Here is a 57671-nt window from a genome sequence, read left to right on the forward strand (position 1 = left end):
TGCTCGGTGACTGTGGCGACGTGTACCTCTTCGTCTGTCCCACCTGCCCGGACCGGCCCGTCGCGGTCGAGTTCCAATGCGGCTGAGTGCTTGCGGGCCGCTTGTACTCGTCCCCGCTGGTCTGACCAGTCGCGGGACACGCGCCGCGTCCGGGGCGGTCAGGCGTTCACCTGCAGGGCGGCGAAGTCGTCGCGGGCCTGGTCGACGGCCTCGGGGTGGCGCTGGCGTCGCTCGTGGTCGGCGAGTGCCCGGTAGATGCTGGCGAGACTCGGGCTTTTGCCTTGGCGTTTGCCGGTGGGGATGTAGAGGTCGGCACGGATGCCCTCGACGGACTCGCCGTTCGCGCGGCGGCGGAGCACGGTGTGGAGCATGTCGTCGGTGATCACCGGCGGTCGTCCGCCGTGGTTTCCATTGCGCGCGGCGGCGTTGAGCCCCTCCAGTGTGGACTCCCGGATGGTTTCGCGGTCGGTTTCCGCCATCGCAGCGAAGAACCCGAACAGCATCCTCCCGGTGCCGGAAGGGTCGTAGATGCCGGGGATCGGCCCGGCGAGCATTTCCAGCAGGATCCCGTGCGCGGTGAGGTGATCGGACAGCGCGGTGAGTTCGGCGGAGTCGCGGCCATGGCGTTTCATCTCGTAGACGGTGAAGATGACCCGGCGATGCGGGGCGTGCGCCTTGATTTGCCGGGCGGCCTCGAACTGCGGCCGGACCGCGGATGCGGGTGGAGATCTTCTCGGCGAAGATCTTCTCGCGGGGGACGCCGTGGCCGACGAGGGCGTTGAGCTGGGACTGCAGTTCCTGGGTCAGGTGCGAGCAGCGGGCGTAGCCGATCCGGATGTCTGCGCTCGGAGCGATCGGCGCGGGCGGAGGCTTCCCCGGCCGCCACGGCTGTCCCGGCCCGCGGTCGGCCGGGGTGGGCACGCGCAGGTTCTTCGCCAGCCGGGGAACCTTGGCGAAGCGGCCGGTGTGGTAGCTCCCAGCGACCGCGCCCGACCGTGACCGGCACGGCGAGGCGGGCTCGGTCAGGCAGCGCGCGTACGGATGCCGCTCGACCTCGTCGGCATACCGTCCCGCGCCGTCGGCCGCGGTCGCGAAGCTGCGGCCCCGGGCCGCGCGGGTCCTGCCCGGCGAGTGAGGCCCGCCTACCGCACGCCGGAGCAGCTGGAGCGCTGGCACAAGCGGACCTGCGCGCGCTGCGGCCGGTTCGGCTTTTTCGCCGCGGTCTGGCCGGACGGGCCGGTCTGCCGCACCTGTGAATGCCGCGCCCTGCGCGTCTGCGGGCGCTGTCCCGAGTGCGGAGAGCACCGGCTCCTCTCTGGCCTCCGGCCTGCCGACGCCCTCGCGATCTGCACCGGCTGCGCCGATTTCCGCCCGTCCTACACCTGCTCGCGCTGCGGCCAGGAAAGCCAGCTGCGCGCGGGCCGCCTCTGCCTCCGCTGTCGACCGCAGAGGGTGCGAGCGGGCCGTGCCGGATCCTGTTTTGCGTTGCGTGGTTCTGGGCGCTGCTGAAGTCGACGTCATGTCGACGTCGCCGTTGCCGAGCCAGCATCAAGCCGACCGGGTGTCGCGTGGGGTGGCTTCCGTTGTGGCCGAGATCTGTTCTTTACGCGAGCGTGCGGTGTGCCGCTGGGCAGACGCTGCGCCGGATCAACTTGATCGCAGGCGAGGGAGGGAACGGCTGGAGGAACAGGATGAGATCATTGACCTTACTGATCGGAATCTGGACGGCGATTTCGCGGAGACGTCTGCCGAGTACGACCATCACCGAGCCTCAGAGCTGACCGTAACGGCCAACGGACTCGGATCAGCTGGCTTTCCAGATGGCGTGGTCGAGCTCCCAGGGGGTCTGGTCCAGCGCGGCTGCGGCCTCAGAGAGCAGCTGTCGCGCGACTAGGACATCGACGTGGCACCCGACTGTTAGACCCAGCCAGCGGAGCACCTTCCGGTCCGGCTTCACCTGTTCGTCGTCGCCGGCCAGCATCCAGAGGTATCTGAGCCGGATGTCGTGTTCGCCGTTTCCGGGGACGGTACGGAGTCGGCTTTCGACGGCGTCGAGCCGGGGGAGGTCGGCTAGGAGTGTGGTGACGTCGTCGAGTGTGTGCACGTCGGAGTCGGCGAGGATGTCGGCGTAGCGTACGGCGGCGTCCGCCTTGAGCACGCCGCCTCGTGTGCTGGTGCGGCCGCGGTTGTGCAGGATTTCGGCGGCGAGCCGGTCTGGCCCGAGGCGGCGGCCCAGTTGCGCCAGTGCGTCGACGGGCTGCTCGGCGACGGTACCGGCGACTGTTGCGAGGTCGGCTACGTTGACGAGGTGGGGGACGAGACCCTGGTGTTTGGCGTAGCGGTCGCAGACGGCGATCGTGCTGGTGTAGCGGGCGTTGATCGAGAAGACCGCGTCGAGCACGCATATCGGCAGGTGCGCCCACCGTCGGCTGCGGGGCTGGATGTCGAGTTCCGTGGCGGCTTCGATCAGGCGCTGCACGTGCGGGGCGGTGGTCATGGCTGTGGGGTGATGGGGCGGATGCGGAACAGCGTCAGCGGGAATCCACTGTCGACGAGGCTGCTGGCGTGATGACCGCCGCGGGCATCGACGAATTCCATGGTGGCCACGTGGTCGCTGGATAGAAAGGCGCCTTCGACCGCGCTCGTGTCACCGTCGCGAGCGATGCGCGACGACAGCTGTTGGCCCAGGTACTGCGCGAGGCTGTTGTGCCGCCCGGTCTCGGCGCCGCCGATCTCGAAGCCGAGTTCGCGGGCGACCTCGGGATACTTCGAATCCAGCGCGATGGCCACCTGGTAGGCCGTCGCGTACGGGCGGCCGAGGTGGTGGCCTGGCGGCTCAGGGGACACCTGCTGGAGAACGTCGACGACCTTCGCCAGCACCGACAGGCGATCCCACACACTTGTCACAGGCGTACCTTTCCGCGTGTTGATCGGACATCGGCAAGTCGCCGACCGCGGCTGCAGCGTTACTCGCGCGGGGTCCTCCACGCTGGTGCTCCCCGCTAGGCAGCGCGGGCTTCGTTACGCGAGCCCACTGTCGCCCCACCGCTCATCGATCAGCACGAGGTAGTCGGCCCGGCGAGGCCGATGACCGGCTCGTTGAGGCCCTGCCGCGGGGCCGGCCCTGCAGGACTATCCAGCCGTCGTTCAGCGACCGCCCGGCGCAGTGGTCGGCAGGCGAGTCTTGCCCTCGCCGCCCGGGGCCCAGACGAGATGCGGCGCTCGAAGCGAGTGAGAGCGCCTTCGGCCTGGGTGATTGGCTGCTGTTGCCAGGGTTGCGCGTGGCGTCATTACTGAGCCGGCGTTGCGCGCGGAACTGTGAGTACGTAGGGGTAGGTCCGGCGGGCTGCCGTGTTTTGGATGGTGGCGGCTTGTTGCTGTAGAAGAGTTTTCAGCTCAGATGACGAGCCGAGTTGATTTGCCCTGGACTTGCGGTAGTCATCGGTAGTCGTGGTATTCCATTCTTCGAGGGAGTACCAGCCGACCACGTAGACGCCTGCTGTGGTTTTCATGTTGGTGAGGTAGCGCTGGGCGAGTTGGGTATCTTGAGCAGCAAGGGTCTCCTTGTGCCAGGAGCCTTTGATTTCCAGGGGAATGCTGATGATCGGTGCTTCTGCGGTGTGGTCGTCGGGTGCGTGTGCGTTGATGACGATGTCGGGGCGTTCGCCAGAGTCGCCGGTGTCGGTGGGGCGGACCATGACTTCGCGGTTGACGACGATCCGGCTGTGTTCGAGCCGGAGTTTGAGTTCGTGCGCGAGGTAGGCGCCGAGCGCTCCTTCTGGCTTGGGGCGCCATCGTTCGCTGGGTTTTCCTTTGGGGGCGTTCTTGATGCGTTCGCAGTCCCAGAGCAGGTTCCCGTGCGTTGGGAGATCGGCTGCGATGCTGTCCAGTGCCTCGATGACGACTTCGGCCAGTTGTGTCGCGGTGCGGACCACGCGTCGGGAGCGGTTGTTGAGTAGTGCGGTGACCTCGTCGCTGGTGAGGTGGCCGACGGCTGCGGCTTGCGCGGCCTGGCGGGCGTCGAGCAAGGCGGCATGCACGTTGAGTTCTGCGGGGTAAGCGTGGACGAGTGACCGGAGTTGGTGAACAGCTTCGGGTGAGCCGTGGGCTGCTAGGCCGGACAGGATGTCGCGGCGCCAGTCATGTACCCGGCGTTCGGGGCTGACCCAGTTGAAGCCGGTCTGGTAGGTGTCGGTCTCGGGCGGGAACGCGGTGGTGAGCCAGCGATAGAGGTCGGCGAGGTCGGCTTCGTCCACGACTTCGAGGATCGTCGTGGTGTCCTCGCTGGAGGCGCAGGCAATCGCCAGATTCTGCGCGAACTGCTCTGAGGTGGCGACTGCCTGGCGGATCGTGGGCCAGTGTTGCGCGGCGTCGACGGCGAGGAGCGTGGCCCCCGCGGCGGTGGCCAGTTTGAGGTCGATGTCGCTTGCCGGTTCGGCGAGGTGGCTGGCTATGGTCCGTTCGGCGAGGTCGATGGCTTTGGGGTCACCAAAGCGCAAAGGCTGCCGCAGCAGGTTGGACCAGGTGAGCAGTGCAGCTTCATAAACACGTTCGTGAGCCGAGACGACGAGTGGGCCGTCGGTGGTTACCGACGGTTTGGGAAGGGGCGCATCGGGCGTCGTGTCTGGTGAGGTGTCTCGGAGTGCTGAGTGCAGTTCCTCCGCCAATGAGGTGAGGGTTGGTGTGAGCTGTGAAGGAAAGCCTGGCAGGACTACGGAGTGGGTGGCGTAGGTCAGATGGGTTCGGACGTACTGCTCGACGGCTGTCACCAGCTGTGTCGGTACGTGCTGGGCCGCGCGGCTGACGAGATCGTGGGCGAGATCGGGAACGGCGCCGAAGTGGTCGGAAAACGCCAGGATCGCCCCTACCCATCCTGCCCAGCGGTCGTCCGGGACGGTGGTGAGGCCAAAGCCGGTGTCGTTGTCGGCGGCATGAAGGGTGGCTAGGGCGGCGTATCCAGCGTAGGCGCGCCAGTCACTGGCGTTGGTTCCGAGCCATTCTTGATGGTGGTCGTGCTCGGTGGCAAGGTACCGCTGGGACGCCAGTCGCAGCTGATCGCGGAGCTCATCCGCGGGCCAGAGTGCTGCCCCAGGGTAGGTGCTGACGTCCCAGGAGGTGACGAACTCGTACTGCCCGGTGACCGGGTTGACCGTGAGGTCTTTGACTAGTTGCCAGTAGGAATCAGAGTCGCCCGCGACGGCACGGTTGAGCCGCTTGCGTTGAGCGGCGGCGAAGGTGTCGGCTTGCTGCCAGGCCGGCTCTTGTTCCTCCGCCGACGTGTCGGTGAGTGCGGTGTCGTTCCCGCTGGGCGTGAGTGCGAGCGCGAGGCGTTCGAAGGTTTCGGCCAGCTCTGGGGCGTCGACTTCGTAGTGCTGGGCTCGGCCTGCCGCCCATTGCGCGTCATCGGCGTCGAGTAGCCGTGTTCGGTCCGCTCGCTCGGTGCCTGAGGGCAGGACTTCTCCTACCTTCGGCAGATGCTGTCCCCAGCGGGATAGGACGGCCGTGCTGATCCAGTCGTCGTGGCTCGGGTCGCTGCTGGCGGGGGCGGCGCGGATGAGTTCTTCGGCCAGTTGCCGGCGGAGTGCTGTGGTGTGCGGGGGTTCGCCGCCATCGGGATCGCGCAGGTCGACAGCGGAGGGTAGCGGTATGCGGTCGCGGGACCGCAGAAACCGCAGCAGAATCCGGGCGATTCTGGGCAGGTACTGGTGTGGCTGTTCGGACGCCAGCACCCGGTCGACAATCGGGGCGACGAAGTCCCGCAGGCTGCGTACGTGGTCGCTGCTCAAGGAGAAGAGGTCAAGGGACGCTGCCGTGGGATCGGCCTCGTCGCTCTGATCATCGGCTGGGTGATCGGGCTGGTGTAGTCCGATTCCGTGCGCGTGGAGCGTGTGCTCGGTGTGGGTGAGCAGTGCCGGCAGGTCCTGCTCTGTGACGTCGAGCGGGAAGGTTCGGACTTGGATCAGGTGCATGCCGATGAAGTGGCGGGTGGTGACGGGCCGGATGTGGGGCAGTGCGGCAGCGAACGGCAAACGCTGAGGCCACAGGATCTGCAGAAGTGTCCCCACGAGTTCGCTCACGTGGTCCCATGCAGGCTGCTCGGAACCGGTCGCATCGTCCTGATCCGGAGTGAGCGTGGCCAGCAGGGTGACAAGACGGGGCGCGGCGGTGGCTGAAGAGGCGCTCATAGCGGCCTTCGCGGCGCTTTGCCGTAGCGCCACAGGCCAGGTATCCGTTTCCGCGATGTCGAGTAGCGGCTCAGCGAGTTCGGCCAGTCCGGAATCCTGGGCCAGGCGCACCGCCAGCCGAACGCGCGCAAGCCCGGTCCAGCCGTCACCGGGGGTGCCCGGTTCTGTTGTCAGTGCGGCGTTGAGCTGGCTGGCCAGACCAGGGTGGGAGAGGTGCCATCGCGCGCGCTGCCAGGACCTGTCTGTCAGTTCGATCCGGTCTGCGCGGTGGAGGAGCCCTTCGACCAGCAGGGCGCGGATTTCTGGGTCGGTGATGGTGGCACTGTGGCTGACCAGGCTTTCGGGGTCCGCGATGGCCAGCCATCGTGTCTGGGCGGGGGCGTGGGCCAGCAGCCACGCTGCGGTTTCGCGCAGATGCTCAGGGATGGCGGCGGTGTCTTCATCGGGAGCGCTCACCAGGAACAGCCCAGAGAGCTGCGGGGTCGGAATGGGCGCGGGAGCGGTGAGCCTCGCGGCGAGGTACCGAGCAGTGAGGAACGCGGCGAAGGAGGAGTGCGCGAACATCGCGGTGTTCCGAGTGGTGCGGGAAAACAGGGCGGTGGCGAGTGTTTCGTTGACTCGCGGTTTGGTGACCTCGAACGTGCCCGCACCGGCAGATTCCTCGTCGCCGATGACCGCACCGACCGGTACCGCCTGATCGGACTGGTCACCGACGAACCCGGTATAGATGGTGCGCCGGCCACTGAGCAGCAGATGCGCGGCAATGCGCGTGGCGATCGCCAGCCGCTGTTCCCGGGTCGTGGTGACTTGTGCGGGGTTCCGGTCGCCGTCGTGTTCGTCAGCCAGCGCGGCGAGCCCTTGCTCGAACAGCCGTTTCGGGCCGGTCTGGAGTACAGCAGGGTCCTTAGCGGAGGCCGACAACAAGACCTTCAGCGTGAGCGGGACGCTGGCCAGGACACCGGCAGCGTTGGCCACCACGGTGTCGAGAAACGACGGGGCGTCTGTTCCGACGCTGGCCACCAACTCCTCGGCGTCCTCCCGGGTCAGCGGTGCGAGATCGCCCACCACACAGGACTTCAGCGCGTCATCGAGGATCCGGGTGAGTTCGTGGCGATACTCCGCGGTGCGGCACGCGATCCAGATCCGTAGCCGCTGAGTGTTCCGCGTAGCGAGCTTGTGTTTCAGCCACTTCGGAAATTGATGCAGGAATGGGCTCTCGTCAAGTTGATCAATGATGAGCAGCACGTCGCCGTCGGCGATCGAGGGAAGCGCGTCAAGGTAAACCCCGACAACCTCCTGGGCGGACCTCGCATCTGCGAGTTCCGAGCCAGTCACCCAGATTGTTCCTGGCTCTCCAGGTAGCGGAAGTTCGGTCTGGTCGTGGTCCAAGCTGTGCTGTTTGAAGGTGGTGGTCTTGCCCGATCCCGGCTCGCCCAGCAACACCCACGCGCGTGACAGCTCGCTTCGCTCGGCCGAAGCCACTCGGCCTCTTGCCCGCCAGGCCGCGGAAGGAATCCATCCACATCCAGCGTGAAAGGCGGATCGTCACCGTCATCTGAGGAGCGACGACGGACCCACCGCTCAACAACCACGCCGAAGTCCACCGGCTGCACCACCCCATATCCCTGCCCTGTTCCCCGTGAACAGGCACGCCGCATGCTACAAGCGGACGGGGCCCGTCGGTCGTCGGCGATGCCCGACGCAGGCCGGATTCCGATGGCTCTTCACTCTGCAGTGAAGGCGACGGCTCCACGACGCGATAGCCGGGGGAACCTCGAAGCCCTCCTCGGGCACAGCACCAGTGTCGCCGACCGGCCGCATCGCCGATCCTCCGTCCGATCCAGGCGTCGGCCGCGCGACACTGCAGACGCTCTACCTCAATGGACACGGCGGTTCGTACCCGACGACACGGACATCTCGCACCACACGGGAAGATGGGGCATGACGGCTTTCGATCTGGAACGCGCACGGCGGGCTCTGCGGCGACGCGACGCCGAGGCATTGCTAGGGGAGCGGGAATGTGCGTGGCTCGATGTGAAGGACGGCATCTACCGTCTGGACCAGCCCAAAGGGGCCGACGAGCTGGCCAAGGACGTGGCGGCGTTCGCGAATACGCCGCACGGCGGCCTGTTGCTGGTGGGCTTCTCCGCCCGGAAGGAACACGGCGAAGAGATCGTCGAGGCTCTCAACCCGGTTCCCCACAAGCTGGTCAACCTCGATCAGCACCGTCAGGTCATCGCCGCCCGGGTGCTGCCCGCCCTACGAGAGGTGACGGTCGAATGGATCGATCGCGGCAACGAGACCGGAGTGCTTGTCATCGACATTCCGGCCCAGCCGCGATCAAGCCAGCTATTCGCCATTCCGGCCCCGACCGGAACCGCCGAGGTGAGCAAGACCGCCGTCTCCGTCCCGGTGCGGGACGGAGACGGCACCCGGTGGCTGCGGCCGCACGAAATCCGGCACCTCATCGGCCTGGGCTACGCCAACTCCGGAGACGGTGACGACAAGCTCGCCGCCGTCCTCGCGGCCATCCAGGCTCCGCGCGACGAGCAGCCGAAGTACCCAGTCGGTGGCACCGATCCCCGCTGGAGCGGAGTGCTCCGGAAGGCTGTCAGCGACCTCGCCGAGATGCACTTTGTGCTGGGCAATCCTGTCTCCGATGCCGACTCGATCGGCCCGGGCGTGGCGCAGCACTTCCGGGAGCCGGGACAAGAGGCCGGCTGGGTTCTGTGCGCTCAGCCCCAGTACCGGCCCGTGGCGGTCGCCGAGGAGATCTGGCTGGCGCTGCGTGAGCAGGGAAGCGGCGCTCCGGACGGCGATGCACTGGGTGCGCTCGGGTTCCCGTCAGGAGTTTCGGCGTTCGTGCGCATCGTGGGTCGTGATGCTCAGACGGTGCGGTTGTCCGGCGGGCGCTGGGGCCGCGGCCGACTGTTGCGCTGGCCCGACCCACGTGGGCGTCACTGGCGGTGGGAACCTGACCCGACGCCCAGCACGACGACGTCGATGGCGACGCGTTCCTGGACCGGTTCGCTGAATCCGCCGCAGTTGCGGGCGCGGGTACTGGCGATCCTGCCCTTCGCCGACGCTGACTACGCCAAGCTCACCCCGGGCGCGCTAGACGAGGCGCTTCCCCTGATGCCGTCCAGCGCGCTGGGGAGATTCACCACGAGCCTGTCGTCCTGGCGTGGCGGGAAATTGACCCCGAGCACGTGGGTCCCGGGTACCCATGGCAACGCCAGCGACCGGCTGAGCCAGATCAGCTCGATCACCGCCCCAGACGGGGAGCCCGCGTTGTCCGCCGAAGTGATGATGACCCTGCCATCGGCGTCGCACGGTTCCGCGGTCGTCACGTGCGCCGAGGTCCGTGTCGAGAACTTCCATGCGTGGGCACGAGCCTTGAACGATCCGGTGGCAGATCTGCGATGGTCGGTGGGCGAGCTGGTCGAGTTCTTCGAGGCTGCCTGGGTCACCGCGGCAGAGATGCTGCCCCCGCTGATCGACCCTGGCGGACACGGTCTCATTGCGCAAAGCTTCTGGGGTGGGGTCCCGCGGATGGAACTGTCGATCAGCGCCGAGGCGCCGCATAATCACGGGTCCGGTCGACAACTGCTTCTGGCCGATGTCCTCGACTTGGACCCTTTGGGACACAGTGATCGCCGTGACCAGCTGACCGAGTTGTTCGTCTCGGTGCCCTCGGCGCCTGGGCTGAATCCGGCCTCACGACGTCACCTGATCCAGTCGGTAATGGTGGAGATGGCGCATCGCTACGGTTTCATGCAAGCCCAAGAGAACGTCTTCTAACCGGTGACTATGAGCGAGTCATGGACTCGCCGTCACACGAACTCCTCGACCCCTAATCTCTCTATGGTAGCCGGATGCGGTGGCCGCTGACCACGTCGGACACCCGCGCTGGGACAACGTGACCATCGACGACGTCTCCAACTAACGACTTCCAGAGCTCACCGCTACTGCATGAGCTGAAAATTCCTTGACGACGTGCGTTTGTGACTGTGGGAGCTACAGGCCGGTGTGCGCGCTGCCGTCCTGGCGCACCAACGTCATTCCCGCCATGCCGTGATAGCTGCACCAGCGCATTTCCAGGTCCGCCTGGATGATCTCCCCGGCGAGACGGGCTCGGCGAAAGCGAGCCCGTGCTGTGGACCGCGATACACGGTCACTCTGACCTCGGTCACACACTCGGGACACGGCATCGCCGCCTCGACGATCATGCCGACGAAGTTCGCGGTTCCGCCGTGCTCGCTGCTCAGTGCAAACATCTCCAGCGCTGCGAGCGGCAGAGCTGTAGACGGTGTGGGCCGGGGCGGGCGGCTACTGCCGCTGCTTCCAGTCGAGGTCCTCGGGCTCGGCCAGCCCAGCCTCGATTGCCCGCATGACTAGCTCGTGGGTAAGCGGCGTGGGCGATATCCCCAGTTCCGCGTGAATTTCGCGACCACATGATCGACATCCCGGGACGGTAGTCGCGGCCGGCCGCCGCCCCCGACGCGCCTCACCGGGCTACACACTGCCTGGTCGGGACCTGGCTCACGGCTGCAGTCGCCAGCGGCCAGAGCTAGCCTGCGGAGTGCGAGCCGGCGGCCGCGGCTGATCGTTACCTGCGGTGTGGAACGAACTCGCCTTGCCCGGCGACTATCCACACAGCCCGCGTCGCTTACCGACAGGAACGGCAGGGTTGCTACGACCGTCCCGACGCGGCAGAGGAGCATCGGTGGATCTCTCCACGTTGAACAACGATCAGGTCCACGCGGTCGCCGCCCATCTCGCGGTGGCCGAAGCGATCGTCCGAACCAGGCGTCCGGCCGAGGTGATCTCCGAAGGTCGTCGTTACCGGCTGCGTCTGGACGGGAAACTCGCGCAGGTGACCGCGCGCCGGACAGGGGAGTGGCAGGTCTCCGACGCCACCCGGCCGCTGCTGGACGACACCGAGGTCCTGGTGCTGGTGGACTTCATCCCGGAGCTGCCGGAGTTCTATGTGATGCCCGCGGAGTGGTTCCGCGCGGACGTCGAGCAACGCTATGCGGCGTTCATGAACCGGGTCGGCACGCGGCCCCGTAACCCGGACAGCAAGCACCACAGCGTGCACACCGCCGACGTCGAGCAGTGGCGCGGCAGGTGGGCAGTCGTAGCCAGGGAGGCGAGGTGAGCGAGCTGGAACCTCAGGCTGTGGATGCCGACGAGTCCGAGGAGGACTACCGGGACAAGTCCCCGTCGGCAGGACGGATGGGAAAGGCTGTGGAGTACCTGGTGGCGTCGGCGTGCATTCTCGCGTCCCGCGGTGAGCTGAATGCGGCCACGTCGCTGGTGGACGATGAAGGCGTTGATCTGGTGTTCAACCGTCGCGGCAGCTCTGCCACGCTGGCGGTGCAGGTCAAGTCTCGGATGTCGAATAGTAAACGGGTCCAGGCAGGGGCATTCGTGGCGTTCGTCCGCTCGCAGACGTTCCGGCCACGTCCCGATCTGGACCTGCTGTTCGTGGCGGTGGATATCACCGAGGCGCGCTTGATGACGGCGTGGCTGGTGCCGAGTGAGGACTTCGCCGCGCAGGCCGGCGCGCCGAACAGCCGGGGACGCCTGCGGTTCAACGCCTCTCTCAAGCCGGGCTCGCGCGATCGCTGGCACCGGTATCGGCTCAGCCCCGCTGAACTCGCTCCGCGGGTGCTGGAGCGGCTTGCCGAGCGCGGCGACTGAAGGACGATCCTTCATCGGGCGAGCGGGTGATCATGTCAGCCGGGTGAACCAGCACGTGTCGGTCACCCCGCAAGGCAGAGCTCACGGTTCGGAGTTGGCCTCCATTTTGCGAGTCCGCGGTAACCGCTGCTCGGCGTGAACTGGAAACCGGGTAAGTCACAGCGGTACGCCCGAAGGATTCCGGCCCTGCGGTTCCGTGCTCGAATGCCCGCGCAGGTCGTTCCCCGCGACGACTTTTCATGAGAAGTGACGCGAGCGCGTTGTCAGTCGATCGGGGCCTCCTGCTCAGCGCGTTGCGCATCACACATCGGCGAGATAGGGCACGATGGCGAGGTGGCGACCTCAGTTGAGACAAGCACGACAACCGGTGCCGAGCTGCTGTACCTGTCAGTAGACCTTGGTGAGCGGCCATCTCTGGAGGATTACGAGCGGAACGTCACCGCACTGCTGACCTTAGCTCGCTACGCTACAGCTATTACACCTTTGCGTGTTGGGGACTCACCGGCAGGGGGAGCGCTGCCGCCAGCTCGAATCAGCGTTGTACGGACGTCCCTGGCCAGCCCGTGGATAACCGTGCTCGGCGATCTTGCGCGCACTTCCGCGCCGGTTGGCTACGGGGTGACCGCGCTCTACGCATTGCACCGCTTGCTTGAACTGATTATGACGTGGCAACGGCATCGCCAGGACATCGCAGAGCGGGAGCTACAACTGAAAGATCTGCATAGCCAACTACTTCACGAGAGGCTGGAGCGGGTAAGCCGCCTATACACCGAGAGCTCCGGTATCGAGTCACCTCGTCCGGAGACCACTCCCAAGGGCGTCACCCGGCTACGCAAGTGGCAAGCACCCGACGAGAACAGCCCAACGTCAGAAGAAAAGACAGGGGCTGAAGGCGATCCCCTTGGCGATCGCAACCCACATCTGGAGACGGTCAACCAGGCCGCCAACGACCTCGGCGAGATCAAAACTGTCGAGCTGATTCCGCCGGACGACTCACGCGCGACCGGGACCACTGCCAACGACTAGCGCGCGCCCGTAATACGCAGGCTTTAGAACCGGAACGTCGCCACTACGCCGGCCGCTGCTAGTCAACCCCGGAAACGGCGCTTCATGGCATAGGTGCGTCGGCCGGTGAAGTCGGTGACCACGAAGCGGTCTTGTGCGAACCTGTCTGCCAGCTCAGTGATGAACGGCCGGAGATCGGCCTGGCCACGGACGGCCACACCGACCTCGTCGTGGTCGCGCACCTTGCCACCGACCAGACGCGCCGACACGAGACGCGCCGTGTGACACCTACGCTCCGTTCCCCTCGTGGCGAGTCGACTGGTCACCTCGCTCGGCTCGTACCGAGTGCTCCGGGGTCGTAGCCCTCCCGCAAGCCCAAGCCCACCATGATCCCCATGGGCGGGGCGTTGTGCGGCGACGTGATCCAGCCAGTCTCGGTAGCTAGCCTTCGAACGGCCGCCCAACATCGCGGTACGTCCGGGACCCCGTGCGTCATGCTGGGATCCCGATGAAGCTCGATCTCGGTCACCGGCTCGTCGGCACCACCGAAGATCAAGGCGTTCACCGGCCAGTCATGGTTGCGGGCGAAGTTCTTCAAGATGGTCTGAATCGAGTCGAACGACCTCGCCGGTGATCGCATGGAACAGGTCCACGCGTCGTCCGCGGTCGCGACCTCGACATACCTGGACGCGGTCAACACCCTCGAACTCGCTGGGCCAGCGCGAGATCCTGTTCGCGCGTGGTCATGGCCGCCCGCTGCCGACGTCGAGCGGACGCGGGATCGCCGCGCGGCGTGGCCGTGGTGATCGTCGTCCGGCGACGCGCCAGGCCGGCGGGTGGGTTCGGTTGAAGGTGTCGGTGAAGCCGCGGAGGGCTTGTTTGGCGGCGCGGTCGTCGGGTGCCTGGCCTGTGCTGCGTTCGGCCCAGTAGACCAGCGCGTTGATGGTCTGCCGGATGGTGTCGGGCCGGTACCTGGGGTAGGCGTCAGTGCCTCGGTCGTCGGTGTCGTCCCAGCGTGCGATCTGGTCGTCGACGTACTCCAGGACCTTGGCGGCCGTGATCGCGTTCGTGCCGGTCTGGTAGCCGCGAAGGTGGCACCAGTGCTGGTAGTGCGCGAGGCGTGCGCGGTAGCAGCTGAGCGTCTTGTCGGAGTACTGACGCAGCATGGACGGGCGAAGTTCCGTTTCGGAACGCGAGGACCTGGACACACCCCCAGAATGCCAGGAATGTCAGCCCAGGTCATGCCGCTAATCCTGTTTCGAGGTTTGCTTCAGAAGGCTCGATAATCGCTACATCAATATGTGGGGGATACCCACAGGTATCACCCACATATGGGTTGCGAGAGGTCGGTGACGGAGCCGGGCAAAGGTCTGGCCAGCAGGGCCAATCTAAGCACAGCTTCGTAAGTAGCCCAGGAAGGATGGCCGCAGACATCGGACCTTTCTGGCGGCTGTCCGCGTGATGTCCTCAGTTTCGAGGTGGAGGTGTGAACATCGCTGTGCCCGGCCATCCCATTTTCCGTTTCAGTCGAGAACTATTTCCGAAAACTACGGTACCGCATTCTTCGGTGACTCAATCGAAGCAAGCGACGACGGGTTGAGAATCGTTGATTCGGTGGGACCTTGCGCAGGCCAGTTGAAGAGGAGCAGCAGCTCGCGCTGCTATTGGCATCGCATCGTCGATGCGATTACCCACGAGATTCCGTTCAGGCTGTCCGGACCCAATCCAGCGCGGAGAGCTGGGCCCTCTGTGGGCCGGAGGACGTTCAGCTCGCTTCGGCTCTAACCGGTCCTGATCAGGCCAAACGCGCTACGGCCCGTCGGAGTCTGCCGTGGGCCCCGGCAGACTCCGGGGCGCTGTGATCGGCCGGCTGCGCGGCCGCAGCTGAGGCGAGGCTAATGCTTGCGGTCTCGGCCTCCGCAGGAGTGTCGCGTTCGAACAAGCGGATGCCGCGCCCGGCTCGTTCCATGGGCAGGCATGGTTCATGCGCGGACCGGTCCGCGAGGCCTCAGCTGGAGCTGTCGGAGCACGTACTGCATCGAGCTCTGGCGGGGGTTTCCGAGCAGTGTGCCGTCGCCACTCCGCGGAGGGGGAGTGGGCGGTCACACGCTGTCCACCCAGCGGTGGCAACGGGTCGGCGGGCTCCACCAGTGGTAGGAATGCCTGGTGACCGAACCGAATTTGATCGAAGCAGCCGCCGAAGAGGCAGTCACCCTCACCAGTGAACTGATCCGCATCGACACCACCAACACGGGTGACCCCGACACGCTGGTCGGTGAACGCGCCGCGGCGGAGTACGTCGCCGAGAAGCTCACCGACGCGGGCTACGAGATCACCTATGTCGAGTCCGGCGGCAAGAACCGCCACAACGTGATCGTCCGGCTGCCGGGCGCCGACCCGTCGCGCGGCGCGCTCCTGATCCACGGTCACCTCGACGCCGTTCCCGCCGACGCTTCGGAGTGGTCGGTGCACCCGTTCTCCGGCGCGATCCAGGACGACTACGTGTGGGGCCGCGGCGCGGTCGACATGAAGGACATGTGCGGTATGGCGCTCGCGCTGGCCCGCCACTACAAGATCAACGGCATCGTCCCGCCGCGTGACCTCGTCTTCGCGTTCCTCGCCGACGAGGAGGCGGGCGGCAAGTACGGGGCACAGTGGCTGGTCGAGAACCGGCCCGAACTGTTCGAAGGCGTCACCGAGGCGATCAGCGAGGTCGGCGGCTTCTCGATCACGCTGAAGGACAACGTCCGCGCGTACCTCATCGAGACGGCCGAAAAGGGCATCCGCTGGATGAAGCTGCGGGTGCGCGGCACCGCCGGCCACGGCTCGATGATCCACCGCGACAACGCCGTCACCAAGCTGTCCGAGGCCGTCGCCAGGCTGGGCAACCACCGCTTCCCGCTGGTCATGACCGACTCCGTCCGCGAGTTCCTGGACGGCGTCACCGAGATCACCGGCTGGGACTTCCCCGAGGACGACATCGAGGGATCCGTTGCCAAACTCGGCAACATCTCCCGGATGATCGGCGCGACCCTGCGCGACACGGCGAACCCGACGATGCTCACCGCGGGCTACAAGTCGAACGTCATCCCGTCCGTCGCGGAGGCTTCGGTCGACTGCCGGATCCTCCCCGGCAGGCTCGAGGCGTTCAACGCCGAACTCGAGGAGATCCTCGGTCCGGACATCGAGAAGGAATGGATGGAGCTGCCGCCGGTCGAGACGACCTTCGACGGTGCCCTCGTCGACGCGATGACCAACGCGGTCCTCGCCGAGGACCCGGGCGCCCGCACGCTCCCGTACATGCTCTCCGGCGGAACCGACGCGAAGTCGTTCCAGTCGCTGGGGATCCGCAACTTCGGGTTCGCCCCGCTGCAGCTGCCCGCGGACCTCGACTTCTCCGCGCTGTTCCACGGGGTCGACGAGCGGGTCCCGGTCGACGCGCTGAAGTTCGGCGTGCGGGTACTCGACCGCTTCCTCCGCTCTGCCTGATGCCCGGTCTGCTGGCCGCAGACGGGACACCCCTGCACTTCGAGCGCTGGGGTGATCCGTCGGCGCCGGTGACCGTGGTGCTCCTCCACGGGTACGCCCTCGACAGGCGAAGCTGGCGTGCCATCGCGCCGGTGCTGGCCGAGGCGTCCCCGGAGGAACCACTGGCGGTGGTGGCCTACGACCAGCGAGGCCACGGCGAATCCGGTGCGGTCCGGGCTTCGTCGGCGACCATGGGGAAACTCGCCGACGATCTGGCCGAGGTCCTGGACAAGGTGGTTCCCGGCGGCAAGGTGGTACTGGTCGGCCACGACATGGGCGGACTCGCGATCCTGTCGCTCGCCCAGCGCCATCCGGACGTCTTCGCGGCGAGGGTGGCGGGAATCGGGTTGCTCGCCACGTCGGCGGGCGGCGTCACGCCGGACGCGATCTGGCCGAACGCGCTCGGGAAGCTCGGCCGGGACCTGGAGATCGTCTTCGGGACGAAGCTGATCGGCCTGGTGCGGGAGCATACGAGCAAGGCGGTGACCGCCGGTCTGCGGTGGTGGCTCTTCGGCGACGACCCGGTGCCCGCCGACGTCGAACTGACCGTGCGGATGATCCGCGGCAACTGGCCCCAGACGGTCTCCGCGTTCCGCCCCGCGCTGGACGCCTACACGCGGGAATCGGCGTTGTCGCAGGTCGGAGCGGTTCCGGTGACGGCGATCGTGGGAGAGCGGGACAAGCTCGTGCCGACGGCGGACGTCGAGGAGCTGGCGGGCGCGGTGGAGAACGGGACGGCCGTGGTGCTTCCAGGCGTCGGGCATGTCGTACCCCTCGAAGCGGCTCCGCAGGTGATTCCCCGCCTTCTCGCGCTGACGAACCAGGCTCGCCGACAAGCCTGACTGTCTTGACAAAATCTATTTTCGGTGACACCGTTCCGGCATGTTCTCCGTTGCGGTGATCGAGGACGCGGAAGCGGCCGAAGTGTCGCTGGATCCGGTCCGGGCCAGGCTGCTCGCCGAACTCGCCGAGCCGGCGTCGGCCACGATGCTGGCCGCGCGGGTCGATCTGCCGAGACAGAAGGTGAACTACCACCTTCGCGCGCTCGAAAAGCACGGACTGGTCGAGCTCGTCGAGGAGCGGCGGAAGGGCAACGTCACCGAGCGCATGATGCGTGCGACGGCGTCGTCGTACGTCATCTCGCCGACGGCGCTCTCGGCCGTGCAACCCGATCCGGCCCAGTCGCCGGACCGCCTGTCCGCACGCTGGCTGCTCGCCGTGGCGGGCAGGCTGGTGCGCGACGTCGGCCTGCTGATCACCGGAGCGACCAAGGCTCGCAAACGGGTCGCGACCTTCGCGATCGACGGCGAGGTGCGGTTCTCCTCCGCCGCGGACCGGGCCGCCTTCGCCGAAGAGCTGACCGTCGCGATCACGAACCTGGTGAGCAAGTACCACGACGAAGGCGCCGAACAGGGCCGCGACCACCGGATCGTCGTCGCCGTCCACCCGAGCGTCCGCACCGAGCCCGAGGAGCGCTGAATGGGCCACGAATTCGAGATCACCGACCGGGTCGAGGTCGACGCGACACCGGAACAGGTTTGGGACGCCATCGCGACCGGGCCGGGGATCACCTCCTGGTTCATGGGCCGCAACGAGGTCGACGGAGGCGTCGGAGGAACGGTGAAAACCGCTTTCGGCGGCTTCGAACCCACCTCGGCGATCACGTCGTGGGACCCGCTGGAACGGCTCGTCTATGGCACGGAACCCGCGCCGGACGGACGTTTCGTCGCCTACGAGTTCCTCATCGAGGGCCGCTCCGGCGGCAGCACCGTGCTGCGGACCGTGACGAGCGGTTTCCTGCCCGGCGACGACTGGGAAGACGAGTTCGAGGCGATGACCGCGGGCGGTCAGCTGTTCCTCCGCACCCTGGTCGAGTACCTCAACCGTTTCGCCGGCCGGAAGGCCCTTCCGGTGACGGTGTTCGGGCCGATGATCGGAGACTGGGACAGCGCGTGGCTGACGCTGGGGCGGGAGCTCGGTCTCGCCGGGCGACCGGAGACGGGGGACCGGGTCCGGCTGTCCATCGGGCCGGTGTCCACTGTGGACGGCGAGGTCTATTTCGCGAACGCGCAGACGGTCGGGATCCGCACCGCGGACGCGTTACTGAGGTTCGTCCGCGGCTTCGGCGGGCCGATGTGCGCGATGCATCACCTGTTCGGCCACGTCGACTCCGCGGAACAGGACGCGCTCTGGGCCGAGTGGCTCGGCCGGGTGTTCAAGGGCTGAAGGGGCCTTTCACCGCTTCGCACGATGCCCAGAGCGCTTTGCCCGGGGCTCATGAGTGGTAATGATCGTTCTAACCGTCTTTGCCACTCACGACCACATATATCGGGCGCCCAATCGATACGAAGTGTCCCTTGTGGACATTTCGCGTGAGGGTCTGGCCAACAGCGTCCTTCAGCTCAGGTGATGAGGCCGGGCAGCGGTGTGGCGGTGCGCTTGCGGCGCAACCACACCCTTCGCGTCCCATCGGAGTAGAGCCGGACGGTCGACAGCTCCCAACCGGCGAACTCGGCGTGGATCGACAGCTGCGTCGCCGCCGCCCGCCGGGAAACACCGGGCGGAAGCTGCAACCGCCGGTACTCCCAATCCCCTTCGACCACCGCCTCGTCCACCACTGTCATGGCGTGATCACCTGGATCCCTTCTCCGATGGCCGAGCCGACGACCACGCGGCCGCTCTGCTCGTCGACGGTGACCGAATCTGGCTGCCGCACGGTGGGGAACCGGTGCTTCTCGATCGGTTCTCCGCCGCGGACGTCGAAACCGACGACCTCGTTGCGTTCGGTGAGCGTGACCCAGGCGAGGCCACGGGTGCGGTCGTAGGCGATGCCGTACGCCCCGCCGGGAACGGGATAGCGCTGGCGCAGCAGCAACGGCGTCGTGGAGAACGCCAGCAGGGCGCCCGCCCGCGCGTCGGTGACGAAGACGCGGCCGAGATCGTCGGTGACGGCGTTGGCCGCGCCGTCGCCCGCCCGCAGGCCCTCGCCGATCTTGCCCTCGTCGAGGTCGACGGCGAACAGGGCGGTGCGGAGCTTGTCGAGCACGACCACGCCGTCACCGGTGTTCAGCACGTCGTCGGCGCTGTAGATCTGGCCGGTGATGGTCTTCGGTGCCGCGTTCTTCGACAGCACCTCGACGGCCTTGCGGTCCCGCACCGAGACCAGCGTCGCGTCGCCGTCGGCGAGACCGGCCGACGGCTGTCCCGCGACGGGGACGGTCTCCAGCGCGCCGCCGGGCAGGGAGACCTTCGCCAGCAGGCTCTTGCCGGGGACGCTGGCGAGCACCTGGGACCCGGAGACGGTGAGCCGCTCGGCGGGGCCCGGCAAGGCCACAGTCGTCTTCGGTGCGTCCAGTGCCGCGAGATCGTAGATCCGCAGCGAAGGCGGCTCCGAAACCGCGACGACCAGCGTCTTGCTCGCCTCGTCGGTCACCAGCGCCTTCACGCCAGGCACCGCGAACACCGACCCCACGGGCTTGACGCTCACAGCGGGGGAGACCGCCGCGGTCGCCGCGACGGGGTTCTGCACGATCTGCAAGGTGTCGTTCGGCGTGTCGTCCGTACTGCAGGACGAGAGCACCAGGACACCGGCGAGCGGGATCGCGATCCGGGAAACGGCGGACAGCCGACCCACCTTGGTGCCTCCACCTGCTACTCGTCGTACGGACCTGTCCAGCATCCTCCAGGAACTCCGCCACGTCACGTCCGCGTCACCCAACAGTCACCTAATCCAGTATTCGAGACGGCTCAGAGGCCGCGTTCCGGGTATCCGACCTCGATCGCGCTGACGTCGTCGAGCGCCGAACGGATGGCGGGCGGGAGGGTGATCTCCTCGGCCGTGAGCGAACCGGTCAGCTGACCGGTGTCACGGGCTCCGACCACGGGCGCGACCACTCCGGGCCGGTCACGGACCCAGGCCAGCGCGACGGCCAGCGGCGAGGTCCCGAGGCCGTCCGCGGCCGTCGCGACCGCCTGCACGATCCGGGCCGCGCGATCGGTCCGGTGATGTTCGACATAGCCGGCGAAGACACTCGAAGCGCCGCGCGAATCGGCGGGGGTCCCGGTGCGGTACTTGCCGGTGAGCACGCCCCGGCCGAGCGGTGCCCACGGCAGGAGCCCGATGCCGTGGTGCTCGGCGGCCGGGACGACTTCGCGATCGACGCCGCGCTCCAGCAACGAGTACTCGACCTGCGTCGAAACCAGCGGAGCCGCGGCGGAACTGCGGGCCGCGGCGGTCGCCAGCTGCCAGCCCGAGTAGTTGGAGACACCGACGTAGCGGACCTTCCCGCTGGTCACGGCGTATTCGAGGGCGGCGAGCGTCTCGTCGACCGGCACGGTGGTGTCCCAGGCGTGCAGCTGCCACAGGTCGATGTGATCGGTGCCGAGCCGCCGGAGCGAGCCGTCGAGCGCGCTCAGGAGGGCGCCGCGCGAGGCGCCGCCGCCGAACGGACCGTCAGTGCGGCGGGCCACGGCCTTGGTCGCGAGCACGATGTCGTCCCGGGGAACGAGGTCGCCGAGCAGCGCCCCGAGGACGCGTTCGCTCTCGCCCTCGCCGTAGATGTCGGCGGTGTCCACCAGGGTGCCCCCGGCGTCGACGAACGCGACCAGCTGGCTGGCCGCCTCCTCCGAGTCGGTGTCGCCACCCCACGTCATGGTCCCGAGGGCCATCCGCGAGACCCGAAGTCCCGACCGGCCGAGCTGTCGCTTTTCCACGACGGGCGAGCCTAGCCGGAAGGCAAGTGCGAGAGGCGGAGCAGGTGAGCGTGTCGTGATCGAGTACCACCGTGCGGGTCATCGGCGTGTCAACACCCTGAACGGAGGAGTGACTCTCCGGTGGATACATTCACGCCGTGCGACTCGGACTGAACTTGGGCTATTGGGGCGCGGGGAACGACGCGGCCAACCTGGCATTGGCGAAGAAGGCGGACGAACTGGACTACGCGGTCGTCTGGGCCGCGGAGGCCTACGGGTCGGACGCGCCGACAGTGCTCTCGTGGGTGGCGGCGCAGACCTCACGGATCGACGTGGGCAGCGCGGTGCTCCAGATCCCCGCGCGGACACCGGCGATGACCGCGATGACCGCCGCGACCCTGGACACGCTTTCGGGCGGCCGGTTCCGGCTCGGCCTGGGGGTTTCCGGCCCGCAGGTCTCCGAAGGCTGGCACGGCGTGAAGTTCGCGTCCCCGCTGGGCCGCACCCGCGAATACGTCGAGATCGTCCGCAAGGCGCTGAGCCGCGAGCGGGTCCGGTTCGACGGTGACCACTTCCAGCTGCCCCTGCCCGGCGGGCCCGGCAAGGCGCTGACCCTGACCGTGCACCCCGTACGCGACGAGATCCCCGTGTATCTGGCCGCCATCGGCCCGAAGAACCTCGAACTGACCGGCGAGATCGCGAACGGCTGGCTGCCGGTGTTCTACTCGCCCGAACACGCCGGTGAGCAGCTGAAACTGATCCAGGCCGGCGCGGACAAGGCCGGGCGCACCCTCGACGGCTTCGACGTCGTCCCCACCGTCCCCCTCGTGGTCGGTGACGACTGGAAGGCCTGCGCCGACGCGGTCCGCGGGTACGCGGCGCTGTACATCGGTGGGATGGGCAGCCGGGAGAAGAACTTCTACAACCAGCTCGCCTGCCGGATGGGCTTCGAGCGCGAAGCCGCCGACGTCCAGCAGAAGTACCTGGGCAGGGACTACGAGGGTGCCATGAAGGCCGTCCCGCTCGAGTTCATCGACGCGACGTCGCTGCTGGGCCCGAAGGAGCGCATCGCCGAACGGATGCAGGCCTTCGCGGAGTCCGGCGTCACGACGCTGACCGTCGCGCCCGCCATGCCCGATCCCGAGGGTTCCGCACACGCCCTCGAAGTCGCCGCCGAAGCGATCGAATCGGCCGGTGTCGCCTGATGGGATGGTTCGAAGCACTGGTCCTGGGGCTCGTCCAGGGCCTCACCGAGTTCCTGCCGATCTCGTCCAGCGCGCACCTGCGGATCACCGCGGCGCTCGCCGGCTGGGACGACCCGGGCGCAGCGTTCACCGCGGTGACCCAGATCGGCACCGAACTCGCGGTCATCCTGTACTTCTCGGCCAAGATCGGGAGGATCCTCCGCGCGTGGTTCTTCTCGATCTACAAGAAGGACTGGCGCCATGACCCCGACGCCCGGCTCGGCTGGCTGATCATCGTCGGCTCGCTGCCGATCGTGGTGCTGGGCCTGCTGTTGCAGGACGCCATCGACGAAAGCTTCCGTGACCTGCGGATCACCGCGACCACGCTGATCGTGTTCGGCCTGATCCTCCTGGTGGCCGACCGCATCGGGAAGCAGCAGCGCTCCCTCGACCACCTGACCGTGCCGCACGGCCTCGGGTTCGGGTTCGCGCAGGCGCTGGCGCTGATCCCGGGTGTCTCGCGCTCCGGTGGCACCACCAGCGCCGGGCTGTTGCTCGGCTACACCCGCGCGCAGGCGGCCGAGTACTCGTTCTTGCTGGCTGTGCCCGCGGTGTTCGGTTCCGGCCTGTACAAGCTGACCGACATCGGCAAGGACGGCGCCCCGGCGCAGTGGGGCCCGACGATCCTGGCGACGCTGGTCGCGTTCGGCGTCGGGTACGCCGTCATCGCCTGGCTGATGTCCTACATCAAGACCAAGAGCTTCGTGCCGTTCGTGATCTACCGGCTCGTGCTCGGCGTCCTGCTGTTCGTGCTGATCTTCGCCGGTGTCCTGGACCCCGGCGCGGGCCCGCATCTGTAAAACCCCATCCATTTAGTCCTCTGGGTGCGGTCCTTGCACGCGCAAGTACCGCACCCAGAGGACGAAACGCGGGAGTGGGCAAAGCACGACACGTAGGGTGGGCCACGTGAGTACTGTGATCCTTCTGCGCCACGGCAAGTCCACGGCGAACGGTTCGGGCGTCCTGGCCGGGCGCACGCCCAAGGTCGGCCTGGACGACACCGGCCGGGCGCAGGCGGCCGCGCTCGTCGACCGGCTGGCGCCGGTCCCGCTCGCCGAGCTGGTGGTCTCGCCGATGCTCCGCTGCCGCCAGACGGTCGCGAAGCTGGCCGAGGCACGCGGTCTGGACAAGCTCAAAGAGCCCGGTTTGTCCGAAGTGGACTACGGCGAATGGACCGGGCGCGCGCTCAAGGATCTGTTCAAGGAACCGCTGTGGCGCGTCGTGCAGGCGCATCCCTCGGCCGCGGTCTTCCCCGGCGGGGAAGGGCTCGCCGAGATGCAGGCGCGGGCGGTCGCCGCCGTTCGCGCGCACGACGCGAGGATCACCGCGAAGCACGGCGAGAACGCGGTGTGGCTCTTATGCAGCCATGGCGATGTGATCAAGGCGATCCTCGCCGACGCGCTCGGCCAGCATCTCGATTCCTTCCAGCGGATCGTGGTCGATCCGGCGTCGGTTTCGGTCGTCCGGTACACCGAGACTCGTCCGTTCGTGTTGCGCGTCAACGACAACGGCGGCGACCTGGCCGGTATCGCCCCACCCGAACCCCCGGCCAAAGCCAAGCGCGGCAAGGGAAAACGCAGCTCCGACGCGGTGGTGGGCGGTACCACCGGAGCGTGACCACTCCCCGTCGGTGGTGTCACGCCACGGACGGCATCCACCGGCCCCTCGCTGCCCGTAAGGTGGCCAGACCAGCAGATTCGACGACCCGGGAGCAACACCGATGATTTCGCAGGACAACCCGTTCGCCGCGCCGAGTGAGCTGCCCTACGCCCTTCCGCCGTTCGATCGGATCGCCGACGAGCACTTCCTTCCCGCCTTCGAAGCGGGCCTGGCCGAGCACGCCGCGGAAATCGAGGAGATCGCCGGTTCGGCCGAGCCGCCGACCTTCGAGAACACCATCGTCGCGCTCGAGAAGTCCGGCAGGCTGCTGTCGCGGGTCTCCAGCGTGTTCTTCAATCTCGCCGGGTCGAACGCGAACGACGAGATCCAGCGCGTGCAGGCCGAGATGGCGCCGCGGCTGGCCGCGCACGCCGACGCCATCAACCTGAACCCGGCGCTGTTCGCCAGGATCAACTCCCTGTTCGAGCGCCGGGATGAACTCGGCCTCGACGCCGAGTCGCTGCGCCTGCTGGAGCGTCACCACACCGACGTGCGCCGCGCCGGCGCCGGTCTTCCCGAAGCCGACCAGAAGCGCCTGCGTGAGCTGAACGAACAGATCTCGACGTTGTCGACCCGGTTCCAGCAGAACCTGCTCAAGGACACCAACGAACTGGCCGTGGTCGTCGACGACGTCGCGCAACTCGCTGGTCTCGGCGACGACGAGATCGCGACGGCCGCCGAAACGGCGGGCGTGGAGGGCAAGTACGTCCTCAAGCTGACCCTGCCGACCGCGCAGGCCGCGCTGGCTTCCTTGGAAGACCGCGCGCTGCGCGAGCGGATCTTCACCGCGTCGGTCTCGCGTGGCAACCGGGGCAACGAGTTCGACAACAACGAGGTCGTGGCCCAGCTGGTCCGGTTGCGTGCCGAGCGGGCCGCCGTGCTCGGTTTCCCCGACCACGCCTCGTACGTCATCGAGGACGAGACCGCGAAGACCGCTGAGGCCGCGGTCGGTCTCCTGGAGCGGCTCGCGCCGGTGGCGGTCGCCAACGCCAAGGCGGAGGCCGAAGAACTGCGGCGGTACCTCGAGGCCGACATCCCCGGCGCGATCCTGCGGCCGTGGGACTGGGCGTTCTACGCCGAGCGCGTCCGCAAGGACCGGTTCGAGGTCGACACCGCCGCGCTGCGCCCGTACTTCGAGCTGAACCGGGTGCTGACCGACGGTGTCTTCTTCGCCGCGTCCAAGCTGTACGGCCTGAGCTTCACCGAGCGGGAGGACCTGCCCAAGTACCACCCCGAGGTCCGGATCTTCGAGGTCTTCGACGCCGACGGTGCGGAGCTCGGCCTGTTCCTGCTCGACTACTACGCCCGCGACTCGAAGCGCGGCGGCGCCTGGATGAACAACTTCGTCGACCAGACGAGGCTGCTGGGCACCAAGACGGTCGTGGTGAACGTGCTCAACGTCGCCAAGCCGCCGGCGGGGGAGCCGACCCTGCTGACCTTCGACGAGGTCGTCACCGCGTTCCACGAGTTCGGGCACGCGCTGCACTCGCTGCTTTCCGATGTCGAGTACCCGATGTTCTCGGGCACCAACGTCCCGCGTGACTTCGTCGAATATCCCTCGCAGGTCAACGAGATGTGGATGCTCTGGCCCGAGGTGCTGGCCAACTACGCCAAGCACCACGTGACCGGCGAGCCGCTGCCGCAGGAGCAGATCGACAAACTCCTGGCTTCGCAGCAGTACGGCGAAGGCTTTTCGACCACCGAGTACCTCGCGGCGTCCCTCCTCGACCAGGCGTGGCACGCGCTGGGCACCGAGGACAACGTCGAGGACGTCCAGCGGTTCGAGACCGAGGCGCTGACCAAGGCCGGTGTCGCGCTGGAAGCCGTGCCGCCGCGTTACCGCACCACCTACTTCGCGCATATCTTCAGCGGCGGTTACAGCGCCGGGTACTACTCCTACATCTGGAGTGAGGTCCTCGACGCCGACACCGTCCAGTGGTTCCGTGAGAACGGCGGGCTCACCAGGGAGAACGGCGACCACTTCCGTCGTGAGCTCCTCGGACGGGGCGGCAGCGTCGACCCGATGGCGGCCTTCCGCGCGTTCCGCGGCCGCGACCCGGAGATCGAGCCGCTCCTGAAGCGGCGAGGCCTCGCGGGCGCCTGAGCACCTGACGGTTCCCCGCCCGGACACCCCCAGTGTCCAGGCGGGGAACCGCGATCAGGCGGCCAGTTCGGCGACGGCCGCGGCCACGTCGTCCACTTCCCGTTCGGTGTTGTAGTAGTGCGGGCTCAGCCGCAGGCACCAGTCGACGTCCTTGTCCCCGAAGTCGAACTGTGCGAACTCCCGGTAGCTGAGCGCCGAGTTGATCCGGCGGGCGTCCATCGCCTCCTTGAAGGGCGCCGCTTGCCAGCCCTTGATGGAGAACGTCACCAGCGCGCCCAGCTCCGGGCCCCGGTCGAGCACTTCGACGCCCGGGATGGCGCCGAGCCCGTCCCGCAGTCTCGCCGCGAGCGCGGGGGTGCGCCGTGAGATCGCCTCCAGGCCGACCTCGCGGGCGTACCTCGCGGCGGCGGCGCAGCCGAGCACGGTGGCGTACGGGAATTCCCATTCTTCGAACCGGGAAGCGGACTTCGCGGGTTCGTACGCGCCGGGCGCGCTCCAGCGGGCTCCGTGCATGTCGATGAACAACGGCTCGTGCCCGGCCTCGAGGAACCGGTCGGAGACGTACAGGAACCCTGAACCGCGCGGCCCGCGCAGGAATTTGCGACAGGTCGAGGTGAGCAGGTCGGCGCCGATCTCCTGGACGTCGATGGGGTACTGGCCGATCGACTGGCAGGCGTCGACCAGATAGAGCAGACCGAGCTCCCGGCAGTGCCGCCCGATCTCGGCGACCGGCTGGACGAGGCCCGAGTTGGTCGGAATATGCGTGGCGGCGACCAGCTTCGGCTTCCTCGCGCGCATCAGCGCCGCCATCGCTTCGACGTCGACACCGCCCTCCCGCGAGTCCGGCGCGTGCACCACCTCGACCCCGAAGCGCTTCCGCAGCGACAGGAACGCGATCTGGTTGGAGATGAAGTCGTTGCGAGTGGTGAGCACGACGTCACCGGGTTCGAACCGGATCGACGACAACGCCGTGGAGTAGGCGTGGGTGGCGCTCGCCGCGAAGGCGATGTTGCGGGGCCGCGCGTTGATGAGCGCGGCGATTTCCCGGTAGAAGCCCTCGACCTCGGTCGAACGGGCGGCGGCGGCTTCGTAACCGCCGATCTCGGCTTCGAGGTTCAGGTGATCGAGCATCGTTGCGAGTACCGGCTTCGCCAGGAGCCCGCAGCCCGCGTTGTTGAAGTGGACGACCTTCTCGCTGCCCGGGGTATCGGCTCGCAAGGCCGGGACGTCCAGTAGTGATTCCGCCGGATTTTCAGTAGCACTATCATGTTGCTTCATGTCGGATAGTAGCACTTCCGCGCTCGTCACCCAGCTCCGTTCGCTGATCCGCACGGCGGCCGCGGGGGAGAGGTTGCCCAGTAGCCGGGAGCTCATCGAGCGTCATCGGGTCGGTCCGGGAACGGTCTCTCGCGCGATAGCCCTGCTGGCGGCGGAAGGCGCCGTCGTGACCCGCCCCGGGAGCGGGACGTACGTCGCGACGAAGACTGCGACGGCGGGCGAGCCGCTCGACACGGCGTGGCAGACGGTCGCGCTGACCGATCGCAGCGTCGACATCAGATCCCTCACCGGCGCGTTCGGTCCGCCACCAGAGGGCGCGATCCTTCTCGACGGCGGCTATCCGCACCGATCCCTGCAGGCGACGCGCTTTCTGAGTGCCGCGTTGGCGCGGGCGGGCCGCCGCCCGGACGCCTGGGACCGCGCGCCCGCCTCCGGTCTGATCGCGCTGAGGTCGGTGTTCGCGGGGCCGGCCGGTGCGTCGCCGGACGACGTCCTGATCACCGCGGGCGGGCAGAGCGGGCTGTCCATGGCGTTCCGTGCCATCGCGGCACCAGGCGACCCGGTCCTCGTCGAATCGCCGACCTATCCGGGTGCGCTCGCCGCCGCGCGAGCGGCGGGACTCCGTCCGGTGCCCGTCCCGATCGACGAGGACGGAGTCCGCCCGGACCTGCTGGCCGAGGCGTTCGCGATGACCGGAGCCCGGCTGTTCTACTGCCAGCCGACCTTCCACAACCCGACCGGGACGGTGCTCGCGGCCGAACGGCGCACGCGGGTGCTGGACGTCGCGCGGGCGGCGGGCGCGTTCGTCCTGGAGGACGACTTCGCCCGGTACCTCTCCCATGGGGCGACCGCACCACGTCCGCTGATCACCGACGACCGCGACGGCACGGTCGTCCATCTGACGTCGGTGACCAAGGCCGCCGCGCCGAGCCTCCGGATCGGCGCGTTGATCGCGCGCGGGCCGGTCCTCGACCGGATGAAGGCGATCCGGCGGGTCGACGACTTCTTCGTCTCCCGTCCACTGCAGGAGGCCGCCCTCGAACTGCTCAGCGCACCGTCCTGGGAGCGTCACGTCCGGGGACTCGGTTCCGAGCTGCGGGAACGGTGCGTGAAAGCGGCCTCGGCACTGGCGGGGAAGTGTCCTGAGTGGACTATCGCGCGGCTCCCCGAGGGTGGCCTGCACCTGTGGGTGCGACTGCCCGCGGGGAGTGATGCGAACGCTCTCGCTCGCGCGGCGAGGGAGAGAGGGGTCGTGGTCGGGGCGGGGGAGAGGTTCTTCGCCACGGAGCCGTCCGGGCCGTTCCTCCGGCTGAGCTTCGCGGCCACGGCCGACATCGCCGAACTCCTCGAAGGAATCCGGCGGCTCGACCCGAATGTATAACGACCTATACGGCGTGGCTCAGGCCAAAACCGCTTCCAGGAACAGGTAAACACCCCCGCCGAGGACGACACCGGCGGCCATCCCGGCCGTGACTTCGGCCTTGGTGTGATCGCCGAGTTCGACGCGGGACCAGCAGACCCATGCGACGCCGAGGAAGAGGAGAGCGAGCCAGGGGCCGTAAACGCGGATGAGCATCACGGCCGCGCCCGCGGCCACCATCGCGTGCATCGAGATCTTGAACTCCAGCCCGAAGGTGATCGCGAGTGCGGCGACCAGGCAGACGAGTTCGGCGGCCGCGAGCGCGACCATCTCGTGCGGCGCACCACCGGCGATCAGGATGGCGAATCCGGCGGCCAGTGAGCCGATGCAGACCGCGAACGGGACGAGCCGTCCGGCGCGATCGGTGACGTGGTGGCTGTCCCACTTGCCTTTCCGGGCGCCGCGCACGATCACGGCCATCGGGATCAGCGAGCCGGTGACGCCGACGATGAGTCCCCACAGCACGGTTTCGCCGAGGTGGTGGCCGGTGACCTTCCAGGCGACGACCAGCGGGAGACCGAGCACCCAGACCCAGGGAGCGAGTACCTCGGTCGCGATTCGCGCGAGGTGCCGGCGGGTCCCGGGGGTTGCCGTGGCCTGGGTGGTGGGCATGGCGTGTGGTCTCCTCGGGAATCGCGGCCGGATCCGCTCCTGCCGGACTGGCGCCCGGCAGGAGCGGTGATCATCGTTTCAGACCGCGGCGCCCCGCTCGCGCGAGGATGTCGGCGCCCGCGGGATGGGCTCGGACGGCTTCGTCGAAGCCCTCCTTCGGCAACAGGGTGTTTCCGGCCACGGTCACCGTCTCGGGCGGGGCGTCGTAGCCGTCGGGCAGGACGTCCCAGAAGTTGCCGACGAAGGCGACGTTCTCCATCGGCGGGCCCACCTGGAGCACGATCGGGGTGTCTGCCCGGCAGACGATGTTGCCGAGCAGGGTGATCCACGCCGCGCCGTAGTCGGCGTACAGCCCGAAGTTGTACGAGGTGAGGACGTCGCGGATCACGTTCCCCCGGACCAGTGCCCCGCCCGCGAACGACGAACCCTGCGGGGCCGACAGGTAGATCCCGCCGCCGTCCATCAGCTTCCCCATGCTGCGTTCGACGAGGTTCGAGATCACCTGGGTGCCCTTGGCCTTTTCGCCGCCGGTGATCACGATGCCGTTGTGCGGGACGTCGTGGATCTCGTTGTGGGCCACGGTGGTCTCTTCGGACTCGACGACGAGGACGGCGGGGGAGCCGTGGTACTCGGCGCCGATGTGGTGGACGAGGTTGTCTTCGATGGAGACCCGGGTACCGGCGTGGACGGCGATCCCACTGCCGGAGATCTCGTCGAAGACGTTCGCCCGGACGCGGACGTCGGTGCCGCCCTCGATCAGGAGCGCTCCCGCCCCGAGCCGGGTGAAATGGTTGCCCTCCAAGGTGACCCGGCTTGCCGACGTGAGGCTGACGTTGGCGGGCAATTGGACCGGCTCGGCAGGCACATGGACATAACCGACGTCCGCACCGAGGTCGATCTTCTGGAATTCGCCCCGCTCGTAGCGGGCGTTGCCGTGGTAGTGCAGGTAGCCGCCGGTGCGGGCGACGCCGGACCAGGTCGCGTCGGTGAAGGTGAAGCCACGCAGTACGAGATCGTGCACGTCCCGTCCGGTGACGAGCGACTCGAGCATCGGGGCGACGACCCTGGTCTTGCCGATCTCCTCGCCGGGGCGGGGGCGGTAGTGCAGGACGTGGCCGTCGCGTTCGGTACGGACAACGGCGAAGGTTCCCGGTTCGGTCAGGAAGGCGACGTTGTTCTCGAGCACGGAAGGCGCGGCGAGTCCGTCCCAGGTGCCGTCTCCGCCCGCGCCGTACCACTTGGAGTCGTAGAGGGATTTGGCGTGGTCGAAGGCGGGCTGAGCCATGGTGACGGTGGTCGAGGTGGTGTCGCCGGTGATCGAAGCGACCGCGAGGCGGGCTTCGGACCACGGATAAACGCCGGGATAGACGAACTCCAGACCGGACGGGTCCGGCCACGATTGCGGCTCCGTGCTGTCTGTGACGTAACCGGTCGCTGTTTTCGTCACGTTCCCCGGGAGACCCTCGGTGCGGGCCGCTCGTGCCGCGGGCCGGCCGTCCACGGTGAGCCGCCGCGGGGCGAGGTCTCCGATCGGTGCCGTCCAGCTGCCGTCACGGCCCGTTGTCCAGCCGGTGACTTCGCGGCCACCGCTCAGTTCGACCTTCGCCTGATCCGGTGTTCCGTAGCCGTCGGCCTGGTAGATGACGCGGAAGCCGTTCGAGCCGGAATCGCCCAGTGTGTCGTCGAAAGTCAGCGGTTCTTCGAGATGGTGGACACCCGCGCCGAAGGTGATGGTGACGTCGCCGGTCATTCCGGCGGTGATGGTGCGGACGGCCTTCTGCGCGGCTTTCGGGGTGGCGAACGGCCGGTCGGCGGTGCCTGCCCAGTCGTCTCTACCCTCGGGGGACACGAAGAACCTGATCTCAGGCATGCTGAAGCGCTCCTGTGGAGTAGTTTATGGGATATACTGAGGTTTATCAGCTAAACACGAACGAGCGACGAGCGTCAAGGGAGTGACGGGTGGCGGAAGACGACGCGCAGCCGGATCCGGAGCGTGCGATCGAGCTGCTGTGGGGAACTCCCGAGCCGGAGCGGCCGGGGTTGAGTCTCGGCCGGATCGTCGCGGCGGCCGTCGAAGTCGCGGACGCGGAGGGGCTGGCCGCCCTGTCGATGCGCAAGGTCGCGGAACGGTTCGGCACCACGACCATGTCGCTCTACCGGTACGTGCCCGGCAAGGCGGAGCTGGTCGAACTCATGCGCGACGCCGTGTACGGCAGATTTCCGATGGAGCCTTCGGAAGGGCTCGGCTGGCGAGCGGGCCTCGAACGCTGGGCGCGGCGGGCATGGGAGATGCATCGACGTCACCCGTGGCTGGTCCACAGTGCCGGGACCCGTCGCCTGCCGGGGCCGAACATCATGGCCGGATACGACCACGCGCTGGACGTGGCGTCCCGAAGCGGTCTGAAGCCGGCGCAGGTGATCGCGGTCGTGAACCTCGTCGGCGGATTCGTGGAGTCCGTCGCGCGTCAGGCGGGGGAGACCGCGGAACTCCAGCGGCGCACAGGTGTGTCCCATGAACGCTGGTGGAGTGAGCGTGAGTCGCTGTTCGAGCGTCTGGACGGCTATCCGGCCCTGGAGCGGCTGTGGAAGGGCGGGGGGATGGACGCGCCGCTCGATCCGTTCGAGTTCGGGCTGCAGCGCACGCTCGACGGCGTGCAGGCGCTCGTCGAAAGCCAGGAGCGTGAGGTAATGCGTGACGAAACTGAGCCCGGCGAGTGCGCCGTCTGTGGCAAGGAGCTGGACGGGGTCGGGCGGGGCAGGCCTCGGGACTACTGCTCCAGGGCTTGCCAGCAGCGGGCCTATCGCCGCCGTCAGGCTGGGGCTTGATGCTCGGAGGAGGTGATCCGTCCCGCCGGTGGGAACCGGGCGGGACGGATCACGACCGGTCAGGAGAGCAGGTGGTCGAACTCGCCGTTCTTCGCGCCGAGAACGAAGGCCTTGATCTCGTGCGGTTCGAAGACAAGGACGGGGCTGTTCTCGCCGAGCTTCGAATCGCGAACGCCCACATAGCCCTTCACGGAGTCGTTGACTTCGACGCAACCGTTCGCGCCGGCGCTGTAGCTCGATTTCCACCAGCCGGAAAGTCCGAGCAGGGTGGGACGAGAAGAATCATTGTTCATTGAGTTCCCTTGCCAAGTTTTGAATGAAAGACCGTGTCCGCCCAGGATGCTCCGCTTGTGCCTGTAGTCGTTCGAAAGTACTGCGAAATCGGCGGATGTCTTCGGCGTCCTCGTAATAGAGGCCTTCGCGTCGGTTCTCGACGTACACGGTTCCGGGATCACCGCCGAATTCGGACGGGTAGTCCAAAAGAATGAACCCGCCGTCCGAGGCGCCGTGGGCGCCCGCGGTGAAGGAGAGCACTTGAATGTCGATGTTCGGCCGTTCCGACAGTTCGATCAAGTGCTCCAGTTGATCACGCATGACCGCCGGCCCGCCTACTTGGCGGCGTAGGACGCTCTCGTCCAGGATCGACCAGATATGCGGTGCATCCCCAGGGCGGTCCAATATCTCTTGGCGCGCCATCCGCAGGTCGACCATGGTTTCGAGTTCGGCCTTGTTGTTCCAGCGTCTGCCTTCTCTCATGATGTCGAGCGCGTAATCACGAGTCTGGAACAAACCGGGCAGTACGACCAGGTCGACGGTGCTGATCCGGGCGGCACCGGTTTCCAGACCCAAATAGAGATTGAACCAGTCGAACACCCCGTGGTCGAAGTTGATCCACCAGTCGCGGCCGCGTTTCGCTCGTTTGGTCAGGTCGCGGAAGAACGGTGCCCGCTCGGGCACTCCGTAGAAATCGAGCAGGACTTCCAGATCGGCCGGTGCGGGCAGGTTTCGCGAGGTTTCGATATGTGCGATGACCGTCGTGGCCTTGCCGATGCGCTCGGCCGCGGCTGTCCGGTCGTAGCCCGCCGCTTCCCGGAGGCGCTTCATCTCGAGCGCGATCCAGCGCTTGATGGCGGTGGGGGTCAGCGTGCCCACGAACTGACCACCTCCTCAAGGTCTCGTCACGGAAGGTGACCCCAGTATCACCCGTATGGCGCAGAGAGATCACGTAGACCGGAGTGAATGTATAGCTCTACATTTAAGCCCTCTACATCAGGACAGTACTACATTGTAGAGCTGGACCCGCCAGTGGGCGGGTCGAAAACCGGGGAGGGGGCGGACGCGATGGGTGAGGCCGCGGTGGTCCGGTCCCGTCCCGCTTGGTCGGGGGAGAGGGGGTGTCCGGCGATGATCGAGATCGTGATGGTGGAACGTGCTGACGCGATCCGCCATGTCTACAGCGGAGACAACGGCTGACCGAGGAGGGGTTCCGGTGCGTCCACGTATCAAAGACGAGCACCGCCCGATCCGGTTCGGCGACGGTTGGATCCGGATCGGCGGAGAGGTGTTCGGTATCGCCGCCGAGTTGAGGGACTCGGACGGTGCCGTGTGGGCGTTACTGGAACTCCTCGACGGAACGCGAACGGTGAGCCAGGTCGTCGCCGACCTGGCTCGTCTGGTTCCTGATACCTGTCCCGAAGAGGTGACCGCCGCCATCGAAAAGCTCGCCGAACTCGGCTATGTCGAGAACGCCGACGAGCCGACGTGCACCGCGCTGACCGAGCGGCAACTCGAACGCCACTCGAGAAGCCGGTCGCTGTACCGGTGGATCGATCTGACGCGAAGAACGTCGAGCTGGGACTTCCAGGTCCTTCTGGCCCGCGCGCGGGTCGTGCTGGTCGGCGTGGGCGGCGTCGGGTGCACGGCGGCACTCGGGCTGGTCATGTCGGGAGTGGGGCGACTGCACTGCGTCGAACCGGACGTGGTCGAACTTTCCAACCTCGGCCGCCAGATCCTCTACACGGAGGAGCATCTGGGGCTGCCGAAGGTGGATGTGGCGGTGGAACGGTTGCGTGCGGCCAACTCGGACGTCGAGGTCACCGGGGAGGCGACGCGGATCGAGAACGCGGCTTCCCTGCGAAGGCTGGCCGCGGGCTGCGACGTCCTGATCATGACCGCCGATCACCCGCCGGAGATCCGGACCTGGACGAACCAGGCGTGCGCCTCGACCGGAACGCCCTGGGTATACGGGGGTTACCACGGCCCGCAGGTCAATCTGGGTGTCTACCGCCCGGGCGCGGGGCCGTGCTACGAATGCGCACGGCTCGCCGAGCGGGATCGCGACGCCGCGCGACCGCCGCTGGCGACGTGGCGTCCGGCCGCGAGCATCCCGGCGCACGCGGCCAACGCGGTGACGGCCGGTGTCGCGGGCAATCTGGTGGCGCACGCGGTGATGCGCCTGATCACGAACGCGCCGAAGCTCGCGCTGAACTGTCAGTACGGCTTCAGCCTCGCCACGATGGACCACAGTTTCGTCACCAGCCTGGAACGTCCGCACGCGGAGTGCCGGACGTGCCTGGTCGCCGGGTGACCGCGTCAGGCGTCTTCGGTCAGTCTTCGTGACACGCTCTTGATCAGCCGCGCGGCCGCGTCACCGGACAGCGCTTCGGCCTGCAGCGCGCCGAACATGTGCTCATACAAGGCGATCTCCTCCGGATCTCTGATCAGGTGCTCGCCGGCGAACAGTTCCACCACGACGAGTTCGGCGTCGTAGATGCTGAATCCGTGCAACGGGGCGATCGGCATGGCCTTGTCGAAGGGAAGGATGCGCAGGTCGACGGTGCGCAGGCCGGCGAGTGAATGGAGCCGGTCCAGCTGACCGAGCTGGGTGTCGAGATCGCCGACCCGGATCCACAGCGCGGCTTCTCCGATCACCAGCGGCAAAGCCTTGCCCGGGTCGTGGAGTTGCGCTTGCCGTTCGATCCGGATGGCCACCATGCGCTCGATGTCCGCCTCCTGGGCGCCACCCGTACGTGCCGGGCCGGAGGGGAGTGCGAGCAGTTCTCGCATGAAACCGGGTGTCTGTACCAGTCCGGGAAGCAGGGCAGGCTGGAATGTGGCGACTCGGTTCGCTCGCTGCTCCAGTTCGAGGACGGAGCGCTGTTTGGTGGCGGCTCCGCCTGGTCCGCGGAACTCGTCGCGGAACGACACCGATTCCACGCGGGCACGTTTGAGCAGGTCGAGAACCGACTTCTCCTGGTCTCCCGCGCCCGCCGCGGCGAGCCAGTCGGCGATGTCGTCACCGGTCGGGAACTGCACGGCGGTTTCGATCTTGGACACCCGTGACTGGGGCCAGCCCAGGTTCTTGGCGAACTGATTGCCGGACAGGCCGGTGGCTGCCCGGAGCTCGCGGAGTTTCGTGGCGAGCCGGACGCGGTCGGAGCCGGGATGGGGCGACGACGTGGGCATGATCTTCTTTCGCGGGGTCGAGGCGAAGTGGAGCTGCTGCTCGTTGCGTGATCATGCTACTCCCATGCAGCACTAGAGCGAGAATAGTACACGAATAGCCGCATCGAGCCTGCATAGCTGGCGAATAGAATCGAGGAGCCGTGCCGGCCGGACTAGGGGAGGGCCGATGTTCGCCAACTGGATCCAGATCGCCGAACTCGCACTGCTGCCACTGGGCTTGGGGATCGGCTATGCGGCGGGGCGGACCTGTCGCCGGGAAGAGCGGGTGTCCTTCCGTGATGGGGTCACGATCACCCACCCCGGCTTGGTCGCGGAATATCAGCACCCGGCTCCGGACGTGGGGGCCGGCTGGAGATCTGCCCGGTAGGCCGAACCCAGGGGAGGGGGCACCTCATACGGGCCAGGCCTCCGGGTGGGGGAGGGCGACGGCGGGTCCCGAAACCCGCGCAGGGGCCCGCCGTCGACGCCTTCACTCCGGCTTTCAAAGTGTATAACGCCCTATTCAGGTCGGCACAAAAGCAAGATCATCTTCGCCAGCTGAGAAGACAGCAAAGACCGTGCGAGGCGTGCGCCGGACGACGTTCTCTGGGGTGGGGCGTCGGTTGCAGGCGATGGAGCGGGACGAGATCGTGCGCTGCCTCGCCGAGCCGGGGGCCACCGTGGTCGGTGCGGCGGAGAAACTCGGGATGGGCCGGGCGACGCTGTACCGGAAGATGGGCCAGTACGGGATCAAGGCGCGGCAGTTCCGGTCTTAGCGGGCGGCGAGCCTGGCGAATCCGTCTTTCCCGTGCCCCGCGTCGATGGCTCGCCGCACTTCGGCGTGGGCGGCGGAGAGGACGCCGTTGTCGAGGTCTTGCTCGCGGATCGCGTCGAGGATGTGGTCCATTGTCGCGGCCGTGGATTCGAGGGTGCCGGCGTCCCCGGCGTAGTTCTCGGAGGCGACCTGCTCGGCGAGGAGGTCGATCATGGCGGGGAAGAAGCCGAGCAGTGTCTTGGCGTGCGCGGCGATGTCGGTGGCGCCGATGTTCTCGGCCTTCGCGAGCGCGAGCATGTGGATCACCCCGCTCATGGAGGTCCAGAGCATGTCCTGCAGGGCGGCGTCGAACGCGGCGGCCCGGCCGGGGGAGTCGCCGACGTACTGCGCGTTCTCGCCGAGCGCGGCCAGTGTGGGCTGGTGGGTTTCGTAGACGTCGGCGGGGCCGCTGAAGAACAGGGCGGCGTCCGGGCCGCCGATCGCGTCGGTCGTGGCCATGATCACGCCGTCGAGGTAGTCGATGCCGTGGTCGGCGGCCCAGGTCGCCATCGCGCGGGCCTGCCGTGGTGATCCGCCGCTGAGATTCACGAGCGTGCGGCCTTCGAGTGCGCCGGCGTCGAGGATCGACTGCGCCACGGCGTAGTCACGTACGCAGACGATCACCAGCGGGCTCGCCTCGATCGCCTCCGCGGCGGTCGTGGCGACGGCGGCGTCGAGGCCGTTTTCCTTGTCAGGAGTGCGATTCCACACGGTGGTGGGATGGGAGGCAGCGGCGAAAGCGGTGGCGAGGGCGTGGCCCATGGGGCCGAGTCCGAGGACGGTCACGGTGGTCATGGCGGCTAAGCTAAACCTTGACATTGACGTGAGAGTCAAGTCTGGAGTGCGGATGCGGATCGGGGAGCTCGCGCGGCGGACCGGCGTCAGCGAGCGCGCGCTGCGGTACTACGAGGAGCAGGGACTGCTCACCCCGGAGCGGCGGCCGAGCGGCTACCGCGTGTACGGGGACGCCGACGTGGCGGCGGTGCGGCGGATTAGGATCCTGCTCGCGGCCGGACTCAACACCGCGCAGATCCAGGAGATCCTGCCCTGCATCGTCGACGAGGACGGCTGGTTGACGCCGGACTGCCCGGAGCTGGTCGAGGCGCTGCGTCAGCAGCGGAGCCGGATCGACGACGCGATCGGCGAGCTGGAGGCCACTCGCGCGAACCTCGACACGATCATCGGCAGCGAAAAGGCGGCCGCGTCCCGGGGGACACGGCCGCCTTCGTGAGGTGCTTCAGGCTCAGATGAGGCCGAGCTTCTTCACCGCGTCGCGCTCTTCGGCCAGCTCGTTGACCGAAGCGTCGATGCGGGCGCGCGAGAAGTCGTCGATCTCCAGGCCCTGGACGATCTTGTACTCGCCGTTCGCGGCGGTGACCGGGAACGAGGAGATCAGGCCCTCCGGGACACCGTAGGAACCGTCGGACACGACCGCCGCCGAGGTCCAGTCACCCTCGGGGGTGCCGTTGACCCAGGTGTAGACGTGGTCGATCGCGGCGGAGGCGGCCGACGCCGCGGAGGACAGGCCGCGGGCCTCGATGATCGCCGCGCCGCGCTTGGCGACGGTCGGGATGAAGTCGTCGGCCAGCCACTGCTGGTCGGTGATGACCTCGGTCGCGGGCTTGCCGGACACCTCGGCGTGCGCGATCGACGGGTACTGGGTCGCGGAGTGGTTGCCCCAGATCGCGACCTTCTTCAGCTCGGTCACCGGCACACCCAGCTTCTTCGACAGCTGCGCGAGGGCGCGGTTGTGGTCGAGGCGGGTCATCGCGGTGAAGCGCTCGGCCGGGACGTCGGGCGCGTGCGCCTGCGCGATGAGGGCGTTGGTGTTGGCCGGGTTGCCGACCACGAGGACCTTGATGTCGCTCGCCGCGCCGGCGTTGATGGCCTCGCCCTGCGGCTTGAAGATGCCGCCGTTGGCCTCGAGCAGGTCGCCGCGCTCCATGCCCTTCGCGCGGGGACGGGCGCCGACGAGCAGGGCGACGTTCGCGCCCTCGAAGGCCTGCTTCGCGTCATCGAAGATGTCGATACCCGACAGCAGCGGGAACGCGCCGTCTTCGAGTTCCATCGCGGTGCCCTCAGCCGCCTTGACCGCCTGCGGGATCTCCAGGAGCCGCAGCTTCACCGGGGTGTCCGGGCCGAGCAGCTGACCGGACGCGATGCGGAAGAGCAGCGCGTAGCCGATCTGGCCGGCCGCACCGGTGACGGTGACGTTGACAGGGGCTTGGGTCATTGCGGTTCTCCAGCTTGAGGCGACATCGACTTGTACCGAGATGCTAGTCCTGTCCGGAGTCGCCGTTCGGGTGCGTCCAGTCACTGTTTTCTTGATCGATGCGGTCCGCGGCCGCTTCACGCCGCCGGGTGACCCGGCTCACGCACTCCGCCGCGTTCGGCCGCCGGGGAACGCCCTGTCTCGCCGGAATCGTCAACGGCGAATCCGCGAAAGCATTTCCATATCGTGCGAAGCGAATGGTGTTTTCCCGGGTGGAAGGTGTTTCCATTGGATCCGGAAAACGGTTACAGACCATAATTCCATTTCATGAACCGATTGCCGGGACGTTTGCGTCCGATCGGCGGGCGGCGTCGCGAAGATCGTTTCGCTAACATGAGTCCGCCCAGTTCCCCGCCCCGTGTGAAAGTTTTCGGGAAGGACCCCATGCTCAGTGCAATGGTCGCCGCCGTATCACTTTTCTCGTCGATGATAACGCCGAACGGCATGTCCCCGCCGCCGGGGCCGCCGCCCGACCGCGTCGTCATCGACGTCGTCACCGTCAACGGTTCCGGATGCCCGCCGGGTTCGTCCGCGGTCGCCGTCGCCAAGGACAACACGGCGTTCACCGTCACCTACAGCGAATACACCGCTCAGGTCGGTGTCGGCGCGAAGCCCACCGACTTCAGAAAGAACTGCCAGCTCAACCTCAACATCCACGTGCCGCAGGGATTCACCTACGGCATCGCCAGTGCTGATTACCGCGGTTTCGCCTATCTCGAATCCGGCGCCAAGGCGCTGCAGCGGGCGAATTACTACTTCCAGGGGAATTCGCCGACCGCGCACGTCAGCCATCCCGTCAACGGGCCGATTTCGGACAACTGGCAATTCCGTGACGAGGCCGAAGGCGGCGTCATCATCTACAAGCCGTGCGGCGAGGACCGGAACCTCAACGTGAACACGGAACTGAGGGTCGGTGCCGGTTCGTCGGATCCGAAGAAGACCACCAGTTTCATCACGATGGATTCGACCGACGGCGCGTTCAAGACCACCTACCACTTCTCGTGGAAGACCTGCCCGACCTCCTGACAGCCGCTCCCGGGTGACGGCCTGCTTCCCGGTCCGGAAGAAGGCCGTCCCACCCATGCCCGGTCAGGGTCTTGGCCGCCCTGGACGAGGGCTTCACCGCTCGTCGCCGCCCGGCCGGCGGCGGCGAGCCTTCTCGACGACCTCATTTTCGGCGGTCACCCCTGTCCGGTGACCGAATCCGTTTCGTCAGATCGTCCCGCTGACCTCGAATCCGCCCGGTTCCCGCCGTGTGGAAGCCTTGGGAAGGATCCCATGCTCAACGCGCTGGTTGCTGCCGTAATGCTTTCCTCTTCGGCCGTCACTCCGAACGCCTGGGTGCCGCCACCGTTGCCGTCCGACAAAATAGTCATCGACGTCGTGACCGTCAACGGAACCGGATGCAAACCGGGTACGGCGGCCGTTTCCGTCTCACCGGACAACACCGCTTTCACCGTCACCTACAGCGAATACACCGCCCAGGTCGGCGTCGGCGCGAAACCGACCGATCTGCGCAAGAACTGCCAGCTCAACCTGTATGTGCACGTGCCGCAGGGGTTCACCTACGGTATCGCGGGCACCGACTACCGTGGCTTCGCCTCCCTGGCCGCGGGAGCCACCGGGCTGGAACGGGCCAACTACTACTTCCAGGGCAATTCCCCGACGTCCTATGTGAACCACAGCCTCAAAGGCCCGTTCGAGGACAACTGGCAGTTCACCGACGAAATCGAAGTCGGCGCTATCGTCTACAAACCCTGCGGTGAGGACCGGAACTTCAACATCAACACGGAACTGCGGGCCGGGGTCGGCACTTCCGATCCCAAGAAGACCACCAGCTTCGTCACGATGGATTCGACCGACGGTTCCATCAAGACCACTTACCACTTCTCGTGGAAGAACTGTCCCAAACCGAAGAACTGACCCCTGATGTCTCGTGAGTGGTAAGGACGGTTAGAACCGTCCTTACCACTCACGAGGCTTTCGGCTTCCCGGACGGCTCCGGATCCGTGGCCTCGACCCCGAACACGCGGCCCAGCGCGATCACCGTCTCGTCGAGATGCCCGAGACTGGTGAGCACCGAACGCGCCCGCGGATCGTCGATCCGGTCCGCCACCGGCGTCCCGTCGTCCCGGATCAGCGTCCCGTGCCCCGAAGCGCCGGGATCACCGATCGCCTTCCTCAGCACCGCGGTGTTCTCCCTGATCCGCCCGGTGTACAGCAGGAGGCGGTCCGCCTCGTTGAGCAGCAGCCCGGGCTGCGACCGGGCCGCGACGTGGCGGGCGCGGAACGCGATCGTCTCCACCGTGGTGAGCACGTGCCAGCCGTAGTCACGACGGCTGCTGAGATTCACCGGATGGGTGAGCGGCTCGATCGTCGTGCGGACCTTGTCCACCGCCCGGTCCAGATCACGCGACTTCTCGATCACACTCACGTTCTCCGCGCCGGACAGCAGGCCCGCCGCCTTCTCGACGAACTCGTCCAGTTCCTCCAGCAGCGCCGAGACGTCGTCCAGCATCACCGCCCGCGTGCGCACCGGCACGATCACCACCGCCGCCAGCACCCCGGCCGCCGCGCCGACGGCGGTCTCCGCGACCCGGATCCACAGCACCTCGAGGCTGAAGGTCCCCAGCAGGCTGTACAGCAGCCCGAGCATGCTGGTGATGAAGAACGCCATGATCACCTGCGACACCCGCGCCATGTAGACCATGCCGAACACGCACACCAGGATCAGCGCCAGTGTCGCCGGCACACTGCCCGACACCAGCAGCGTCAGCACCAGCCCGCCCACGATGCCGATCAGCGTGCCGCCGAGCCGCCGGACACCCTTGACGAACGTCGCCCCCGCGGTCGACGAGCCGATGAACACCACGAACACGGTCAGCACCGCCCAGTACCACCGCTGACTCGACACCAGCTCCCCGCCGAGCACGGCCAGTCCACCGCCCACCACCGCCTGGATGGCGCTGCGCGTCTGGTTGTCGTAGGCGAACGCCGAGGACTTCTCCTCCTCGGGGTCTTCGGGATCGTCGGCGGCATCGGAGACGTCGTGCTCCGCCACCCGCTGCGCGCGCACGTCGGCCAACGCGAGTTCGGCGAGTGCGCGGCGGACGCCGTCGCCGGGCGCGGCGTGCTCGTCGATCCGGCTGCCTTCCACCAGCATCTTGCTGAACTCTTCGGTCTCGCTGATCAGCGGCAGCTCCCGCGGGTCGCGCTCGATCAGCGACCGGAACCGCCGCATCCGTGCGATCAGATCGTCGCGGACGTCCTCGTCGAGGTCTTCGGCGCAGGTGCGCTGCACCGTGATCGTCAGCCATTGCACCGCCAGCTCGACCTCGATCGCCCGGCGGCGGAGCCGGTTCACCGAGTCCGCGCCGGTCACCTCCGGCGCGGTGTCCTCGATGAGCAGGACGGATTCGTGCATGCGGGCGTTCGTCCTGCGGAGCCGTTTGCGGGTGCGCTCGCTGCCGCCCACCGCCAGGTGGTCCTCGGCCGCGCGCACCACCGCGGCGAGCCGGGCCCGGAACGCCCGCCGGATCCGGAGGAACTCCGCGTCGGTGTGCCTGCGCAGCAGGACGAACCGGACCACCGCGTTGGCCGCGATTCCGATGGTCAGCGCCAGCAGCAGCGCCGGGACCTGCTTGAGATGCGTCTGCAGGAACATCGCGAAGAAGAACAGGAAGAACGACAGGGAGCCCAGCGCGATCCCGCGTGAGCCGAACCGCTGGGCGTAGACCGCGACGAAGATCAGCAGCACGAACACGACGCTGTCCAGCGGCGGAACCGCCGAGCCCACGCTCGCCGCCGTGAGCGACGCCGCACCGAGGACGAGCCCCAGCACCAGCGTCACCGCCTGCCGCCCCGGGGTCTCGTCGTTGACGGTGAAGGCCGACGTCATCGCCGCGATCGCGGCGACCAGGATCACCGTGAGCGGCTGGTGGAACGGCAGGATCGCCAGCACCGCGACAACGATGCTGAGCACGGCCGAGAAACCGAGCCGGAGCCGGACCAGGCCCGGATCGGAGGCGACCAGACGGTCGGTCGTGGCCTGGGTGATGCGCGAGATCATCGGGCGAGCAGCTCTCCTTGGGCGAGGGTGACCCGCCGGGCGGTGGACGAGGTGACGCGAAGACGGTATCTGGCGTGCCGCGCCGCCTCGGCGAGGGCGAACGGCCGCGTCTGACGGCGCCACCGGAACTTCTCGCCCTCACGCTGGTCCAGCAGCGTCCACTGCTCGCCGTCGTCGGATCCCTCCAGCACCCACGAACGCGGATCGCCTCGGCGGCTGCCCGAGGTCAGCGTGTACATCACGACCTCCCGCGACCCGTCCTCGACGGGGAACTCGATGACGGGTTCGCGCCCGGGGAAGGTGACCTCGGTCTTGGTGGTGTCGTCGAACAGGGGACCGTCGGTCACCGTGATGTCCGTGAGCGGTCGCGGGGCGGCGGGCTCGACGGGGGAGCGGCCCCATTCCGACGGCTGCTCGCCCATCGTGAACTTCAGCACCGCGCCGTCGGCGAGGGCTGAATGCGGGATCGTGCTGCTGTCGTGCGGGTGTCCGTCGATCGTGAGCCCCTGGACGTACACGGTGTCGCCGGTGTTGCCGGGCGCCTCGACGACCAGGTCCTTCCCGTTCTCCAGGTGGACGGTCGCCTTCGTGAACAACGGCGCGCCGATCACGTACTCGGGGCTGCCCATCGCCAGCGGGTAGAACCCGAGCGCGGCGAAAACGTACCAAGCGGACATCTCGCCGTTGTCCTCGTCGCCCGGATAGCCCTGGCCGAGGTCGCTCCCGACGTAGAGCCGCCGCAGGACCTCCCGCACGATCCGCTGTGTCTTCGCAGGCGCGCCCGCGTACTGGTAGATCCAGGGAATGTGATGGGACGGCTGGTTGGAATGTCCGTACTGTCCCATCCGGACGTCGCGGGCCTCGGTCATCTCGTGGATCAGCCCACCGTAGGAACCGGGTTTGCGGCCGGTCTCCGGGGTCGCGAAGAAAGTGTCCAGTTTGGACTCCAGCGCTTCGGTGCCGCCGTGCAACGCGGCGAGCCCGGCGCCGTCGTGGGGCACCGAGAACGCGGTGTTCCAGGAGTTCGTCTCGGTGAAGTCACCGCCCCACGCCTCGGGGTCGTAGCCCTCGGCGGCGAAATGGCGGCTGCCGTCACGGTTGCGGCCCTGGAAGAACCCGATCAGCGGGTCGAAGTGGTTCGCGTACTGCCGCGAACGCTGCCGGAAGTACGCGGCGTCGTCGTGGTGCCCGAGCGCTTCGGCGAAATTGGCCAGGCCGAAGTCGTTGACGCAGCCCTCCAGCGCCCACGACAACCCTTCATGGACCGACGTCGGCGTGAAACCGAGAAAGATCGACTCGTGCAGCCCCTTGCGGCCGACGCTCTGCCCGCGGGGCGTTACCGTCGCGTTCTTCAGCGCCGCTTCGTAGGCGGCCTCGACGTCGAATCCGCGCACACCCTTGAGATACGCGTCGGCGAACGCCACGTCGGAACTGGTGCCGGTCATGAGGTTGGCGTAGCCGGGGGAGGACCAGCGCGAGATCCAGCCGCCTTCGCGGTACTGCTGGACGAACCCGTCGATCATCCTCCCGCACCGGCCGGGCGTGAGCAGGGCGTACGCGGGCCACGTCGTGCGGTAGGTGTCCCAGAAGCCGTTGTTGACGTACATCTCGCCGCCCACGACCTTCGCGCCGGTCCTCGTGCGCGTGCTGGGCCAGAGGCGGCGGATGACCGGGCTCGCGTGACGGACACCCTTCGGGGTGACTTCGTGCGCGGAGTTCGGATACAGGAACAGCCGGTAGAGGTTCGAGTAGAACGTGGTGCGCTGGTCCTCGGTCGCGCCCTCGATCTCGACCCGGTCCAGCACCTCGGCCCACTGCGCGCGAGCCTGGTCACGGACCTGCTCGAAGCTCGTGCCGGCCGGGATCTCCTGGTCGAGGTTCCGCTTGGCCTGCGCGAGGCTGATCAGCGACGTCGCGATCCGCATCGTCACCTCGCCCGCGGCGAACTCCAGGAAACCGGTCACCGTGCGCCAGACCGGGCGCCGGATCTTCCCGCCATGCTCGGCCGAGGCGTCGAACTCGGCGTACACGAACATCCGCCGCGCCCCGGTCGACAACCTGCTGCGCACCCACGTGTGGCCCGTGACCACACCGTTCGACGCGTCGAGCCGCAACCCGCCCCGGTTGCGGGCGTTGTCGAACAGCAGCCACCCACGATCACCCGGGAAGGTGAAGCGGAACAGCGCCGCATGATCCGCCGGTGCGATATCGGTGGTGACGCCGTTGGCGAACCGGACACCGTAGTGATACGGCCGGTCGACCTCGTCGTCATGGGAGAACGCGAGCGCGCGCCGGGTCCGGTCGGCCTCGACCGGACCGATCCCCGGCATCACCTGGAAGGTGTGCCGGTCGCCCATCCACGGACTCGGCTGATGCGACAGCGCGAACGCCTGCAACGCCGGCCGGTTCGCGGCGTCGTTGTGCCGGTGGTAGCTGTAGATCCAGTTCGTGGCGCCCGCGTCCGTGACCGGGGTCCAGAAGTTGAATCCGTGCGGCACCGCGGTGGCGGGGAAGTTGTTGCCGCGCGAGAACTTGTCGCTGGAATGCGTGCCGCGGGTGGTGCGGACGTGGTCGACCGGCTCGCGGATTTCGATCGCGCGTTCGACGATCCGGACGTCGTCCACCCACCCCGCGCTCTCGCCGTCCGGCGGTTCGCTGAGCAGGACTATCCGGGCGATCCGCCGTCCGGCGAACTCGCCCAGCCCGCGGCGCACGAGATTCCACTGGTCCACGTACAGCGTCTTGGCCAAGCCCTGCTCCGTGGCGCTGAACCCGGCTGACGTCCCGTCGGTGAACTCGACGTCCAGGGCCACGAAGGTGCTGCGATAGCCGGGTACGTCCGGCTCGGACTCGGGAAAGACCACATAGGACAGTTCGGTGTGGCCGGTGACCTCGACGTCCACTTCGAACACGGTCGCGCGCAGCGTGTTCTCGTAGCGGAGGGCGTGCGCGCCGGTGAACCCGGCACCGGTCTTCGCGGTCGGCGACGACGCCGGGCCGGTGCCGACGCGCAGCGCCGGATCCACCGGCTGCGGATCACCCGTTTCGAAGGAGGAGAAGAACCCGGTGATCGTCACCAGGCCACCGTAACTCGGAGGCGTGAGCGCGGCTCGGTGTGCCGCATCGAGAGGACTAAACGCGTGAGGAGAGAAACTCCTCGAAGGTACCCACGCCGGTCGCGTTCTCCGGCGTCAGGTTGCCGCCCGCGCGGAACGCCCGGGCGGCCTTGCCGGGCAGCCACAGCGACACGATCGGCTTCCGGCGCCCCAGTGACCGCTGATACGCCTCCGCCAGGTCGCGGGCGCTCCGCACCTCGGGACCGCCCATGTCCGGCACGCGCCCCGACGGTGTCCCCGAGGCCAGCGCGACCAGCCTGTCCGCGACATCGCCGGTGCTGACCGGCTGGAACCGGAACCCCGACGGCATGAACGTCACCGGCAACCGCCGCTGCGCCGACGACGCCCGCGCTACGAGCTCGTGGAACTGCGTCGCGCGCAGCACCGTCCACGGCAGACCGGACTCCTCGATCACCTTTTCCGAGGCCAGCTTCTCGTCGTAGTAGAAGAACCGGATCACGTCGATGCCGACGATCGAGATGTACACCAGATGCGGGTTGCCCGCCCGCTTCGCCGCCTCGACCAGGTTCCGCGTCACCCGCGCGTCCCCGCGGCCCAGCGTCGACGCGCAATGGACGATCGCCGAGACGCCGTCGACCGCCTCGGCGAGCCCGTCGCCGGTCTTCAGATCACACCGCGCCCATGCGTTCGGCTCATCGGCGGGACGTGGCCGACGGCTCATGATCCGGACCGGCCGATCTTCGGCGAGCAGCCGCCGCACCACCTCGCGGCCGAGGTCGCCGGTCCCGCCGGTCACCAGAATCGGGTTCGTCACCTTGGTCCTCCGTTCACGAGAGCTTCCACCCTCAAGAACCGGCGGGCCACCCGGAACGTGACAGCTGCCCCGACAGGAACGCGAGCTTGTCCGGATTCCCGACCGCGCGCAGCCCGCGGATCCGGCCGTCCACCACCTCGAACCCGAGGACACCGAACAGGCTTTCACCGGCCGTCGCGACCACCGCCGGGCCGCCGTTGACCTCCAGGATCTCGATCGACACCTGGCCGACACCGGCGAACATCCCGGCGTACAGCCGGGCGACCTTGGCCGCGCCGTGCACCGGACGCCGCGCCGCGGTGACCTTGCCACCGCCGTCGGACCACGCCGTCACGTCCGCGGTGAGCAAACTCTCCAAAGCGGGCAAATCGCCGTCCCGCGCCGCCGACAGGAAGCTCTCGACCAGTTTCTCGAGCTGTCGCGGGTCCGGAACCCGTCGCTCGTCCGATCGGTCCAGTGCCCGTCGCGCGCGGCTGTGCAACTGGCGTGAGTTGACCTCGGAGACGTCGAGGATCGCGGCGATCTCGCGATGGCTGTAGGCGAAGGCCTCCTTCAACACGAACACCGCCCGCTCGACCGGGCCGAGCTGCTCCAGCAACACCAGCATCGCCAGCGACACCGAATCCCGCTGCTCCGCCGTCTCCAGTGGACCGAGCACGTCGTCCGAGGTCAGGACCGGTTCGGGCAGCCAAGGCCCGACATAGTGCTCCCGCTGCGCCCTGGCCGAGGTCAGCCGGTTCAGGCAGAGATTGGTGACCACCTTCGCCAGCCACGCCCGCGGCGACGCGATCGACTCACGTTCGGCGCCCGCCCACTTCGGATACGCGTCCTGAACGACGTCTTCCGCTTCCGCGGCCGATCCGAGCATGCGATAGGCGAGCCCGAACATGGCGGGCCGCAGCCGCTCGAATTCCGTCGCGCTGTCCATTTTCCCCTACGAATCCCGCTCAATCCACTGTGGACACCCCGCGGGCCAGGGTACCGCTCACCGGGATTGCCGTACCTGATCGGCGCTGATGCCACCGTGACTGTATCGGTACGAATGGAACGTCTGCGTCACCACCGAGAGAGGGGTCTGGAGTGACGTCACGTTCGTCGCGTTCGCGTGCCTCGTTGTGCGCCGCGACCGCCATCACAGTGTTAGCGCTGGTCACAGCGCCCCAAGCCGGCGCGGCACCGGCACCGGGCGCCGTGCACACCACACCGGACAGATCCGGGAAGGACGTCGATGTCCGCGACACGGCGAGAACCAGCCCGCGTGTCCTCGCCGCGCGGGACCGGCTCACGGCGTCCCGGGCGACGTCCGTCACGAAGGCACGGGCGGAACTGGGTCACCAGGCCCTGCTCGACTTCGACGAGCTGACCGGCACACCCCGCGTCCTGGCCCGCACCGACGGCTTCCTCACCGGACCGAGTGGCAGGTCACCGCGAGACATCGTGCTGAACTACCTGCGGGAGAAGGAAGGACTCGTCGGTCTCAGCGCCGGCGACACCGCGAAACTGAACCTGCGCAAGGACTACGTCGACGTCGAAGGCACGCACCACCTCTCCTTCACCCAGTCCGTCGGCGGGGTCCCCGTGTTCGGCAACGGGTTGAAGGCGCACGTCACCAAGGACGGCAGGCTGATCCAGCTGGACGGCGCGCCCGTGCGCGATCTTCCCGCCTCGCTGGGCGCGACCACGCTGGCCGCCCCCGCCCCGGACTCCGAACAGGTCGCGTTCCTGACCGGCGACGGGCTCCGCCCCGCCTGGTACACGCTGACCAGACCCGCCGTGGACAAGATGTTCCAGGAGGTGACCGACGCCGGTACCGGCAAGCTGCTCTACCGCAAGAACCTGGTGAACCACGCCAACGACGCCAATGACGCCGCCGGTGCCAAAGGCCTCGCCTGGGAAGCCCAGCCCGGCCCGCAGAAGCAGGTCAACCTGACCCAGAAGGGCTGGCTGCCCGCCGACGCGAAAACTCTGGACGGCAACGTGGCGCACGTCGCCGCCGACGTCAACGGCGACCTGAAGTTCCAGCCACAGGAGGAGATCGGGCCGAACGCCGACGGCACCTACCGCTACAAGTTCACCGACTTCAACGCCGCCGTCGGCCCACCGTGCTCGGCGGCGAGGCCGTGCTCCTGGGACCCGAAGACGCCGGGCTCGTGGGCGAAGAACCGGGAACAGAACGCCGTGCAGGCACTGGCCTACGTCGGGAGCTTCCACGACCACCTCGCCTCGTTCCCGATCGGCTTCACCCGGCAGGCGGGCAACTTCGAGAAGGTCGACGGCGACGCCGTCCAGGTCCACACCCTGCTCGGCGCGCAGGAACCCGGCTACTACGACAACGCGTTCATGGGTACCCCGCCGGACGGGCAGCCGCCGACGATGGGGATGTTCCTGTTCCACGACCCCAGGGACCCCGACGACCCGTTCCTCGCCGCAAACTCCGCCGACGACGCCACGATCATCCACCACGAATACACCCACGGCCTGTCCAACCGGCTCGTCGTCGACGCGCAGGGCAACTCCACGCTCAACTCCTTCCAGTCGGGCGCGATGGGCGAGGCGTGGAGCGACTGGTACGCCTTCGACTACCTCGTTGGGCGCAATGCGATCAAGGACACCACGGCGCCCGGTGAACTCCTCGGCGGCGACTACGTCAGCAACGGTGTTCCCCTCGCGCGTACCCAGCCGATGGACTGCCCGGTCGGCGCCGGAGCGCCGCAGTGCCCCGGCACACCCGGAGCGGGCCCCGGTGGCTACACCTACGGCGACCTCGGCCGGATCATCGGTTTCCCGGAGGTCCACGCCGACGGCGAGATCTGGGCGAGCACCCTGTGGGACATCCGCTCGGCGCTCGGCGTGCAGCTGACGCGGGCGCTGGTCACCCGCGCGATGGAGCTTTCGCCCGCGTCGCCGTCCTTCCTGGACATGCGGAACTCGATCCTGCAGGCCGACACGGTGATCAACGGCGGTCGCGCGCACGCCAAACTGTGGAAGACCTTCGCGGCACGCGGCATGGGCTACTTCGCCGGATCGATCACCGGCGCCGACACCGCACCGGCCGAGGACTTCTCCACCCCGCCGCCCGCGGGCACGCCGACCGGGACCGTGACCGGCAAGGTCACCGACCGCGAGGGCGGGGCCCCGATCGCGGGGGTCGCCGTCCGGTTCAGCGGGCACGACTCCGGGTTCGCCGGGTCGCTGGCCGCGGTCACCGACGCGGCCGGGGTCTACTCCATCCCCGGCGTGCTTCCCGGCACCTACCCGAAGGTCTACGCGCACGGAGGCGGCGCGGACGGCGAGACCCGCGCGGTCTCGGTCCGGTCGGGGACCACCAAGGTCGACTGGGCGCTGCGGTTCAACTGGGCCTCCAGCGGCGCCGGTGCGGGCGTCACCGCGTTCAACGGCGAGGACTTCACCCCGTACGGCTGCGGTCCCGGCGATCTCACGACCTCGTCGGTGCTCGGCGGAGGCGGCTGGTCGACCGACAAGGTCGTCCGCCCCGACGGCACGGTCGAGACGCGGTTCGTCACGATCAAACTCGGTAAACCGGTCAACGTCAGCGCCATCGAGATCGACCCGGCCAACGTCTGCGGCGACGACCCGCCCGCCGCGGCCAAGGACGTCACCGTCGAAACCTCGGTGGACGGCACGACCTGGGTGAAGGCGGGCACCGGCGACTTCAAGCCCGCCGATCTGAACAAGCTCACCGCGCTCCAGCTCGCGCCGGGCAGCGCGACCGGCGTGCGATTCGTGCGGCTGACCGTTTCGTCCAACCAGCTGTCGTTCTATCCGGACAGGACCTGTTCGCCGCAGCCCACGACGGCCGGGTGCCTGTACATGGACGTGCAGAAACTGGCGGTGCGGGGCGCTTCCGCCTGACCTGCCGCGATCGGTCTCGTGAGTGGTGAGGACGGTTCTGGCGGCCTGCGAAGGCCCAGGGATCTGGAGCCAGTGTCGCGAAAGCCACTTTCGCAACCTTCAACGTTGCGAAAGTGGCTTTCGCAACCCGTCGGCCAGGCCCAGCAGCACCCCCGGTACCGAGTGGGTCAGGTCTCGTGAGTGGTAAGGACGGTTCTAACCGTCCTTACCACTCACGAGTGCCGTAGGATCGAGGCATCGGGGTAGAAACGTGCCCGCCGTACCGGGCACGCGCATACGCGGTATCGACTGAACCGTCACTCCTTCCTTGCGAAGGAGTACGTGGTGCGTTCCCCTGTTCAGAACCGTTCCCTGCGCGGAGCATGGCCCGCGCTGGCCGGGCTCTCGGCCGTGTTCCTGGTCGAAATGCTCGACAACTCGATCCTCAACGTCGCGTTGCCGACCATCGGCCGTGAGCTCTCCGCCTCGACGACCACCCTGCAATGGGTGACCGGCGCGTACTCCGTCGTGTTCGGCGGCCTGATGCTGGCCTTCGGCGCCCTGGCCGACCGGGTGGGCAGGCGCAAGATCATGCTCACCGGGCTGGTCCTGCTCGGTGTGGCGAGTCTGGCCACGCTGTTCGTCGCCGCCGCGTGGCAGCTCATCGCCGTCCGGGCACTCATGGGTGTCGCGGCCGCGATGACCACCCCGGGTTCGCTCGCCCTCGCGTTCCGCCTGTTCGACGAAGACGTTCTGCGCGTCCGCGCGACCACACTGATCTCGACCGTGGGCCTGATCGGCCTCGCCGTCGGCCCCACCGCCGGCGGTCTCGCGCTCGCCATCGCGCCGTGGCAGGCGCTGCTGCTGGTGAACGTGCCGGTCGCCGCACTCGCGTTCCTCGGCATCCGGGCGGGTATCCCCGCCGACGATCCCGCCGGCCTGCACCACGATCCGATCGACGTCGTCGGGGCCGTGCTGGGAACCGCGACGATCGTCCTCGCGCTGCTCGCCCCGACGCTCTTCGTCGAAGCGGGCACCGCCTCGGCTCTGCCCTGGGGTGCCACCGTGGCCGCGCTCGCCGCCGGAACCGGCTTCGTCGTCCGCGAGAAGACGGCCCGGCACCCTTTGCTCGACCTGGAACTCGTCGCCCGCCCGCTCGTGTCCAGCGGCCTGGCCCTCAAAGCCGCGGCGGGGCTGGCGACCGCCGGGCTCGGGTACCTCGTGACCCTGCAGCTCCAGTTCGGTCTCGGCTGGACACCCGCCGAAGCCGCACTGGGGATGCTGCCCCAGGTCGTCGTCCTCATCGCCGGCGGTGCCCTGATCGGGCCGCTGATCACGCGCGTCGGCCTCACGAAGGCCGCCTGGCTCAGCGTCGCCGCGGTGGTGTGCGGGCTCGCGGTCTACACCGTGTTCGGCGGGGCCGGTTACGTCTGGATCGCCGTCGCGCTCGCCCTCGTCGCGGCGGGGATGCGCGTGGTCGGCGTCGTGGCGGGCACCAACGTCATGCGCGGCCTGCCCTCGAACCGGACCACCATCGGAGCCGCACTCGTCGACACCGCCGGCGAGGTCACCACCGGGATCGGCATCGCGCTCAGCGGCACCATCCTCGCGCTGGTCTTCCCCGGCGCGTTGACGGCGGCCCAGCAGTCGGCCGACTTCCCGAAGGCGATCACCTGCGCAGGGCTCGCGCTCACCCTGCTGTCCGCGGCGCTGGTCGGCTTCGGCGTTCTCCGCGGCCGACGTCCCGAATAGACGTGAAGGCCCCCTTCACTGCGTCTAGCGCAGTGAAGGGGGCCTTCACGTACTTGACGGAGGACTACAGCTTCGCGCACTGCCCGGCGGCCGGGCCGCTGACGGTGTTCTGGAGGTCGTAGTCCGTCGGAGCGGGGGAGTTGGCCGCGCACGCCAGAGGTCCGCCGATCGTGCTGGCAGTCAGCACCGGCCCCTTGTTGCCCGTCAACGCCACCGGTCCACCGATCTCGGTCAGCTCGATCGAGACCGCCCCGGTCGTCCCGGTGATCGCCACCGGGCCGCCCACCTTCGTCCGGTCCAGCACGATCCGCGCCGCGCCGTTCGCCGTCAGCGGCCCGGAGATCGAGCCGCCGCGAACGATCAGGCTCGCGCCCGCCGACACCGACACCGGACCGGAGATCGTCGCACCGTCCACACAGGTCACCCCGTTCCGCACGGTCAGCGGACCCTTGCGCTCGCCGGTGATCGTCTCCGTGCACGCCGCGTCGGGCTTGCCCAGCACCTCGAACTCCGACAGCGACGCCTCGCCACCCGTGGTCGCGGTGACCTCGAGCCGGTAGTAGGCGTAGTGCGCCGGATTCGCGATCTTGAACGCCCTGGTCTGCTGACGCCACTGGAACGTCTGGTCGGTCCGCTGATCCGCGACCGCCCACGTCTTCCCGTCGTAGGAGCCCTTCAGCACCCAGCTCTTCGCGTCGCCCGCGCCCTTGCCCGAAGTCAGCGTGTAGAACGAACCCGCCTCGTTCGTCGAGGGCACCTGGTACTGGATCGGCGCCTTGACTTTCGCCTCGGTCCGCGACGTGTTGTCGAAGAACGCGGCGTCCCCGCCGGAAACCGGCTTGGTCAGGTCGTGCACCGGAGTCGGCACCGCGTCGCCCTTGGTGATCGACTTCGGCGCGTCGTCCGGGCCGGTACCCCACGACGACGGGTTCGAGCCCATGTCGAAGTCGAGCGTCCCGCCGTTCGCGATCGCCGAATGCGGTAGCGACGTCGACGTCTGCGCCTTGCCGTTGACCTTCAGACCCTGCACGTAGACGTTCTTCGCGCTGTTCTTCGGCGCGTTGACCACGATCTTCTTGCCGCCGGGCAGGTTCACGGTCGCCTTGGTGAACAGCGGCGAGCCGATCGCGTAGTCCGAGCTGCCGACCTGCAGCGGGTAGAAGCCCAGCATGCCGAACAGCCACCAGGCCGACTGCTCGCCGTTGTCCTCGTCACCGCCGTAACCCTGGCCGAGCTCACTGCCGACGTACAACCTGGCGAGCGCCTCACGGACCTTCGCCTGCGTCTTCGACGGCTGACCCGCGTAGTCGTACATGTAGAGCGTGTGGTGCGCGGCCTGGTTCGAATGCGCGTACATGCCCATCCGCACGTCGCGCGCCTCGGTCATCTCGTGGATGACACCGGGGTAGGTACCGAACTTGAGGCCCTGCTCCGGCTTGGCGAAGAACTCGTCCAATTTGGACGCCAGCCCCGCCTTGCCGCCGAAGAGGTTCGCCAGGCCCTGCCCGTCCTGCGGAACCGAGAACCGCATGCCGTACGCGTTGGTCTCGGTGTAGTCGATACCCCAGACCTCCGGGTCGAACTCCTCCTTGCTCCGGGTGAACTTGCCCGCAGCGTCACGGCCCTGGAAGAACCCGACACTCGGGTCGAACACGTTCACGTACTGCGTCGCCCGCTCGGTGAAGTACCCGTAGTTGTCCAGGTACTCCTGCTTACGCGGATCGTTCGCCGGAGCCTCGTCGTAGAGCTTCTTCGACATGTTCGCGATCGCGTTGTCGTTGACATAGCCCTCGATCGCCCACGAGAACCCGTGATCCGCGGTGTTCGGCGCGTACCCGAGGAACGTGCCCTCGTCGATGCCCTTGCGGCCGACCGCGCCGTTCGGCGGGGTCACCGTGGCGTTCTTGATCGCCGAATCGTAGGCCGACTGAACGTCGAAACCCTTGACTCCCTTGAGATAGGCGTCCGCGAACGCGGCGTCCGAACTGGTCCCGGTCATCAGATCCGCGTACCCGGGGGAGGACCAGCGCGAGATCCAGCCGCCGTCACGGTACTGCTGCACGAAACCGTCGACGAGCCTGCCCGCGGTGTCCGGGCTGAGCAGCGAGTACGCCGACCACACCGTGCGATAGGTGTCCCAGAACCCGTTGTTGACGTAGAACTCGCCGTCGACCAGTTTCGCCCCGGTCTGGGTCGGCGTGTCCTGACCTGCCTTGGGCGACACCGGGCTCGCGTACCTCTTCACCGGCTTCTCGACGGTGCCGACGTTCTCGAAACCCGAGTTCGGGTACAGGAACAGGCGGTAGAGGTTGGAGTACAGCGTGATCAGCTGGTCCTTCGAGGCACCTTCGACCTCGATGACCTTGAGCTTCTCGTCCCACGCGGTCTGTGCGGCGTCGGCGACGGATTCGAGCGTCGCGTTCGGGGCGAGCTCCTGCTCCATGTTCTTCTTCGCCTGGTCCACGCTGATCAGCGACGTCGCGATCCGCATGTTCACCGTCTTGTCGGCACCCGCGTCGAACTTCAGGTAGCCGAGGACGTTGTCCCGCTTCTGGTCACCCGAACCGGTCGACAGCTTCGAACCGGCGGTCACCGGCTTGTCGAAGGTGGCGTAGACGAACATCCGCGTCGCACCGGCCGACAGTCCACTGCGGACATCGCTGTAGCCGGTGATGGACCGGCCGGCCGGGTCCAGGGTGAGCCCACCGTTGTTGTTGACGTTGTCGAAGATCAGGTTCGAGTCCGCCCCGGGGAACTTGAAGCGGTACAGCGCCGCGTGATCGGTCGGGGCGACCTCGGCCTTGATCCCGTTCTCGAAGTCGACGCCGTAGTAGTGCGCCCGCGCGGTCTCGTTCGAGTGCTTGAACGGCAGCTTCCGCGCCTCACGGTCCGGATTCGGCACGCCGCTCGCGGTCGAGGGCAGGAACTGGAAGGTCTGCCGGTCCGCCATCCACGGGCTCGGCGCGTGGCTCGCGGAGAACGCCTGCAGCGCCGGAAGGTTCTGCTCGTTGTTGCGCGAGTGGTACGAGTACATCCAGCTCAACGTGCCCGCGTCGGTCGTCGGGATCCAGAAGTTGAACCCGTGCGGGACCGCGGTCGCGGGCATGTTGTTGCCGCGCGAGAACGACCCGTTCGACAGGGAGCCGCGCGTCGTCAGCACGTTGTCGGACGGGCGCAGGCTCGCCGGCGGCGTCGGCGTCGCCGAGACCTTGATGTCGTCCAGCCAGCCCTGCAGCGACCCCGGGCCGTCGGCGTTGTCGTAGCCGACCAGGATCCGGTCGATCGTCTTGCCCTTGGCGACCACGCCGATCTGCGAGCGCACCAGGTTCCACTGGTTGGTGTAGAGCACCTTGCTCGCGCCCTGGCCCTGTGGGGAGAGCCCGAAACCGTACTGGTCGACCGCGCCGAGCTGGCTCAGATAGGTGCCATCGGTGAACGCCAGGTCCACCGCGACGTTCGTGCTCGGGTACTTCAGGTCGCCGCGGATGAACTCCGGCTGCACCTTGTACGACAGCTCCGAGGTCGCCGCCACCGGGATGTCGACGTCGAAGATCTTGTTGTACGACCAGCCGTGCCCCTGCGCCTTGTGGCTGCCGGAGTAGCGGAACGCGCGGAGACCGGTGAACCCGACCCGGTTCTTGCTGGTGTAGCCACTGCTCGGGCCGCTGTCGGTGAAGCTGCGCATGTTCGGCAACGCCGGCGGGGCCGGGTCCTCGTTGGCCAGCAGCAGCTCCGAGAGCTGCAGGATCGGACCGCCGTTGTTCTTGGTGATCTCGAGCCGGAAGAACTTGTACGCGGCGCTCGCGGCGGCGAGGCGGTACTCCTTCTTCTGGAACGGCTCGCTGAACTTCTGCCCGGTCTGCGTGTCCAGATCGGTCCAGGTCCGGCCGTCGGCCGAGCCCTTCAGCGTCCAGTCCTGCGGGTTGCGGTTGTCGAAGTCGTTCGCCGAGGACAACGCGTACCGGGTGATCGACGTCGGCTCGGACAGCGTGAGCTGCGCCCAGCCGGTCGGGGTCCAGGCCAGCCACTTGGTGTCGGTCGAGCCGTCGACGAGGTTCGCCACTCCCTCGTTCGGGGTGTTCTCGCTGTTGGCGGAGACCTCGGTGACCTTGCCGCGGATGTCACCGGGGATGGTGGTGGCATTCGCGCCGTCGACGCCGAAGGCCTTCGGCTTGCCGGACGGGTCGACGTCGACGGTGTCGCTCCACGTCGGCTGCGGTTCACCTTGCTCGAAAGACGAGTAGAAATCCGGTGGGAGCTCTTCGGCCGCGGCGGTGGCGGGGAGGGCCACCAGCCCGGACGCCACCACCGTGGCACTCAGGAGGCCGCAGACCCAAGGTCTGACGCTTCGGGGCATCGTTGCACCAATGCTTTCTCGCGGGGGCATGCTTGGCGCCGCGCAGGCAGGGGGACCAGCGGCGCAGAGAGAGAAAAGCTCGCGTGTGACATCGATGTCAAGACACTCGGACAAACCTGGCCCGAACTGGACAACCCGGATGCCCGTAAACCTGGTGGACAACCGACGGAGCCGGGGCCAGGGTGAACACACGATTGAAGCCGATCCGGGAAACTGGGGTGGGGACATGCGGCGGTTGTCCATGCTCGGCGTGGCAGCGCTCATCACGGCAAGCTCGATACTCACGGCACCGGCGGCCACCGCCGGCGAAACGACGTTCCGCCCGGTGCGCACCTGCGCCGACCTGGTGCGGACCTACGACCTCCCCGGCGCGGTCACGCACGTCGAGACCGCGACCGTCGTACCGGCGACGGCGACGGAACCGGAGAACTGCGACGTCCGCGGCTACGTCGAACCGGCGGTGCGGTTCCAGCTGCGGCTGCCGACCAAGACCTACGCGGGGCGGTACCTGCAGTTCGGCTGCGGCGGATTCTGCGGGGTGGTCACCACGCCGCCGTTCGCCGACTGCGGCCTCCCGCACGGCGGTGACGTCGCCGTGGCGGCCACCGACGACGGGCACGTCGGCAAGACCCCCGCGGTCGTCGACGACGGCAAGTGGGCCGAGAACGACCAGGCCGCGCGCGACGACTTCGCGTTCCGTGCGCCGCACGTGGTCTCGAAGGCGTCCAAGCGCCTGATCACGCAGTTCTACGGCGCTCCACCGAAGAAGTCGTATTTCAGCGGTTGCTCCGACGGTGGTCGCGAAGCACTTCTGCTCGCGCAGCGCTATCCCCACGACTTCGACGGCATCATCGCGGGCGCGCCGGCCGGATACTGGGGGCCGCTGCTCGGCGTCTACCAGACCTGGCTCGCCAAGGTGAACACCGGCGCCGACGGCAAGCCGATCCTGACCGAAGACAAA

General features: G+C 67.8%; 46 protein-coding genes (1 of these 46 running past the window's edge). 24 read left to right on the plus strand and 22 right to left on the minus strand.

Annotation, left to right across the window (positions count from 1 at the left end; translation table 11 throughout):
• Nucleotides 1–158 precede the first annotated feature (158 nt).
• Nucleotides 159–680, minus strand: a complete 522-nt coding sequence (locus ACZ3HL_RS23560; RefSeq protein WP_465534044.1) for a recombinase family protein — start codon at nt 678–680, stop codon at nt 159–161.
• A gap of 155 nt (nt 681–835) precedes the next feature.
• Between ACZ3HL_RS23560 and ACZ3HL_RS23565 the strand changes: the two genes are divergently transcribed.
• The gene (locus tag ACZ3HL_RS23565) at nt 836–973 is read left to right on the plus strand and encodes a hypothetical protein (RefSeq protein WP_465533679.1); all 138 of its coding nucleotides are present in this window, start codon (nt 836–838) and stop codon (nt 971–973) included.
• Between the two features lie 831 nt (nt 974–1804).
• On the opposite strand, the gene ACZ3HL_RS23570 is transcribed toward ACZ3HL_RS23565, so the two are convergent.
• The 3 genes from ACZ3HL_RS23570 to ACZ3HL_RS23580 form a co-directional block, all read right to left on the minus strand.
• Complete coding sequence (locus ACZ3HL_RS23570) at nt 1805–2497, minus strand: hypothetical protein (protein WP_465533681.1); 693 nt, start codon at nt 2495–2497, stop codon at nt 1805–1807.
• Nucleotides 2494–2907, minus strand: coding sequence for a hypothetical protein (locus tag ACZ3HL_RS23575; RefSeq protein WP_465533683.1), 414 nt, complete (start codon nt 2905–2907; stop codon nt 2494–2496). Before ACZ3HL_RS23575 ends, ACZ3HL_RS23570 begins: the two co-directional genes overlap by 4 nt.
• A gap of 383 nt (nt 2908–3290) precedes the next feature.
• The gene (locus ACZ3HL_RS23580) at nt 3291–7667 is read right to left on the minus strand and encodes a hypothetical protein (protein ID WP_465533685.1); all 4377 of its coding nucleotides are present in this window, start codon (nt 7665–7667) and stop codon (nt 3291–3293) included.
• Between the two features lie 459 nt (nt 7668–8126).
• Here ACZ3HL_RS23580 and ACZ3HL_RS23585 point away from each other — a divergent pair, with 459 nt between their 5' ends.
• The 4 genes from ACZ3HL_RS23585 (at nt 8127) to ACZ3HL_RS23600 (ending at nt 12917) form a co-directional block, all read left to right on the plus strand.
• Nucleotides 8127–9986 carry a hypothetical protein gene (locus ACZ3HL_RS23585; RefSeq protein WP_465533687.1) on the plus strand — a complete coding sequence of 620 codons (1860 nt, stop codon included), beginning with the start codon at nt 8127–8129 and terminating at the stop codon, nt 9984–9986.
• 925 nt (nt 9987–10911) lie between these two features.
• Nucleotides 10912–11346 (plus strand): hypothetical protein, encoded by a 435-nt coding sequence (locus ACZ3HL_RS23590; RefSeq protein WP_465533689.1) that lies wholly within the window; start codon nt 10912–10914, stop codon nt 11344–11346.
• Nucleotides 11343–11891, plus strand: coding sequence for a hypothetical protein (locus tag ACZ3HL_RS23595; RefSeq protein WP_465533691.1), 549 nt, complete (start codon nt 11343–11345; stop codon nt 11889–11891). Before ACZ3HL_RS23590 ends, ACZ3HL_RS23595 begins: the two co-directional genes overlap by 4 nt.
• Nucleotides 11892–12224: 333 nt before the next feature.
• Nucleotides 12225–12917, plus strand: a complete 693-nt coding sequence (locus ACZ3HL_RS23600; protein WP_465533693.1) for a hypothetical protein — start codon at nt 12225–12227, stop codon at nt 12915–12917.
• A gap of 62 nt (nt 12918–12979) precedes the next feature.
• On the opposite strand, the gene ACZ3HL_RS23605 is transcribed toward ACZ3HL_RS23600, so the two are convergent.
• The gene (locus ACZ3HL_RS23605; RefSeq protein ID WP_465533695.1) at nt 12980–13165 is read right to left on the minus strand and encodes a hypothetical protein; all 186 of its coding nucleotides are present in this window, start codon (nt 13163–13165) and stop codon (nt 12980–12982) included.
• Between the two features lie 474 nt (nt 13166–13639).
• Complete coding sequence (locus tag ACZ3HL_RS23610) at nt 13640–14104, minus strand: hypothetical protein (RefSeq protein WP_465533697.1); 465 nt, start codon at nt 14102–14104, stop codon at nt 13640–13642.
• A 958-nt stretch (nt 14105–15062) separates the two neighbouring features.
• On the opposite strand from ACZ3HL_RS23610, the gene ACZ3HL_RS23615 reads away from it, so the two are divergent.
• The 4 genes from ACZ3HL_RS23615 to ACZ3HL_RS23630 are packed head-to-tail and all read left to right on the plus strand — an operon-like array spanning nt 15063 to nt 18650.
• Entirely contained in the window at nt 15063–16385 is a 1323-nt protein-coding gene (locus tag ACZ3HL_RS23615) for a M20/M25/M40 family metallo-hydrolase (protein ID WP_465411394.1), read from the plus strand.
• Entirely contained in the window at nt 16385–17266 is an 882-nt protein-coding gene (locus ACZ3HL_RS23620; protein WP_465533699.1) for an alpha/beta fold hydrolase, read from the plus strand. Before ACZ3HL_RS23615 ends, ACZ3HL_RS23620 begins: the two co-directional genes overlap by 1 nt.
• Nucleotides 17267–17306: 40 nt before the next feature.
• The gene (locus ACZ3HL_RS23625) at nt 17307–17903 is read left to right on the plus strand and encodes a winged helix-turn-helix domain-containing protein (RefSeq protein WP_007029600.1); all 597 of its coding nucleotides are present in this window, start codon (nt 17307–17309) and stop codon (nt 17901–17903) included.
• Complete coding sequence (locus ACZ3HL_RS23630; RefSeq protein ID WP_465533701.1) at nt 17904–18650, plus strand: SRPBCC family protein; 747 nt, start codon at nt 17904–17906, stop codon at nt 18648–18650.
• Between the two features lie 176 nt (nt 18651–18826).
• On the opposite strand, the gene ACZ3HL_RS23635 is transcribed toward ACZ3HL_RS23630, so the two are convergent.
• The 3 genes from ACZ3HL_RS23635 to ACZ3HL_RS23645 form a co-directional block, all read right to left on the minus strand.
• Nucleotides 18827–19048, minus strand: coding sequence for a DUF5703 family protein (locus ACZ3HL_RS23635; protein ID WP_016334446.1), 222 nt, complete (start codon nt 19046–19048; stop codon nt 18827–18829).
• Nucleotides 19045–20058: a YncE family protein gene (locus ACZ3HL_RS23640; RefSeq protein ID WP_465533703.1), complete on the minus strand. Its 1014-nt coding sequence runs from the start codon at nt 20056–20058 to the stop codon at nt 19045–19047. Before ACZ3HL_RS23640 ends, ACZ3HL_RS23635 begins: the two co-directional genes overlap by 4 nt.
• 113 nt (nt 20059–20171) lie before the next feature.
• Nucleotides 20172–21137 carry an aldo/keto reductase gene (locus ACZ3HL_RS23645; protein ID WP_465411388.1) on the minus strand — a complete coding sequence of 322 codons (966 nt, stop codon included), beginning with the start codon at nt 21135–21137 and terminating at the stop codon, nt 20172–20174.
• Nucleotides 21138–21274: 137 nt separating this feature from the next.
• Between ACZ3HL_RS23645 and ACZ3HL_RS23650 the strand changes: the two genes are divergently transcribed.
• The 4 genes from ACZ3HL_RS23650 to ACZ3HL_RS23665 all read left to right on the plus strand — a co-directional run bounded on the left by ACZ3HL_RS23650 (nt 21275) and on the right by ACZ3HL_RS23665 (nt 26123).
• Nucleotides 21275–22321 carry an LLM class F420-dependent oxidoreductase gene (locus ACZ3HL_RS23650; RefSeq protein WP_465533705.1) on the plus strand — a complete coding sequence of 349 codons (1047 nt, stop codon included), beginning with the start codon at nt 21275–21277 and terminating at the stop codon, nt 22319–22321.
• On the plus strand, nt 22321–23160 hold the full coding sequence (locus ACZ3HL_RS23655; RefSeq protein WP_465411385.1) for an undecaprenyl-diphosphate phosphatase: 840 nt from the start codon (nt 22321–22323) through the stop codon (nt 23158–23160). The genes ACZ3HL_RS23650 and ACZ3HL_RS23655 overlap by 1 nt, the downstream gene beginning before the upstream one ends.
• 106 nt (nt 23161–23266) lie before the next feature.
• Nucleotides 23267–23977 carry a histidine phosphatase family protein gene (locus ACZ3HL_RS23660; protein WP_465411384.1) on the plus strand — a complete coding sequence of 237 codons (711 nt, stop codon included), beginning with the start codon at nt 23267–23269 and terminating at the stop codon, nt 23975–23977.
• 103 nt (nt 23978–24080) lie between these two features.
• Nucleotides 24081–26123 (plus strand): M3 family metallopeptidase, encoded by a 2043-nt coding sequence (locus ACZ3HL_RS23665; protein WP_465533707.1) that lies wholly within the window; start codon nt 24081–24083, stop codon nt 26121–26123.
• A 54-nt stretch (nt 26124–26177) separates the two neighbouring features.
• Here ACZ3HL_RS23665 and ACZ3HL_RS23670 read toward each other — a convergent pair whose 3' ends face one another.
• Nucleotides 26178–27401, minus strand: coding sequence for an aminotransferase class V-fold PLP-dependent enzyme (locus ACZ3HL_RS23670; RefSeq protein WP_465533709.1), 1224 nt, complete (start codon nt 27399–27401; stop codon nt 26178–26180).
• Here ACZ3HL_RS23670 and ACZ3HL_RS23675 point away from each other — a divergent pair.
• A complete protein-coding gene (locus ACZ3HL_RS23675; RefSeq protein ID WP_465533711.1) occupies nt 27400–28782 on the plus strand; it encodes an aminotransferase-like domain-containing protein in 1383 nt (460 codons plus the stop codon). The genes ACZ3HL_RS23670 and ACZ3HL_RS23675 overlap by 2 nt on opposite strands.
• A gap of 18 nt (nt 28783–28800) precedes the next feature.
• Here the strand turns inward: ACZ3HL_RS23675 and ACZ3HL_RS23680 are convergent, their stop codons facing one another.
• Entirely contained in the window at nt 28801–29433 is a 633-nt protein-coding gene (locus ACZ3HL_RS23680) for a hypothetical protein (protein ID WP_465533713.1), read from the minus strand.
• 70 nt (nt 29434–29503) lie between these two features.
• On the minus strand, nt 29504–31303 hold the full coding sequence (locus tag ACZ3HL_RS23685) for a right-handed parallel beta-helix repeat-containing protein (RefSeq protein WP_465533715.1): 1800 nt from the start codon (nt 31301–31303) through the stop codon (nt 29504–29506).
• Nucleotides 31304–31392: 89 nt separating this feature from the next.
• On the opposite strand from ACZ3HL_RS23685, the gene ACZ3HL_RS23690 reads away from it, so the two are divergent.
• Nucleotides 31393–32259, plus strand: coding sequence for a TetR/AcrR family transcriptional regulator (locus tag ACZ3HL_RS23690; RefSeq protein ID WP_465533717.1), 867 nt, complete (start codon nt 31393–31395; stop codon nt 32257–32259).
• 59 nt (nt 32260–32318) lie between these two features.
• Here the strand turns inward: ACZ3HL_RS23690 and ACZ3HL_RS23695 are convergent, their stop codons facing one another.
• Together ACZ3HL_RS23695 and ACZ3HL_RS23700 are read right to left on the minus strand one after the other, a co-directional pair.
• A complete protein-coding gene (locus ACZ3HL_RS23695; RefSeq protein ID WP_126733114.1) occupies nt 32319–32552 on the minus strand; it encodes a DUF397 domain-containing protein in 234 nt (77 codons plus the stop codon).
• Nucleotides 32542–33411, minus strand: coding sequence for a helix-turn-helix domain-containing protein (locus ACZ3HL_RS23700; protein ID WP_465411375.1), 870 nt, complete (start codon nt 33409–33411; stop codon nt 32542–32544). The genes ACZ3HL_RS23695 and ACZ3HL_RS23700 overlap by 11 nt, the downstream gene beginning before the upstream one ends.
• A gap of 337 nt (nt 33412–33748) precedes the next feature.
• On the opposite strand from ACZ3HL_RS23700, the gene ACZ3HL_RS23705 reads away from it, so the two are divergent.
• Nucleotides 33749–34846 carry a ThiF family adenylyltransferase gene (locus ACZ3HL_RS23705; RefSeq protein ID WP_465533719.1) on the plus strand — a complete coding sequence of 366 codons (1098 nt, stop codon included), beginning with the start codon at nt 33749–33751 and terminating at the stop codon, nt 34844–34846.
• Nucleotides 34847–34851: 5 nt separating this feature from the next.
• Here ACZ3HL_RS23705 and ACZ3HL_RS23710 read toward each other — a convergent pair whose 3' ends face one another.
• A complete protein-coding gene (locus tag ACZ3HL_RS23710; RefSeq protein ID WP_465533721.1) occupies nt 34852–35724 on the minus strand; it encodes a helix-turn-helix domain-containing protein in 873 nt (290 codons plus the stop codon).
• Nucleotides 35725–35890: 166 nt separating this feature from the next.
• Here ACZ3HL_RS23710 and ACZ3HL_RS23715 point away from each other — a divergent pair, with 166 nt between their 5' ends.
• Entirely contained in the window at nt 35891–36091 is a 201-nt protein-coding gene (locus tag ACZ3HL_RS23715; RefSeq protein ID WP_465533723.1) for a hypothetical protein, read from the plus strand.
• Nucleotides 36092–36314: 223 nt separating this feature from the next.
• Nucleotides 36315–36479, plus strand: coding sequence for a helix-turn-helix domain-containing protein (locus ACZ3HL_RS23720; protein WP_465533725.1), 165 nt, complete (start codon nt 36315–36317; stop codon nt 36477–36479).
• Here ACZ3HL_RS23720 and ACZ3HL_RS23725 read toward each other — a convergent pair.
• Nucleotides 36476–37312 carry an NAD(P)-dependent oxidoreductase gene (locus tag ACZ3HL_RS23725; protein WP_465533727.1) on the minus strand — a complete coding sequence of 279 codons (837 nt, stop codon included), beginning with the start codon at nt 37310–37312 and terminating at the stop codon, nt 36476–36478. The genes ACZ3HL_RS23720 and ACZ3HL_RS23725 overlap by 4 nt on opposite strands.
• Nucleotides 37313–37364: 52 nt before the next feature.
• Here ACZ3HL_RS23725 and ACZ3HL_RS23730 point away from each other — a divergent pair, with 52 nt between their 5' ends.
• Nucleotides 37365–37748 (plus strand): MerR family transcriptional regulator, encoded by a 384-nt coding sequence (locus ACZ3HL_RS23730; RefSeq protein ID WP_465411370.1) that lies wholly within the window; start codon nt 37365–37367, stop codon nt 37746–37748.
• Nucleotides 37749–37760: 12 nt separating this feature from the next.
• On the opposite strand, the gene ACZ3HL_RS23735 is transcribed toward ACZ3HL_RS23730, so the two are convergent.
• Nucleotides 37761–38750, minus strand: coding sequence for a malate dehydrogenase (locus tag ACZ3HL_RS23735; protein WP_465411369.1), 990 nt, complete (start codon nt 38748–38750; stop codon nt 37761–37763).
• Nucleotides 38751–39233: 483 nt separating this feature from the next.
• Between ACZ3HL_RS23735 and ACZ3HL_RS23740 the strand changes: the two genes are divergently transcribed.
• Together ACZ3HL_RS23740 and ACZ3HL_RS23745 are read left to right on the plus strand one after the other, a co-directional pair.
• Complete coding sequence (locus ACZ3HL_RS23740) at nt 39234–39815, plus strand: DUF4360 domain-containing protein (RefSeq protein WP_410646999.1); 582 nt, start codon at nt 39234–39236, stop codon at nt 39813–39815.
• A gap of 252 nt (nt 39816–40067) precedes the next feature.
• A complete protein-coding gene (locus ACZ3HL_RS23745; protein ID WP_465411368.1) occupies nt 40068–40712 on the plus strand; it encodes a DUF4360 domain-containing protein in 645 nt (214 codons plus the stop codon).
• A gap of 49 nt (nt 40713–40761) precedes the next feature.
• Here the strand turns inward: ACZ3HL_RS23745 and ACZ3HL_RS23750 are convergent, their stop codons facing one another.
• The 4 genes from ACZ3HL_RS23750 to ACZ3HL_RS23765 are packed head-to-tail and all read right to left on the minus strand — an operon-like array spanning nt 40762 to nt 47677.
• Nucleotides 40762–42858, minus strand: coding sequence for an FUSC family protein (locus tag ACZ3HL_RS23750; protein WP_465533729.1), 2097 nt, complete (start codon nt 42856–42858; stop codon nt 40762–40764).
• Nucleotides 42855–45935 carry a GH92 family glycosyl hydrolase gene (locus tag ACZ3HL_RS23755; RefSeq protein WP_465533731.1) on the minus strand — a complete coding sequence of 1027 codons (3081 nt, stop codon included), beginning with the start codon at nt 45933–45935 and terminating at the stop codon, nt 42855–42857. The genes ACZ3HL_RS23750 and ACZ3HL_RS23755 overlap by 4 nt, the downstream gene beginning before the upstream one ends.
• Before the next feature lie 55 nt (nt 45936–45990).
• Complete coding sequence (locus ACZ3HL_RS23760) at nt 45991–46749, minus strand: SDR family oxidoreductase (RefSeq protein ID WP_465533733.1); 759 nt, start codon at nt 46747–46749, stop codon at nt 45991–45993.
• Between the two features lie 31 nt (nt 46750–46780).
• On the minus strand, nt 46781–47677 hold the full coding sequence (locus tag ACZ3HL_RS23765; RefSeq protein ID WP_465411364.1) for an RNA polymerase sigma-70 factor: 897 nt from the start codon (nt 47675–47677) through the stop codon (nt 46781–46783).
• A 152-nt stretch (nt 47678–47829) separates the two neighbouring features.
• Between ACZ3HL_RS23765 and ACZ3HL_RS23770 the strand changes: the two genes are divergently transcribed.
• Both ACZ3HL_RS23770 and ACZ3HL_RS23775 read left to right on the plus strand, forming a co-directional pair.
• A complete protein-coding gene (locus ACZ3HL_RS23770) occupies nt 47830–50622 on the plus strand; it encodes a M36 family metallopeptidase (protein WP_465533735.1) in 2793 nt (930 codons plus the stop codon).
• Nucleotides 50623–50946: 324 nt separating this feature from the next.
• Nucleotides 50947–52353 carry an MFS transporter gene (locus ACZ3HL_RS23775; RefSeq protein ID WP_465533737.1) on the plus strand — a complete coding sequence of 469 codons (1407 nt, stop codon included), beginning with the start codon at nt 50947–50949 and terminating at the stop codon, nt 52351–52353.
• A gap of 64 nt (nt 52354–52417) precedes the next feature.
• Here the strand turns inward: ACZ3HL_RS23775 and ACZ3HL_RS23780 are convergent, their stop codons facing one another.
• The gene (locus ACZ3HL_RS23780) at nt 52418–56710 is read right to left on the minus strand and encodes a GH92 family glycosyl hydrolase (protein WP_465533739.1); all 4293 of its coding nucleotides are present in this window, start codon (nt 56708–56710) and stop codon (nt 52418–52420) included.
• A gap of 226 nt (nt 56711–56936) precedes the next feature.
• On the opposite strand from ACZ3HL_RS23780, the gene ACZ3HL_RS23785 reads away from it, so the two are divergent.
• Nucleotides 56937–57671 carry the beginning of a tannase/feruloyl esterase family alpha/beta hydrolase gene (locus ACZ3HL_RS23785; RefSeq protein WP_465533741.1) on the plus strand. 909 nt of this gene lie beyond the right edge of the window, so only the first 735 of its 1644 coding nucleotides appear in the window; it begins with the start codon at nt 56937–56939; the stop codon falls past the right edge of the window.

The organism is Amycolatopsis sp. NPDC000009, assembly GCF_055563465.1.

What these genes read in the sequence shown, in the direction of transcription:
- ACZ3HL_RS23565 (WP_465533679.1), top strand. Translation starts at nt 836, where the DNA reads ATGTCTGCGCTCGGAGCGATCGGCGCGGGCGGAGGCTTCCCCGGCCGC.
- ACZ3HL_RS23570 (WP_465533681.1), bottom strand. Translation starts at nt 2,497, where the DNA reads ATGACCACCGCCCCGCACGTGCAGCGCCTGATCGAAGCCGCCACGGAA.
- ACZ3HL_RS23585 (WP_465533687.1), top strand. Translation starts at nt 8,127, where the DNA reads ATGACGGCTTTCGATCTGGAACGCGCACGGCGGGCTCTGCGGCGACGC.
- ACZ3HL_RS23620 (WP_465533699.1), top strand. Translation starts at nt 16,385, where the DNA reads ATGCCCGGTCTGCTGGCCGCAGACGGGACACCCCTGCACTTCGAGCGC.
- ACZ3HL_RS23625 (WP_007029600.1), top strand. Translation starts at nt 17,307, where the DNA reads ATGTTCTCCGTTGCGGTGATCGAGGACGCGGAAGCGGCCGAAGTGTCG.
- ACZ3HL_RS23630 (WP_465533701.1), top strand. Translation starts at nt 17,904, where the DNA reads ATGGGCCACGAATTCGAGATCACCGACCGGGTCGAGGTCGACGCGACA.
- ACZ3HL_RS23635 (WP_016334446.1), bottom strand. Translation starts at nt 19,048, where the DNA reads ATGACAGTGGTGGACGAGGCGGTGGTCGAAGGGGATTGGGAGTACCGG.
- ACZ3HL_RS23655 (WP_465411385.1), top strand. Translation starts at nt 22,321, where the DNA reads ATGGGATGGTTCGAAGCACTGGTCCTGGGGCTCGTCCAGGGCCTCACC.
- ACZ3HL_RS23665 (WP_465533707.1), top strand. Translation starts at nt 24,081, where the DNA reads ATGATTTCGCAGGACAACCCGTTCGCCGCGCCGAGTGAGCTGCCCTAC.
- ACZ3HL_RS23675 (WP_465533711.1), top strand. Translation starts at nt 27,400, where the DNA reads ATGTCGGATAGTAGCACTTCCGCGCTCGTCACCCAGCTCCGTTCGCTG.
- ACZ3HL_RS23670 (WP_465533709.1), bottom strand. Translation starts at nt 27,401, where the DNA reads ATGAAGCAACATGATAGTGCTACTGAAAATCCGGCGGAATCACTACTG.
- ACZ3HL_RS23680 (WP_465533713.1), bottom strand. Translation starts at nt 29,433, where the DNA reads ATGCCCACCACCCAGGCCACGGCAACCCCCGGGACCCGCCGGCACCTC.
- ACZ3HL_RS23685 (WP_465533715.1), bottom strand. Translation starts at nt 31,303, where the DNA reads ATGCCTGAGATCAGGTTCTTCGTGTCCCCCGAGGGTAGAGACGACTGG.
- ACZ3HL_RS23695 (WP_126733114.1), bottom strand. Translation starts at nt 32,552, where the DNA reads ATGAACAATGATTCTTCTCGTCCCACCCTGCTCGGACTTTCCGGCTGG.
- ACZ3HL_RS23710 (WP_465533721.1), bottom strand. Translation starts at nt 35,724, where the DNA reads ATGCCCACGTCGTCGCCCCATCCCGGCTCCGACCGCGTCCGGCTCGCC.
- ACZ3HL_RS23715 (WP_465533723.1), top strand. Translation starts at nt 35,891, where the DNA reads ATGTTCGCCAACTGGATCCAGATCGCCGAACTCGCACTGCTGCCACTG.
- ACZ3HL_RS23725 (WP_465533727.1), bottom strand. Translation starts at nt 37,312, where the DNA reads ATGACCACCGTGACCGTCCTCGGACTCGGCCCCATGGGCCACGCCCTC.
- ACZ3HL_RS23730 (WP_465411370.1), top strand. Translation starts at nt 37,365, where the DNA reads ATGCGGATCGGGGAGCTCGCGCGGCGGACCGGCGTCAGCGAGCGCGCG.
- ACZ3HL_RS23735 (WP_465411369.1), bottom strand. Translation starts at nt 38,750, where the DNA reads ATGACCCAAGCCCCTGTCAACGTCACCGTCACCGGTGCGGCCGGCCAG.
- ACZ3HL_RS23740 (WP_410646999.1), top strand. Translation starts at nt 39,234, where the DNA reads ATGTCCCCGCCGCCGGGGCCGCCGCCCGACCGCGTCGTCATCGACGTC.
- ACZ3HL_RS23745 (WP_465411368.1), top strand. Translation starts at nt 40,068, where the DNA reads ATGCTCAACGCGCTGGTTGCTGCCGTAATGCTTTCCTCTTCGGCCGTC.
- ACZ3HL_RS23750 (WP_465533729.1), bottom strand. Translation starts at nt 42,858, where the DNA reads ATGATCTCGCGCATCACCCAGGCCACGACCGACCGTCTGGTCGCCTCC.
- ACZ3HL_RS23765 (WP_465411364.1), bottom strand. Translation starts at nt 47,677, where the DNA reads ATGGACAGCGCGACGGAATTCGAGCGGCTGCGGCCCGCCATGTTCGGG.
- ACZ3HL_RS23780 (WP_465533739.1), bottom strand. Translation starts at nt 56,710, where the DNA reads ATGCCCCGAAGCGTCAGACCTTGGGTCTGCGGCCTCCTGAGTGCCACG.